At 47.5% G+C, this 57,671-nt stretch carries 47 protein-coding genes (2 of these 47 cut by a window edge); 21 read left to right on the top strand and 26 right to left on the bottom strand.

The window, feature by feature from the left end:
* The 4 genes from ACVA6Q_RS16560 to erpA form a co-directional block, all read right to left on the bottom strand.
* Positions 1 to 268, bottom strand: the 5' portion of a protein-coding gene (locus ACVA6Q_RS16560; protein WP_353497842.1) for an acetolactate synthase 3 large subunit. 1,469 nt of this gene lie to the left of the window's left edge; only the first 268 of its 1,737 coding nucleotides appear in the window; the start codon lies at positions 266 to 268; the stop codon falls past the left edge of the window.
* A 419-nt stretch (positions 269 to 687) separates the two neighbouring features.
* A complete protein-coding gene (locus tag ACVA6Q_RS16555) occupies positions 688 to 3,849 on the bottom strand; it encodes an efflux RND transporter permease subunit (protein ID WP_446648208.1) in 3,162 nt (1,053 codons plus the stop codon).
* An 8-nt stretch (positions 3,850 to 3,857) separates the two neighbouring features.
* Positions 3,858 to 4,967, bottom strand: a complete 1,110-nt coding sequence (locus ACVA6Q_RS16550) for an efflux RND transporter periplasmic adaptor subunit (protein WP_353497840.1) — start codon at positions 4,965 to 4,967, stop codon at positions 3,858 to 3,860.
* A gap of 266 nt (positions 4,968 to 5,233) precedes the next feature.
* Positions 5,234 to 5,575, bottom strand: coding sequence for an iron-sulfur cluster insertion protein ErpA (gene erpA, locus ACVA6Q_RS16545; protein WP_353497839.1), 342 nt, complete (start codon positions 5,573 to 5,575; stop codon positions 5,234 to 5,236).
* A 317-nt stretch (positions 5,576 to 5,892) separates the two neighbouring features.
* Here erpA and hemL point away from each other — a divergent pair, with 317 nt between their 5' ends.
* The 4 genes from hemL (at position 5,893) to ACVA6Q_RS16525 (ending at position 13,312) form a co-directional block, all read left to right on the top strand.
* Positions 5,893 to 7,185, top strand: a complete 1,293-nt coding sequence (gene hemL, locus ACVA6Q_RS16540) for a glutamate-1-semialdehyde 2,1-aminomutase (protein ID WP_353497838.1) — start codon at positions 5,893 to 5,895, stop codon at positions 7,183 to 7,185.
* 354 nt (positions 7,186 to 7,539) lie between these two features.
* Entirely contained in the window at positions 7,540 to 8,613 is a 1,074-nt protein-coding gene (locus ACVA6Q_RS16535) for an AI-2E family transporter (protein WP_446648255.1), read from the top strand.
* 66 nt (positions 8,614 to 8,679) lie between these two features.
* Entirely contained in the window at positions 8,680 to 9,702 is a 1,023-nt protein-coding gene (rsmC, locus tag ACVA6Q_RS16530; RefSeq protein WP_353497836.1) for a 16S rRNA (guanine(1207)-N(2))-methyltransferase RsmC, read from the top strand.
* A 223-nt stretch (positions 9,703 to 9,925) separates the two neighbouring features.
* Positions 9,926 to 13,312 (top strand): response regulator, encoded by a 3,387-nt coding sequence (locus tag ACVA6Q_RS16525; RefSeq protein ID WP_446648207.1) that lies wholly within the window; start codon positions 9,926 to 9,928, stop codon positions 13,310 to 13,312.
* Between the two features lie 91 nt (positions 13,313 to 13,403).
* Here ACVA6Q_RS16525 and acnB read toward each other — a convergent pair whose 3' ends face one another.
* The 4 genes from acnB to hrpB all read right to left on the bottom strand — a co-directional run bounded on the left by acnB (position 13,404) and on the right by hrpB (position 23,589).
* A complete protein-coding gene (acnB, locus tag ACVA6Q_RS16520) occupies positions 13,404 to 16,001 on the bottom strand; it encodes a bifunctional aconitate hydratase 2/2-methylisocitrate dehydratase (protein WP_353497834.1) in 2,598 nt (865 codons plus the stop codon).
* Positions 16,002 to 16,338: 337 nt separating this feature from the next.
* On the bottom strand, positions 16,339 to 18,654 hold the full coding sequence (locus ACVA6Q_RS16515) for a patatin-like phospholipase family protein (RefSeq protein WP_446648206.1): 2,316 nt from the start codon (positions 18,652 to 18,654) through the stop codon (positions 16,339 to 16,341).
* A 76-nt stretch (positions 18,655 to 18,730) separates the two neighbouring features.
* On the bottom strand, positions 18,731 to 21,124 hold the full coding sequence (gene mrcB, locus ACVA6Q_RS16510) for a penicillin-binding protein 1B (protein WP_446648205.1): 2,394 nt from the start codon (positions 21,122 to 21,124) through the stop codon (positions 18,731 to 18,733).
* Entirely contained in the window at positions 21,121 to 23,589 is a 2,469-nt protein-coding gene (gene hrpB, locus ACVA6Q_RS16505) for an ATP-dependent helicase HrpB (RefSeq protein WP_446648204.1), read from the bottom strand. The genes mrcB and hrpB overlap by 4 nt, the downstream gene beginning before the upstream one ends.
* A gap of 50 nt (positions 23,590 to 23,639) precedes the next feature.
* Here hrpB and sfsA point away from each other — a divergent pair, with 50 nt between their 5' ends.
* From sfsA to panC, 7 genes are all read left to right on the top strand, one after another.
* Positions 23,640 to 24,350: a DNA/RNA nuclease SfsA gene (sfsA, locus tag ACVA6Q_RS16500; protein WP_446648203.1), complete on the top strand. Its 711-nt coding sequence runs from the start codon at positions 23,640 to 23,642 to the stop codon at positions 24,348 to 24,350.
* Between the two features lie 131 nt (positions 24,351 to 24,481).
* Entirely contained in the window at positions 24,482 to 24,928 is a 447-nt protein-coding gene (gene dksA, locus ACVA6Q_RS16495; protein WP_042501194.1) for an RNA polymerase-binding protein DksA, read from the top strand.
* Positions 24,929 to 25,008: 80 nt separating this feature from the next.
* Positions 25,009 to 25,896, top strand: a complete 888-nt coding sequence (gene gluQRS / locus ACVA6Q_RS16490) for a tRNA glutamyl-Q(34) synthetase GluQRS (protein WP_446648202.1) — start codon at positions 25,009 to 25,011, stop codon at positions 25,894 to 25,896.
* Positions 25,897 to 25,983: 87 nt separating this feature from the next.
* On the top strand, positions 25,984 to 27,339 hold the full coding sequence (pcnB, locus tag ACVA6Q_RS16485; RefSeq protein WP_353497829.1) for a polynucleotide adenylyltransferase PcnB: 1,356 nt from the start codon (positions 25,984 to 25,986) through the stop codon (positions 27,337 to 27,339).
* Positions 27,339 to 27,824, top strand: a complete 486-nt coding sequence (gene folK / locus ACVA6Q_RS16480) for a 2-amino-4-hydroxy-6-hydroxymethyldihydropteridine diphosphokinase (RefSeq protein ID WP_446648201.1) — start codon at positions 27,339 to 27,341, stop codon at positions 27,822 to 27,824. The genes pcnB and folK overlap by 1 nt, the downstream gene beginning before the upstream one ends.
* A gap of 24 nt (positions 27,825 to 27,848) precedes the next feature.
* Positions 27,849 to 28,643, top strand: coding sequence for a 3-methyl-2-oxobutanoate hydroxymethyltransferase (gene panB / locus ACVA6Q_RS16475; RefSeq protein WP_446648200.1), 795 nt, complete (start codon positions 27,849 to 27,851; stop codon positions 28,641 to 28,643).
* Positions 28,644 to 28,651: 8 nt separating this feature from the next.
* Complete coding sequence (gene panC / locus ACVA6Q_RS16470) at positions 28,652 to 29,545, top strand: pantoate--beta-alanine ligase (RefSeq protein ID WP_353497826.1); 894 nt, start codon at positions 28,652 to 28,654, stop codon at positions 29,543 to 29,545.
* A gap of 140 nt (positions 29,546 to 29,685) precedes the next feature.
* On the opposite strand, the gene ACVA6Q_RS16465 is transcribed toward panC, so the two are convergent.
* Positions 29,686 to 30,942 (bottom strand): methyl-accepting chemotaxis protein, encoded by a 1,257-nt coding sequence (locus ACVA6Q_RS16465; RefSeq protein WP_446648199.1) that lies wholly within the window; start codon positions 30,940 to 30,942, stop codon positions 29,686 to 29,688.
* A 133-nt stretch (positions 30,943 to 31,075) separates the two neighbouring features.
* On the opposite strand from ACVA6Q_RS16465, the gene ACVA6Q_RS16460 reads away from it, so the two are divergent.
* Positions 31,076 to 31,846, top strand: a complete 771-nt coding sequence (locus tag ACVA6Q_RS16460) for a potassium channel family protein (protein WP_446648198.1) — start codon at positions 31,076 to 31,078, stop codon at positions 31,844 to 31,846.
* A 32-nt stretch (positions 31,847 to 31,878) separates the two neighbouring features.
* Here the strand turns inward: ACVA6Q_RS16460 and ACVA6Q_RS16455 are convergent, their stop codons facing one another.
* Positions 31,879 to 33,396: a CYTH and CHAD domain-containing protein gene (locus tag ACVA6Q_RS16455; protein ID WP_446648197.1), complete on the bottom strand. Its 1,518-nt coding sequence runs from the start codon at positions 33,394 to 33,396 to the stop codon at positions 31,879 to 31,881.
* A 206-nt stretch (positions 33,397 to 33,602) separates the two neighbouring features.
* Here ACVA6Q_RS16455 and ACVA6Q_RS16450 point away from each other — a divergent pair, with 206 nt between their 5' ends.
* The 3 genes from ACVA6Q_RS16450 to ACVA6Q_RS16440 all read left to right on the top strand — a co-directional run bounded on the left by ACVA6Q_RS16450 (position 33,603) and on the right by ACVA6Q_RS16440 (position 36,501).
* Positions 33,603 to 34,283: a TIGR00153 family protein gene (locus tag ACVA6Q_RS16450; protein WP_353497822.1), complete on the top strand. Its 681-nt coding sequence runs from the start codon at positions 33,603 to 33,605 to the stop codon at positions 34,281 to 34,283.
* Between the two features lie 123 nt (positions 34,284 to 34,406).
* Positions 34,407 to 35,669 (top strand): inorganic phosphate transporter, encoded by a 1,263-nt coding sequence (locus ACVA6Q_RS16445; RefSeq protein WP_353497821.1) that lies wholly within the window; start codon positions 34,407 to 34,409, stop codon positions 35,667 to 35,669.
* A 220-nt stretch (positions 35,670 to 35,889) separates the two neighbouring features.
* Positions 35,890 to 36,501 (top strand): TIGR04211 family SH3 domain-containing protein, encoded by a 612-nt coding sequence (locus ACVA6Q_RS16440; protein ID WP_353497820.1) that lies wholly within the window; start codon positions 35,890 to 35,892, stop codon positions 36,499 to 36,501.
* Between the two features lie 70 nt (positions 36,502 to 36,571).
* Here ACVA6Q_RS16440 and rpoS read toward each other — a convergent pair whose 3' ends face one another.
* From rpoS to ACVA6Q_RS16395, 9 genes are all read right to left on the bottom strand, one after another.
* Positions 36,572 to 37,555, bottom strand: coding sequence for an RNA polymerase sigma factor RpoS (gene rpoS / locus ACVA6Q_RS16435; protein ID WP_353497819.1), 984 nt, complete (start codon positions 37,553 to 37,555; stop codon positions 36,572 to 36,574).
* Positions 37,556 to 37,673: 118 nt separating this feature from the next.
* On the bottom strand, positions 37,674 to 38,648 hold the full coding sequence (gene nlpD, locus ACVA6Q_RS16430; protein ID WP_353497818.1) for a murein hydrolase activator NlpD: 975 nt from the start codon (positions 38,646 to 38,648) through the stop codon (positions 37,674 to 37,676).
* On the bottom strand, positions 38,649 to 39,272 hold the full coding sequence (locus tag ACVA6Q_RS16425) for a protein-L-isoaspartate(D-aspartate) O-methyltransferase (RefSeq protein ID WP_353497817.1): 624 nt from the start codon (positions 39,270 to 39,272) through the stop codon (positions 38,649 to 38,651).
* 3 nt (positions 39,273 to 39,275) lie between these two features.
* Entirely contained in the window at positions 39,276 to 40,043 is a 768-nt protein-coding gene (surE, locus tag ACVA6Q_RS16420) for a 5'/3'-nucleotidase SurE (protein ID WP_418641752.1), read from the bottom strand.
* A gap of 5 nt (positions 40,044 to 40,048) precedes the next feature.
* Positions 40,049 to 41,026 carry a tRNA pseudouridine(13) synthase TruD gene (truD, locus tag ACVA6Q_RS16415; protein WP_353497815.1) on the bottom strand — a complete coding sequence of 326 codons (978 nt, stop codon included), beginning with the start codon at positions 41,024 to 41,026 and terminating at the stop codon, positions 40,049 to 40,051.
* 11 nt (positions 41,027 to 41,037) lie between these two features.
* Complete coding sequence (gene ispF, locus ACVA6Q_RS16410; RefSeq protein ID WP_353497814.1) at positions 41,038 to 41,517, bottom strand: 2-C-methyl-D-erythritol 2,4-cyclodiphosphate synthase; 480 nt, start codon at positions 41,515 to 41,517, stop codon at positions 41,038 to 41,040.
* On the bottom strand, positions 41,514 to 42,224 hold the full coding sequence (ispD, locus tag ACVA6Q_RS16405) for a 2-C-methyl-D-erythritol 4-phosphate cytidylyltransferase (protein WP_446648196.1): 711 nt from the start codon (positions 42,222 to 42,224) through the stop codon (positions 41,514 to 41,516). Before ispD ends, ispF begins: the two co-directional genes overlap by 4 nt.
* The gene (gene ftsB / locus ACVA6Q_RS16400; RefSeq protein ID WP_353497812.1) at positions 42,221 to 42,502 is read right to left on the bottom strand and encodes a cell division protein FtsB; all 282 of its coding nucleotides are present in this window, start codon (positions 42,500 to 42,502) and stop codon (positions 42,221 to 42,223) included. The genes ispD and ftsB overlap by 4 nt, the downstream gene beginning before the upstream one ends.
* A gap of 200 nt (positions 42,503 to 42,702) precedes the next feature.
* Positions 42,703 to 43,353: a PilZ domain-containing protein gene (locus ACVA6Q_RS16395; RefSeq protein ID WP_446648195.1), complete on the bottom strand. Its 651-nt coding sequence runs from the start codon at positions 43,351 to 43,353 to the stop codon at positions 42,703 to 42,705.
* Between the two features lie 227 nt (positions 43,354 to 43,580).
* Here ACVA6Q_RS16395 and ACVA6Q_RS16390 point away from each other — a divergent pair, with 227 nt between their 5' ends.
* The 3 genes from ACVA6Q_RS16390 (at position 43,581) to ACVA6Q_RS16380 (ending at position 48,732) form a co-directional block, all read left to right on the top strand.
* The gene (locus ACVA6Q_RS16390) at positions 43,581 to 45,692 is read left to right on the top strand and encodes a TonB-dependent siderophore receptor (RefSeq protein WP_446648194.1); all 2,112 of its coding nucleotides are present in this window, start codon (positions 43,581 to 43,583) and stop codon (positions 45,690 to 45,692) included.
* A 174-nt stretch (positions 45,693 to 45,866) separates the two neighbouring features.
* Positions 45,867 to 47,651, top strand: coding sequence for a lysophospholipid acyltransferase family protein (locus tag ACVA6Q_RS16385; RefSeq protein ID WP_446648193.1), 1,785 nt, complete (start codon positions 45,867 to 45,869; stop codon positions 47,649 to 47,651).
* Between the two features lie 232 nt (positions 47,652 to 47,883).
* Positions 47,884 to 48,732, top strand: a complete 849-nt coding sequence (locus tag ACVA6Q_RS16380) for a GGDEF domain-containing protein (RefSeq protein ID WP_446648192.1) — start codon at positions 47,884 to 47,886, stop codon at positions 48,730 to 48,732.
* Between the two features lie 41 nt (positions 48,733 to 48,773).
* On the opposite strand, the gene arsB is transcribed toward ACVA6Q_RS16380, so the two are convergent.
* The 6 genes from arsB to ACVA6Q_RS16350 form a co-directional block, all read right to left on the bottom strand.
* Entirely contained in the window at positions 48,774 to 49,829 is a 1,056-nt protein-coding gene (arsB, locus tag ACVA6Q_RS16375) for an ACR3 family arsenite efflux transporter (RefSeq protein WP_446648191.1), read from the bottom strand.
* A 97-nt stretch (positions 49,830 to 49,926) separates the two neighbouring features.
* On the bottom strand, positions 49,927 to 50,235 hold the full coding sequence (locus ACVA6Q_RS16370) for an ArsR/SmtB family transcription factor (RefSeq protein ID WP_446648254.1): 309 nt from the start codon (positions 50,233 to 50,235) through the stop codon (positions 49,927 to 49,929).
* A gap of 129 nt (positions 50,236 to 50,364) precedes the next feature.
* Positions 50,365 to 51,585, bottom strand: a complete 1,221-nt coding sequence (gene arsJ, locus ACVA6Q_RS16365; protein ID WP_446648190.1) for an organoarsenical effux MFS transporter ArsJ — start codon at positions 51,583 to 51,585, stop codon at positions 50,365 to 50,367.
* 95 nt (positions 51,586 to 51,680) lie between these two features.
* Positions 51,681 to 52,175, bottom strand: a complete 495-nt coding sequence (locus ACVA6Q_RS16360) for a cyclin-dependent kinase inhibitor 3 family protein (RefSeq protein ID WP_446648253.1) — start codon at positions 52,173 to 52,175, stop codon at positions 51,681 to 51,683.
* Positions 52,176 to 52,177: 2 nt separating this feature from the next.
* Positions 52,178 to 53,182 carry an ArsJ-associated glyceraldehyde-3-phosphate dehydrogenase gene (locus ACVA6Q_RS16355; protein ID WP_446648189.1) on the bottom strand — a complete coding sequence of 335 codons (1,005 nt, stop codon included), beginning with the start codon at positions 53,180 to 53,182 and terminating at the stop codon, positions 52,178 to 52,180.
* A gap of 47 nt (positions 53,183 to 53,229) precedes the next feature.
* Complete coding sequence (locus ACVA6Q_RS16350) at positions 53,230 to 53,559, bottom strand: metalloregulator ArsR/SmtB family transcription factor (protein ID WP_112459474.1); 330 nt, start codon at positions 53,557 to 53,559, stop codon at positions 53,230 to 53,232.
* A 214-nt stretch (positions 53,560 to 53,773) separates the two neighbouring features.
* Between ACVA6Q_RS16350 and ACVA6Q_RS16345 the strand changes: the two genes are divergently transcribed.
* Complete coding sequence (locus ACVA6Q_RS16345; protein ID WP_353497804.1) at positions 53,774 to 54,523, top strand: metalloregulator ArsR/SmtB family transcription factor; 750 nt, start codon at positions 53,774 to 53,776, stop codon at positions 54,521 to 54,523.
* A gap of 15 nt (positions 54,524 to 54,538) precedes the next feature.
* On the opposite strand, the gene ACVA6Q_RS16340 is transcribed toward ACVA6Q_RS16345, so the two are convergent.
* Positions 54,539 to 55,207, bottom strand: a complete 669-nt coding sequence (locus ACVA6Q_RS16340) for an HAD-IA family hydrolase (RefSeq protein ID WP_446648188.1) — start codon at positions 55,205 to 55,207, stop codon at positions 54,539 to 54,541.
* A gap of 532 nt (positions 55,208 to 55,739) precedes the next feature.
* On the opposite strand from ACVA6Q_RS16340, the gene pykF reads away from it, so the two are divergent.
* Positions 55,740 to 57,152: a pyruvate kinase PykF gene (pykF, locus tag ACVA6Q_RS16335; protein WP_353497802.1), complete on the top strand. Its 1,413-nt coding sequence runs from the start codon at positions 55,740 to 55,742 to the stop codon at positions 57,150 to 57,152.
* A 165-nt stretch (positions 57,153 to 57,317) separates the two neighbouring features.
* Positions 57,318 to 57,671, top strand: partial view of a GntR family transcriptional regulator gene (locus tag ACVA6Q_RS16330; RefSeq protein WP_353497801.1) — the 5' portion only. 318 nt of this gene lie beyond the right edge of the window; the window shows 354 of its 672 coding nt (coding positions 1–354); the start codon lies at positions 57,318 to 57,320; its stop codon lies off the right edge, out of view.

The raw sequence follows: 57,671 nt of genomic DNA, 5'->3' as shown, positions 1-57,671 counted from the left end.
TAATGGTGTTGGTCGCACCAGGACCTGAACACACAAGTACCACACCTGGCTTACCGGTAGCACGTGCGTAACCATCAGCCATGTGTGTCGCGGCTTGTTCGTGGCGAACGAGGACGTGTTGGATATTCTCGCGCTTTTCATGCAGCGCATCGTAGATATCAAGAACGGAACCACCTGGGTAACCAAAGATTTGTTGTACACCTTCGTCAATCAAAGATTGAACGATCATCTCTGCACCAGATAGCATTTCTGGGGTTGAATCTGCCATATTGTCTCCTTACCAGTTACCTCAACAATCAGGTTGTTGCTGAGCTGGCATTACATAGTTAGGTCTTATTCGTAGCCTAAATCGAAACTACTCACTTTTCAGCTATGTCACATAGCTTGTCATAACAAGCAATATGTTTACGCAACAACTGTAACGCTTTCTTTGCACAAGATCTAACCCGACAAAGGCTGCAAAAAACACACTCACCTTCGAAATGATAGGTTTGCCAACATTTGTCTTACCCAGAGAAACAAAACCAAACCAATAACCTAGTATCAAATAAAATTCAGAGTTAAATCCTGCCTAATTTATCAAAAACTGGCAAAAACTTATCAGCAATTCTGATTGGTCACTCGAAATCACTAAGGGAAATTAATAAAAAAGCCCCATATTTTGTTAAATAATGGGGCTTTGATTCACTAGGCCGCTTCAACGGGCTTTTTTACAGGTTTCGACCTCAATCGTCGTAACGTGCGTCGCAACATCGACGGCTGCTGTTTTTGCTGTTCTGTTTTACCTAACATCAGCAAACACGGCGTTAATACTAAGGTCAATACCGTAGCAAATGCCAAGCCGCCCGCTACCGCGGTTGCAAGCTGTGACCACCACTGAGTGCTTGGTGCGCCAAACTCAATTTTTTGATTGATGAGGTCGACGTTCATCTCCAGCACCATAGGCATCAAACCCAAAATCGTGGTCACCGTGGTGAGCATTACCGGACGCAAACGCTGTACACCCGTTCTTAAGATCGCTTCACGCTTATCCAAACCGCGCTTAATCAGCTGGTTATAGGTATCAATCAGTACGATGTTGTTATTAACCACAATCCCCGCTAGCGCGATAACACCGATGCCTGACATGATGATGCCAAATGGACGCTGGAACACCAATAGACCCGCAAACACTCCCACGGTTGAAAAAATCACTGCACTCAAGATCAATAACGCTTGATAGAAGCTATTGAATTGAGTGATCAAGATTAGCGCCATGACGGCCAGAGCGACCATAAAGGCACTTTGCAGGAACTCCGATGAATTCTTCTGCTCTTCATTTTGACCTTTGATAACAAACTCAACACCACTTGGCAGTTCAATCTGGTTGAGCTGCTCCATAAAGCCTGGTAGCTCAACCGCGAGATTGTAGCCATCCGCCATGTCGGCTTTGACATTGATAACGCGCACGCCATCTAAACGGTTAATGGTGTCTTGCTTCTGCTCTGGTGTGATTTCAGCAAAGTTGGTAATAGGCACCAGACCTGCCGGCGTCTTAACGCGAAGTTCATCAAAACGGCCAATATCACGATGCTCTTCTGGGAATCGCACTAAAATATCGACCTCTTCGGTAGAATCGTCAGGTAGATAATCACCAATTTTTAGGCCGTTGGTCACAAACTGAACCGTGTTACCTACCAGTGTCGCGTCCGCACCAAAGCGAGCAGCATCATCTCGGCTGATATCGATTTGCCAATCTATCCCTGGTTTGTTTGACGTGTCACTGACGTTCGTCAGTTTAGCATTGCCATCCGCCCAGCGACGCACTTCTTTTGCAGCTGCATCCAAACCATCAGGAATACGAGCAGAAAGTTCGACCACCAAATCATGCTCAACCGGGGGGCCTGCATCAGGGAACTTGTACTCAATCTCTACCCCCGCAAACTGGTCCGTCGTTTGCTTAAGCTCTTCGATGATAGCGGGCACCTTGCGACGATACTGCCAATCCAATGGGGTAATTTGAATCACACCAATTTCATCTTTACCGCCTGTTTTGGTGTAAACACTTTCAAATTCGTCATGACCCAGCATCACCTTCTCAACAACACGCATAACCTCGTCTTTCTCATTGATAGACAAGTCACCATGAGAGCGCACTTTGACATTAAAGTAAGGCGGATCCACTTCAGGGAAGAACTCAGCGCCAAGGCCGGCTTTGTTGTATGCCACTCCGACACCGATTGCCATAGCAATCGCCAGTAGCAGCACTTTTAAAGGATGACCAAGAGCAATATCTAGGGTGTGATAATAAAGCTTAGTAATACCGGTTGCTTTATCAAACTCGCCTTCATGCAGCGCCACCATTTTCTTTTGCTTAGCCGGTGAAACATATTGCGGCTTACCAATCAGACCACCGAGTACTGGCACAAACAACAGTGCCATCACTAGCGACGCTGTCAGTGTAGCAATGAGTGTCATCGGCAAGTACTTCATGAACTCACCCGTGATGTCCGGCCAGAATAGCAGCGGTGCAAACGCAGCCAAAGTGGTTGCCGTGGATGCCGTGATCGGCCAAGCCATGCGTTTGGCAGCATCACGATACGCTTCTTTACGCTCCATCCCTTCTTGCATACGGCGATCAGCAAATTCGGTAACAACGATTGCGCCATCGACCAGCATGCCCACAGCCATAATGAGTGAGAACAGTACAACGATATTGACCGTAAGGCCAAATACCGACAGCACAAGTAGGCCGGTCAAGAACGAGCCAGGAATCGAAATGCCGACCAATAGCGCAGTGCGAACACCAAGGATAGCGATGATAACAATAACCACCAAAATGATTGCTGATAAGATATTGTTTTGCAGATCATTGAGCATGATCTTCACATCTTTCGATTCATCCTTAGTGAACTTCACCTGAAGGTTGTTTGGCCATTCATCACGAAGCTGAGCTTGTCGCAGCACTTCTTTGACCAATGAGACAGTTTCAATGATGTTCTCACCAGCACGCTTTTTGACATCCAATACCACTGCAGAGCGTCCATCAAGACGAGCAAAACTGTCAGGGTCTCGGAAAGCGCGGCGAACTGTCGCGACGTCTCCAAAAGTGATCACTTGTTTGCCATCCACCTTAACAGGCAGCTCCAACACATCTTTTAGGCTGTTGAACACTGACGGTACTTTGACCGAAAAACGGCCATAACCGGTATCAACAAAGCCAGCGGCTACCACGCGGTTGTTCAGGGCAATCAGGTTGTAAATATCACCTTGGTCGAGCCCATAGCTTTCCATCAGTAGCGGGTCGACCACAATCTCAACAATGTCTTCACGGTCACCAGCAATGTCTACCTCCAATACTTGGCGGTAGCTTTCAAGCTTGTCACGCAACTGGCGAGCAAGCTGCACTATGGTGCGTTCTGGAACGGTGCCATAAAGTACAACCGAGAGCACAGGTTGCTGTGACGCAAAGGTCACCTCGTTAACTGTCGGTTCATCACTGTCTTCTGGCAACTTAGGCTTAGCAAGGTCAACGGCATCACGTACGTCTGCCATCGCCTTGGTCAAATCAACGCCGACATTAAACTCAAGTGTTACTGAGGCGTGACCTTCCGATGCCACCGCCGTCATCTCTTTCACGCCTTCAATCGAGCGCAACTCTTTTTCTAGCGGTCTGACGAGCAATCGCTCACTATCATCCGGCGAAATACCTTGGTGACCCACAGACACATAGATGATTGGGATGGTGATATCTGGACTCGATTCTTTGGGAATAGTGTTGTAAGTCACGACACCGGCAATGAGCACCAGAGCCAGCAAGCTGAGCATGGTTCTAGAGCGCGACAGCGCCGCATCAATTAATGCAAACATGCGGCCTCCTATTGCTGCTGTTCAGCGATTTGATTGGCCTCAGCGACACTGATGGCTTCGACCTGATCGCCATGACGAACGAAACCTTGTCCAAGGACGATGATGTCACTCTTAGTGCCAAGCCCGGTCAGCCAGACACCATCTTGCTCAGCTTTAACCAACTGAATAGGTACAAAGTCCACATGATTATCTTTAAGCGTTTTCACACCGAGATTGCCGATTTCATCCAGTGCTAACATTGCTGGCGTGATTTTGATCGCCAGTTGCTCATCCAATGCCAATTCCACTTCTGCACTGACACCCGCAGGAATGCGCTGATTTGGATTCGGCACAGCAATTTCAATCGGGAAAGTATTGGTTGAAACGGAAGAGACGCGCGAAATGTAACGCAGCGTACCCGTAACTTCTTCACCACCAACAAAACGAATTGTAGAGGTTTGGTTTGGCGTGAGTTTTTGAATATGACGTTCACTAACATCCGCTTCAATGACTAGAATATCTAAATCAATGAGCGTCGCTACAGGATCGCCAACACCGACAAAATCACCCAGCTCGATCGACAAATGATCGACGATGCCGGTAAACGGAGCGGTTACCGTAGTATTGCGCAGTGCAAGTTTCGCTGCACTCACCATCGCTTTAGCTTCGGTTAGGTTGGCTGCAGCAGTCGAGTAAGCCACCTCACCTTGCAGTCCTCTACTTTTCAAAGACTTGGAGGCATTAAATTCTTGCTGCCTAACATTGAGCATCGCCTGAGCACGCTCCAGTTGAATGTTGAGGTCACCTTTGTCAATTTGTGCAATCGCCTGCCCTTTTTTCACCTCATCGCCTTTCTCGACATTAAGCTTGATGATCTTGCCGGCAATTTCAGCGCCCAACCGAGCAGTGCGATCGGGTGCTGTACGACCATATAAATCGATCTTCTTATCGATCTTTTCTGCGCTAAATTCTTGATAAACCACTCGGGCAAGTGGAATGATTTGCTCTTTTTTCTGATTTGGCGCTTCTTCAGCCTTTAAAACCCCAAGACCAAGCCAAGTGGAGAGTGCTACGACGCATACCAAAGAGATTAACCAAGGACGTTTGGATAGAAAGTTGCCACGTTGAGTAGTTGGCATAATAATTTCCCTATTATTGTAATCCGACACTGCCGACCTTCTACGAAGCGGAGCAGCATCCGGTTTAAAAACTACGAATAATCAATCGCTAAACGACAACTTTCTGTCAGATACTGTGCGCTGACTACTGACTCGAGTGTAACAAAAACCCCTTTTGTAGATAACATTCATTTTGCTTATTATTGAAGTTTTTTTAACCTCTCCGATATTCCAGGTAAAAAAAAGGCGAACTAGATGTTCGCCTCTCTTCAACTTATTCTTTAGAACTACACGCTAAACGATGCACCACAACCACACGTTGTGGTCGCGTTCGGGTTATCAACGAAGAAGCGTGAACCTTCAAGACCTTCGGTATAGTCAACTGTGCCACCAATCAGGTATTGCAAACTCATTGGATCAACAACCAGCGTCACACCACACTTTTCGATGGTAGTATCACCGTCGTTAACGCTCTCATCAAAGGTAAAACCGTACTGAAAACCACTACAGCCACCACCGGTGATGTATACACGAAGCTTAAGCTCTGGGTTTTCCTCTTCTGCGATCAACGCATTAACACGCGTCGCCGCTGCCTCAGAAAAATTTAATGGAATAGCTACATCACTCACAGGAACCTCTCTTGCTACTCTGCCTCAAACGCCTGTTTGCACCAACCAAGACCATTGCAAACCCTAGTGTTCAAAACAAGCGGCGATGAATTAACAGCGCTCAATACTTAGCCGAGCATCATTGTATTTTGTAAAGTTATTGTCGGTGATTATCTAATACCTGAGTGCTTCGTTCAAGTATTAGACAAAACCAAATTAATAGAGATGTACCTAAAACTCGTATCAATATGAGAAAATGTGCTCAAAACACTTCTCGATTCGATTTGTAGATGTACAATGCAGCACACTTGGTCCGAACAAGCAAAGAGGAACTTTCCATGACCAAATCAGCAGAGCTGTATGAAAAAGCGCAACAGACCATCCCTGGTGGTGTTAACTCTCCGGTTCGTGCCTTTAACGGCGTAGGTGGTTCACCTATTTTCGTTGAACGTGCCGATGGTCCATTGATGTTTGATGCTGATGGTAAAGCCTACATCGACTACGTAGGTTCATGGGGTCCAATGATCCTTGGTCACAACCACGCAGTGATCCGTGATGCAGTGATCGATGCAGCTCAGCGCGGCCTTAGCTTTGGTGCGCCAACCGAAATGGAAATCAACATGGCGGAGCTGGTTCGCAAACTGGTACCTTCTATGGAACAGCTACGCATGGTGAGCTCAGGTACGGAAGCGACCATGAGTGCTATCCGCCTCGCTCGTGGCTACACGGGTCGTGACAAGATCATCAAATTCGAAGGTTGCTACCACGGTCACGCTGACAGCCTACTAGTAAAAGCTGGCTCTGGCGCACTAACACTCGGTCAGCCAAGCTCACCGGGCGTCCCTGCTGACTTTGCTAAATACACATTGACAGCACGCTTCAACGACCTTGCGTCTGTAAAAGCGCTATTCGAAGCGAACAAAGGTGAAATCGCTTGTATCATCGTTGAACCTGTTGCGGGCAACATGAACTGTATTCCACCCGTTGAAGGCTTCCACGAAGGTCTGCGTCAGATCTGTGATGACGAAGGCGCACTGCTTATCTTTGATGAAGTCATGACTGGTTTCCGTGTTGCACAAGGCGGCGCGCAAGCATACTACAACATCAAACCAGACCTAACGACGCTTGGTAAGATCATTGGTGGCGGCATGCCAGTTGGCGCGTTCGGTGGCCGTAAAGAGGTGATGCAGCACATCGCACCAACCGGTCCTGTATATCAAGCGGGCACTTTGTCTGGTAACCCAATTGCGATGGCGGCTGGCTTTGCATGTCTGACACTGCTTTCTGAAGAAGGCAACGAAAAGCGCCTTGCTCAAAAAACTAAGCACCTAGCAAATGGCTTCAAATCTCTGGCAGACAAACACGGCATTCCATTGGTAGTTAACCAAGTGGGCGGTATGTTCGGTTTCTTCTTCACCGACCAAGAAACCATCACTTGCTACGAAGATGTCGCGAAATGCGATGTAGAACGATTCAAGCGCTTCTTCCACCTTATGCTAGATCACGGTGTTTACCTAGCACCATCAGCGTTTGAAGCAAGCTTTACTTCACTGGCTCACGGCTCGAAAGAAATCGATGCGACGCTTGAAGCCGCTGACCGCTGCTTTGCGATGCTTGCTCAAGAGGCATAATCAAGAGTTAACCTTTTAAGAATTTGAGAAAAGGGCTGAGCGTATCAGCCCTTTTTTAGTGCCATCTTTTTATGCCTGCCAGTTGAATATCACCAGCAGCACTAAAAGCCCAATCGTGATTGAAAACCAGGGTATTTTGCGCGTTTTTTTCTTGCCTTGCTCACAGTTTTTGTCACCGTTACAACAACCCATCGAACTCTCCTACCGCCTCAGAACTGACAAGATTTTAAATTGATCACTCAAAGATTTACGTCCATTATATGACCAATACTGCTTATGTCTGTCAGCGTTTGTCGAACATTGACGATATCGCATCTACACTTCCAGTAAAAAGGAAACTTCGTGAACAACAAAATGAACGTGACGGCCAGCCATTGGGTACTGATTGTAGCCCTACTCTTTGCCGCGTTTGCCTGCTATCTCTTAGTGGAGCCTTACATCAACTCCATTGTCATGGCATTTATCTTGTCACTATTGATGTTTCCTATCCATGAATGGATTGAACAAAAGCTTCCTAAGCACAAGAACATTGTTGCCTTGCTCTCTTGTATCGTACTGACCTTTATTATTGTCATGCCACTCATGTTGGTCTTTAGCGCGATTGTTCAACAAGGTTCCGTCTTCTCCCAGAACATGTACCAATGGGTGACCGGCGGCGGCATTCAAGAAGTTATCGCCCACCCTTGGGTCGTCACTGGTCTTGATTTCGTCAACGAATACCTACCTTTCGATGCTATTAATCCGCAAGACATCGCTCAAAAGGCGGCGGAATTTGCCACCTCTCTTGGCTCTAACCTAGTTGCTATGAGCGCAAAAATTCTTGGCGATGCCACTAACTTCTTGATGAACTTCTTCTTGATGTTGTTTGTATTGTTCTTCCTACTGCGCGATCACGACAAACTCATCGCAGCAATCCGTCATATTTTGCCGTTTTCTCGTAGCCAAGAAGACCGCCTACTAAGTGAAATTGAAAAAGTATCCAAGTCTGCAGTCATGGGCTCGTTTTTAACCGCAATCGCACAAGGTGCCGCTGGCGGCTTTGGTATGTGGATGGCAGGATTCCCTGGACTATTCTGGGGCACCATGATGGGCTTCGCTTCATTCATTCCAGTGGTGGGTACGGCGCTGATTTGGATTCCTGCTACGGCGTATCTTCTGATCACCGGTGACACTGGTTGGGGGCTATTCTTGGCTGTTTGGAGTATCGCCGTGGTTGGCTCAATTGATAACGTACTGCGCCCACTACTAATGCAAGGTAGTGCGGGTATGAATACACTAATGATCTTCTTCTCGCTACTTGGTGGTATTCACTTGTTTGGTCTTATCGGCCTAATCTACGGCCCGCTGATCTTCGCGATTACTATGGTGTTGTTCAACATGTATGAAGAGGAATTCAAAGAATTCCTTGATGGCCAAGATAGAAGCTAGAGTCTTTTTTCAGGGAGGGGTTTGTGAGAGAATCGCCTCCCTTTTTATTTCGAGAGAAACATCGCCATGGCAAGCTACATCGCACCCAGTCAAATTGCACAACGACAACTAGAGTATTTTGCCGGCAAGCGTGTGTTGGTTATTGGTGAAATAGAAGATAGCTTCCCGATTGAACTGAGCCGCCACTGCGACAAAGTAACGGTATTCACCAGCAACTACATTACCTATCGTTCACTGCAATCTTCATCAAAAATCGACACTCTATTTGGCGCATCGCTACCAGCCGATATTGATGCAGACATGGTCTTACTTTACTGGCCAAAGGCGAAAGCAGAAGCGCAAATGCTACTGCATATGTCACTGGCAGCACTTGGCAATGAGACCGAAATCGTGGTGGTGGGTGAAAATCGCTCAGGCGTAAAAAGCATTGAGAAGATGTTTGCCACCTACGGTCCCATCAATAAGTACGACTCAGCAAGACGCTGCTCATTTTATTGGGGCATTTGCCAACAAGCTCCTGATTCGTTTGATTTACAAAGTCAAATCAAGACTTACCATGTTGAGCTCAATGGCATTGCTATCACTGTAAAGAGCCTACCTGGGGTATTTAGCCACGGTGAGTTCGACCACGGCACTCAACTTCTGCTCAATAACCTTCCAGAGCTCACAGGCAAAGTACTCGACTTTGGTTGTGGCGCGGGCATCATTGGCGCTTATATGGGTCTGAAGAACCCAACGAGTAAGCTTAACCTATGTGATATCAACGCGTTTGCGATTGAGTCAAGTAAGCAGACTCTCGCTGCCAATGGATTATCGGGTGAGGTTTTTGCCTCTGATGTGTATTCCGATATCGGCAACGATTTTGATTTTATCGTCAGCAACCCGCCTTTTCATGCAGGGCTCGATACCAGCTACTCAGCGACAGAAACCCTATTATCTGATGCCCCTAAACATTTAAATAAACAGGGTCAGCTTTGGATTGTCGCCAACAGTTTCCTCAAATATCCGCCGATTATTGAGCAGCAGTTTGGTCATTGTAAGACAGTGGCCAAAAACCGTAAATTTGCCATTTATCACGCTGCAAAATAACCTTCTCTGTTCGATTTTATCGCGCTATCAACCACAATAACCGGCACTGAATAGCGCGATAATTCTCTCAATTCTCGGTAATCTCTTACAAAGCTAACCAACTAACGGTAATTTTGTGTGTCCCAACACGCTTTACCTGTCACTTACTTGCCAATAAAAAATAAGTCTATAAATTGGCAAGGTTAAGAGTGTCTAGTTGATTGAGTGAGAGAATCTTTCCCCCATGTTAAAGCTGCGTCGCAAACAGAAATTTAAACGATTGCAAAACACCCTGATGATGGCGTTTTTGGTGCTCAGCATCACGCCGCTCACTATCATTGCGCTTTTCTTTCTTAATGCACATAGCCAGGATCTTCGCGACCAAAGCACCTCTCACCTTGTTTCACTGCGAGATACTAAAAAGCAGCAGATCGTCGATTATTTTAATGCTCAAGAGTCCGAAGTCATGGGCTTTGTTCGCTCCGAGCTTGCTTTTGCCAGTGGCGGCCGTTTCTACGGTCTAGTCAATGCATTCCAAAGCCTCGGCGACGATATTGAGCAAGCCCGTCAACATGCTCAGGAGCGTTATATTCTTGGCTCCGGCGACCAAGTGAAAACCACCATTCTCCCAGACTCTAGTAGTTACGTTGGTAGTGAGCGCTATCGCTTACTACACAAACGTTACCACCGCGCTTTTATGGAACACTTAAAGCGCTCAGATTTCGATGACATCATCTTGGTCGATTTAGCGGGTAACGTGACTTACTCGGTGTACAAATTCGATTACTTCGGCACTAACCTCGAAACCGGCAGCTATTCAACTCGTGTCTTAGGTGAGACGTTTGCGCGCCTTACATCGGAAGTGAAACTCAAACGCAAAGAAAACGAAGAATACACACCTGTCATCGTCTCAGACTTTGCTGAATATGAAGGTAAGCAGTATGCTTGGGTGGGTGCTCCAATCATCCAACAAGGTTACTTGCACAGTTATGCGATGTTCCGACTGCCAATTAGCGGTATCACTAAGCTGATTACCGATGGAACACCGCAAGACATCAACGTACTTTTAGTGGGGAGCGACCACTCAGCGAAAATTATTGGCTTAAGCGAAGAAACTATCGCCAATAGTGACACCGTGATCTCCGAAGCCTTATCTGGCATCACCGATGTCAGCCGCTATCAAAGTGCATTAGGTGAAAAATACTTTGCCGCATTTGCGCCTATCGCGCTTAACACAACCCATTGGGCACTGGTTGTCGAAACCCCTGAGGCAATTGCGTTTGCCAGCGTCAATCAGCTAGAGACCTTGTTTGTGGTCGCCATGCTGACTGCGATTGTTGTCGTGGTCATCGCATCACACTACCTTTCTAACTTCATTACATCACCGCTATTGAAACTTACCTGGGCTGCAGAGCGCGCTTCTGGGGGCGACCTTGACCCTTCGATTATTAGTTTGGAACGTGCCGATGAAATTGGCCGTCTTGCACTCAGTTTTGAACGTATGCGCCGCTCAATTAAGGACAAGATTGAGCTCATTAAAAGCCAAAACCAAGAACTAGAACAAAGCCTTGCGATCATCAAAAAACAAAACGAAGAATTACAGCTGGCCGATAAGCTCAAAGATGAGTTTCTTGCAACCACATCGCATGAGCTGCGTACTCCACTGCATGGCATGATTGGTATTGCTGAAGCGATGATTTCTGGTGCCAATGGCCCCATTGGCGCCAATCACAAGTACCAGCTGGATATCATCGTCAACAGTGGCCAACGTCTTGCGAGCTTGGTTGATGATCTGCTCGATTACCACAAAATGCGCTACGGTAGCCTTGATATCGAACGCCAAGCTCTGAGCTTAACCAGCACGACTCAACTGGTGATTGAGCTCTCTAACCACTTACTTGGCGACAAAAAGATCCGCATTATCAACCAAGTCCTTGAACCGCTGCCGTTGATTTCAGCCGACCCGCAGCGCCTTGAGCAAGTGCTTTACAACTTACTTGGTAACGCGATTAAGTACACTAACGAAGGTAAAATTGTCCTTTCTGCGACCGCTATGAGTGACCATATTCGCGTTCAGGTGGTCGACACCGGCCAAGGTATCCCAGCTCAGCAGCTTGAACACATTTTTGAGCCTTTAGTACAGGCAGGCCACGACTCTGGTCATTACCGCCAAGGTGCCGGGCTGGGTCTTTCCATTAGCCGTCAGCTTATCGAGCTCATGGGTGGCTCGCTGTACGTAAGCAGTCAGCCACATGTCGGCACAACGTTCAGCTTTACGCTGCCTCTAGCTACCCAACAAGAAATTGAAGCGCAATCACAAGCTTGCTCTGTGAGTCATTTTCAAATTTCTGAATCCGCAGAGCTCGCTCTGGAAGAAGAGGAAGTACTACCTGAAAACCCTAATGGCCCAGTATTGCTCATTGCTGACGATGAGCCGGTGAACCTGCGCATTCTCGAAAGCTTCCTGCGACTAGAAGGCTATCAAGTACGCCTGGCCAAAGACGGTATTGAAGCGCTGAATCAGATTGAGAAAGAAAAGCCAGAACTGCTACTACTCGACATTATGATGCCAGGCATGAGCGGCTTTGAAGTGTGTGAGTCGGTACGTGAAACTTACGACCACGCAGCACTGCCTATCATCATGCTTACCGCTCTTAACCAACCAGAAGACCGAGTACGCGGCTTTGAGCTGGGTGCTAATGACTACTTGGCGAAACCGTTTAGTAAGCCGGAACTCGCTGCTCGTATTGCAGCTCACTTGCAGGCAAGCAAAGCCGAAGAGCGCCGCGCGGAAAACCAAAACCTGAAATACGAACTCAAACAGCGAGCCATGGTCGAAGCTAGCTTACTTGAAACCCAAGGACGTTTGATTGAACAACTCGACAATGCTCCTGAAGCCATTTTGTGTATCCGAGAAGATCTTAAGGTTCAGTTTGCTAACCAAAGTGCCGGACGCCTGTTTAAGCGCTCTGTTGAGCAGCTCAAGCGTGCCAGCATTGAAGAGTTAATCGCGCCGAAATTCATTCACCTAAACCAGGAGCATTACTTTGGTGAAATTGATGCCTTCGTCGATGATGTTCGTCAGCACATTAATGCCGACATCATGATGCTTCCTGAAGGTTCTGGACTGAAGAGTATTTATATCTTTGAGCAAGGAATGTCGCTCGATGCTAGCCGAGTGAAGAACCTCGAAACGGCCATCGATGCCCTATCTACTTATGCTATTGAAGGTGATAAAGCCAAGCTTAAAGAACTCAAAGAGCTCGGTGGTGAGTTCACTCGCTTAGCTGATAAAGCGGAAGGTGAAGAAAAATCGCGTCCGGAAATTATGCGCGAGATCCTCGTCGAAACCATGACCACATCACTAACCTACTGGGAGAGTGTCACAGGCCAAAGCAAGTTTGCCTTCGCTGAGCAAAGTGGGCTGTGGCGCGTCTACTTAGACCGCAGCACGCTTCAAACCCGAACATTAGATAAGTACCTGCGCCTTGAAACGCTGCCGAAAACGCCACGATGGCGCACTGTCCTAAGCTCTGTGGAATACATTCTAGAGCACTGCCATAAGCAAGGACCAGAGCGCGACTACATCATTAGTTTACGCGATAAACTTCAGCGCCTTCTCACCAGCTAGCGAAGCTCAAATCCAACCCTGAGCCAGTTACTCAAGCCATAAAAAAACCACGGTCATCACCGTGGTTTTTTACTGCCTACTGCTAGCTAAATTACGCTGGCTCTTGGAAAATCACCGTATCGGCTTTTTCCGTATACTCTGCCATGCGATGGAAGTTTAGATAACGGTAAGTATCCGCTGCTGTTGGGTCAATCTGCTTCATGTATTCTAGGTATTCTTCCTTAGTTGGGATCTTACCAAGAATCGCACCCACTGAAGAAAGCTCAGCAGACGCCAGGTATACATTCGCACCTGTACCTAAACGGTTCGGGAAGTTACGTGTCGATGTCGACATTACCGTCGCTTCATCCGCTACGCGAGCTTGGTTACCCATACATAGCGAACACCCCGGAGTTTCGATACGAACTCCCGCACGACCGAAGATACCGTAGTAACCTTCTTCTGTAAGCTGGTCACGGTCCATTTTCGTTGGTGGCGCTACCCAAAGACGCGTATCAAGCTGACCGTTGTACTTATCTAGAAGCTTACCAGCCGCACGGAAGTGGCCGATGTTAGTCATACATGAACCAATGAATACCTCATTGATTTCAGTGCCTTGAACGTCAGATAGTAGACGAGCATCATCTGGGTCGTTTGGCGCACATAGAATTGGTTCTGTAACGTCAGCCAAGTCAATTTCAATCACGTGCGCGTATTCAGCGTCACCGTCGGCCGTCATTAGGTCTGGGTTTGCTAGCCACTCTTCCATGCCAGTGATACGACGCTCGATGGTACGGCGGTCGCCATAGCCTTCAGAGATCATCCACTTAAGCATAGTGATGTTCGAGTTTAGGTACTCAGAAATAGAGTCTTGAGACAGCTTAACCGTACAACCAGCTGCACTACGTTCAGCTGATGCATCCGACAGCTCAAACGCTTGCTCAACCGTTAGGTGCTCAACACCTTCAATCTCTAGGATACGACCCGAGAACTCGTTGATCTTGCCCGCTTTCTCAACCGTCAACAGACCTTGTTTGATTCCGTAGTAAGGAATGGCATGAACAAGGTCACGTAGCGTGATACCTGGCTGCATCTCACCTTTGAAGCGCACCAAGATTGACTCAGGCATATCCAATGGCATTACGCCCGTTGCAGCGGCAAACGCAACCAGACCCGACCCAGCTGGGAAAGAAATGCCTAGCGGGAAACGAGTATGTGAGTCGCCACCGGTACCTACTGTGTCTGGTAGTAGCATGCGGTTTAGCCATGAGTGGATAACACCGTCACCCGGACGAAGCGACACACCTGCACGGTTCATAATGAAGTCTGGCAACGTATGGTGCGTGTTCACATCGACTGGTTTTGGATATGCAGATGTGTGACAGAAAGACTGCATGACAAGGTCAGCAGAGAAACCAAGACACGCAAGGTCTTTTAGCTCATCACGCGTCATAGGACCCGTTGTATCCTGAGAGCCAACCGTTGTCATCTTAGGCTCACAGTAAGTGCCAGGGCGAATACCTTCAACACCACATGCTTTACCTACCATCTTCTGAGCAAGCGTGTAACCTTTTCCAGTATCTTCTGCAGCAACAGGAAGACGGAATACCTCAGAAGGTGCAAGACCTAGTGATTGACGCGCTTTGTCTGTAAGACCACGACCGATGATCAGTGGAATACGACCTCCTGCACGGACTTCATCAATCAGTACATCTGTTTTTAGACCGAACTCAGCCAGTGTTTCGCCTGAAGCGTGGTCGCAGACTTTGCCTTCGTATGGATAAACGTCAATCACGTCACCCATATTCAGCTTAGTTACGTCAACTTCGATAGGTAGCGCGCCCGCATCTTCCATTGTATTAAAGAAGATAGGAGCAATCTTGCCGCCAAGTACGTAACCACCAGCACGTTTGTTTGGTACGTTCGGGATATCATCACCCATGAACCAAAGCACAGAGTTAGTTGCTGATTTACGAGAAGAACCCGTACCAACAACGTCTCCCACGTACACGAGCTGATGACCTTTCTCTTTTAACGCATCGATTTGTTTGATTGGACCAATTGAGCCTTGTTGATCCGGTTCAATACCATCGCGAGCGTTCTTTAGCATCGCCAAAGCATGGACAGGAATATCTGGGCGTGACCATGCATCAGGTGCTGGTGATAGGTCATCGGTGTTTGTCTCACCCGTTACCTTAAATACGGTAAGCGTGATCTTCTCTTGAAGTTCAGGTTTCGATAGGAACCACTCTGCTTCAGCCCACGAGGTCATCACTTGCTTCGCATAAGCATTACCAGCTTTTGCTTTCTCTTCAACATCGTAGAAAGCATCAAACATCAGCAGTGTGTGTGATAGGGCTTTAACCGCGATAGGGGCGAGCTCTGCGTCATCGAGCAATGACACGAGAGATTCAATATTGTAACCGCCTTGCATCGTACCAAGTAGTTGCGCTGCTTTTTCACGGCTAACTAGAGGTGATTCCACTTCACCTTTGGTAATGGCCGTCAGAAAGCCGGCTTTAACGTAAGCAGCTTCATCTACACCTGGTGGGATACGGTTCTCTAGGAGATCGAGGATAAACTCTTCTTCACCTTGAGGCGGGTTCTTTAGTAATTCAACAAGTCCTGCAACTTGTTCAGCGTCTAAGGGTCTAGGAACAACTCCTTCAGCAGCACGCTCTTCGACGTGTTTACGATAGGCTTCAAGCACGACTTCTTTCCTCTCATTGCGGTCCCTCCTTATAATTAGAATTCGGAGTGGACATCCTTGGAAACTTGGCTCTCCCTTGCCATTGGTCGTCTTCAACTAATTGAATCAACAGCGCCAGAGAGGCCAAACAGTGGGGCGAAGGATACCAAATTTAACGTTAAATTAAAATCTTCCCATTTTGACCAACATTGCAAGTTTGAGTGAAAATCAACGATTTCCGACTAAAGTCGCAACGCGTTAGCGTCAAATTGGCCCTTCATTTTTTGCATTTATGTTCAGTATTACTTTCGGTGATAGCTAGACCTGATTAACAACCTGGGCTTTAGAAGACATTCAGTTAGTAAGAGGAACCAATAATCAAGTAGAACGAACGCAGTCCCGTCTCAACCTGCCCATAGGAGAGCATTATTGGCCCAACCGGTGAGTCTATTCCTGCAAACACTGAGCCTGCTAAAAACAATGGTGCGTCCGAGAACTTCTCATCCGTCCAAACGCCACCATATTCTGCAGACGCCCCTAAATAAACAGGGGACTGGAACATGCCAAAGTCATTATCAAACCAGCGATAACGGTAGACCAAACTACCATACGCTTTGTTCTGACCAATTAAGCTGTTGCGAGGAATACCGGATAAATTCAAGAATCCGCCAAGCTCTCGGGGGCTAACAGGTAAAGAATCATTCTCGGTGGAAATCATCCCCACATCAACAGAACCAACGAAGGTATTGCGCCCAATCGTGCGCGCATATTTCGTCTGCACCGTGATTTCTTTGGCGTAATCCGAAAAGCTCGACGCTTCGGTATTAAGGTTTTGTTCTCCGCTATCATGAGAGTGTAAGTACTCCAGATTCACGTACCAACCTTTGGTCGGTAACACGAAGTCATCGAGGGTGTCGAGGCGATAATTAACAAATAACCCCTTACGATCAAAGTCAAATTTACCCGCCGATGGCAGAGGCGACACAAGCGACTCTCCTGTGGTGTATCGAGCCCCCAGTTTAAACTCTTGCCATAACGCAGGCTGGTATCCGGCGGCTAATTCGCCTTCCCATTCTCGATAGGTCACTGGAATAAAGTCCGCACTTCCTTTGAGCGCTGGTTTCACACAATCATCCCCTGACGGGTTGATCTCACAAAGCACATTGCGTTTATCACTGCTGTACTTCACTCCCGCTAACCAGAACAAATCTTGGTTGAGCATAAACGGCGAGTAGAGCTCAGCTTCGACACGTTTGTCGGTACCAAAGTCAGCATTCACACGCAACTCAGCACCGCGATCATTGAGATCCGTAAAGTTGGTGGTTACCCCGATGGAATAAAAGCTGTTGGCGTTAAAGTCTTCCTCAAGGTAAAAGCGAAAGTCCATGTAGTTTGGACCCCAGGATTTTTCTTTAACGTCGACCAACAGATTGGTCTCACCATCGACCTCTTTGTACTGGTAGGTAATCAGCTCAAAACGATCAAGAGCATACAACTCCTCGATACGGCGCTCTATCTCATCGGTCTCAAGTACTTCACCAGCGGTTAGCCCAAGACGAGTAGTGATTAACTCATCACTGTAGTGGCTCTGATTATTGATAACGATTTTATCGACAACATTCTCGTCACCGTACACCAATTCACGTCTCGCTGCCTGCTTGTCATCAATGTAGTGCTGGTATTTGGAGCCATTAACGGATAGTGCGCGCAGCTGCTGCTCATTTTTATATGCTACTTGATAGCCAAGTTCATAAGCACGAGGCATGGAGGAAAAATCTGTTGTCGAGATTTGTCCAACACCTGGATGAAGGTAGATATCACCATCCTCTAATGCTTGCATCTGCTCTTCAGTGCTGCGTCTTACTAAGTAGTTAGACAACTGCTCACCGACGCTAAAGAAGCTATTGAAGTCCTCACGAGTTTTGTAATCACTGCTGATGTCCACCGCAATGATGATGTCAGCACCCATCTGTTTAGCAAGCTCAACTGGCATGTTGTTAGTCACACCACCATCGACTAATAGATAACCGTCAACCTCATAAGGCGGTAAGGCACCCGGCACGGACATACTAGCCATCATGGCATCAACCAGATAGCCATCTTCCATTACCACAGGTTCAAGTTTAAGGATGTCGGTCGCGACCGAGCGATACGGAATGGCGAGCTCGTCAAAGGATTCAAACTGTGGAAGGTTGCCTGTCGTTTTACGCAAGATACGCAGCATATTTTGCCCCTGAACCACCCCTTTCGGTGCTTCGATGGAACCAAAATGCAGACCAATATCGGTACGAATTTGATAACGGTCTTCGGCTTCTTTGTCGCGGATACGGCGCTGACTTCGGTTAACGCGATCGCGGTAACCATTATTCCAATCAACCGTGTAGATGAAGCTTTCGATCTCTTCGGCGCTCATGCCTGTAGCATAAAGCCCTCCGACATACGCCCCCATACTGGTACCGGTGATGATGTCCACCGGTATTTGCATCTCTTCTAGCGCTTTTAGGACACCAATGTGTGCGGCGCCTTTCGCACCGCCGCCGGCAAGCACCACCCCAATGGTTGGACGCTCATCGGCATGTTCAGCCTTTGGTGTTACGTTCTGTGCGGCCAACACTCCACTGCAAGAGAAGGTGGCGACGGCTAAAAGCCAATGAGTTAGGCGTTTCACATTCATCCCTAAAAGCGCTTAATAATTATGGTCAATATATCAGTATATTAACGACTCTCCATATAATTAACACTAATCCAATTTACCAATCAAATAGATTTTTTATCCACTGTTTGGGTTGGTTGTCACACGATGCTTTAAGCTCACCGCCTTCATCCCATACCGGTAACTCGAACGGGTTACCGCAATCAAGCTGCAGCGCCCCCCCTTGCTGAGACTGAAAACCAATCATGCTGATGTTCTTAGGCCACGGTAAAATGAGCTTCTCTGGGATGCGCGCAGCGAGGTAATCCGAGTAAACGCGTAATGCACCACTTGAACCCGTAAGTTTCGTCGATTTGTTGTCATCTCGTCCGACCCAAATGGTGGTGACCTCACGCCCATCCACACCGACAAACCAACTATCTCGGGTATCGTTACTGGTGCCGGTTTTACCCGCCAGTGCCGCCCAAGCAAATTGACTGTTCAAGTAACGCCCCGTCCCCTCTGCTACACCTTTTTTCATCGCAAACGTAGTCAGCCATGCCGCTTGCTGAGGCACTTTCTGACTCGCTTTCGGCAACGAACGGTAAATCACATCACCATCGACGGTAACTACAGAGCGCAGCGCTGACAGCTCAGCTTGACGCCCCGAGTTCGATAGCGTTTGGAACATCTGTGCCACTTGATAAGGTGTTAACGATATTGCTCCAAGGAACATCGATGGTACTGGACGGATTTCGTCAGCATCCACGCCAAGGCGCACTAAAGTATCTGAAACGTTTTTAATGCCCAAAGACATGCCAAGGCGCACTGTGGGTACGTTGAGTGATTTCGCCAGAGCTTGATACAGAGGCACATCACCGCGGAACTTACGATCGTAGTTACGCGGCTGCCACACATTGCCCTTGCTGCCCTTTAAGGTCAGTGATGTGTCTTGAAGTGTGGTCGCTAAGTCGTACTTCTCTGGCTGCTCTAAAGCAGTCAAGTAGACTGCCGGTTTCACCAAAGAGCCAATAGGGCGACTGGCATTCAGCGCTCGATTGAAGCCGCTGTATCCGGTGCGCTTACCGCCCACCATAGCGCGGATCTCTCCCGTCGTTCTATCCACCGCAACCGCTGCTGCTTCTAGTCCTTTGCCCGAGGTTCTCTCGAGCTGAGGAACACGCTTTGCGATCGCTTTTTCTAGCTTATCCTGCGATACCGGATCGAGCGAGGTATAGATCCTGACACCTTTTGAAGCCTTGATCTTATCGCCGACCTTACGGCTAAGCTCTCGCTTAAGCTGCTGAAAATAAGCTGGCTGACGACTGGCTATCTGTGGATTTTTTTGCAGATCCAAATCGCGTGACGCGGCCATTTCAAACTCACGCCCAGTGAGCATCTCTTGATCCATCATCAGCTTCAACACCAAATCACGGCGCTGTTTGGCACGCTCTGGATGACGAATTGGGTTGTAGTATGACGGTCCTTTGACCATGCCGACCAACAACGCGAGTTGATCAATACGCAAATCTTGTAGCGGCTGACCAAAGTACAAACGCGCCGCCAGACCAAAGCCGTGGATCGCTTCACCTCGACTTTGCCCCAAGTACACTTCGTTTAAATACGCTTCTAGGATCTGATCTTTGCTGTAGCGGTAGTCCAGAATCAGCGCAATGAACACCTCACGCACTTTACGCCATAAAGTGCGCTCACTGGTTAAAAATAGGTTTTTCGCTAGCTGCTGAGTCAGCGTACTGCCCCCCTGCACCGTGCGTCCAGCACGAATATTGGCAAAAAAGGCACGCGCGATCGCTGTTGGAGAAATACCGTCATGCTGATAGAAATCTCTATCTTCGGTGGCAATCAGTGCATCAATCATGATCTCTGGAAACTGGTCACGCCTTAAGAACAAACGCTGTTCATCGGCTTGTTTCTCAAGCATGCCCAGCATTTTTGGCTCAATTCGCAAAAAGCCCAGATCACCCTTTTGCTCTAGCGATTGAATGCGAGACAGTGTGCCGTCATTGAAATAAAGCATCACATGGCGATCAGGCTCAGGGCCATCCGCGAATTCAAACGGACGACGAATCAGTTCGATCTTAGTCGATGAAGACGAGTACTCTCCAGGATGACGTGGCGCTGACACCTTGCGATAGCTAAGCACATCCAACTCGTTACGAAGCTGCGCAGGTGTAATCGAATCGCCCACAGAGAGGCTCAGCACTCGAGCATAAACGACCGTCGGCAGCTCAAACAACTCTCCTTCAAAGCGCTCTTTTACCACTTGATTCAAGTAATAAAGAACCGCCCCCATCGCTACCGCGCCGACTAACGCCAGTTTCCAACCAATGGAAAACAGACGCTTGCCCCAACCCACTTTGCCCTTTTTACCGCGCGTCGATTTGCGCTTTGGACGACGTGGCGCTGTTTTGCGTTTGGTCGTTGTTTTGGCAGGCGTTTTCTTTGGCGCAGGCTTCTTGGCCGGCGCCGCTTGTTTATTTCTTACTATCATGAATTTAGTTGTCTTTTGGTTTTACTGGTCGCCTGATGATTCATTGGATCATCGGGCCACGGATGTTTGGGGTAACGCCCTTTCATCTCTTTTTGTACTTCTATATAGGCTCCCTGCCAAAACGCCGCGAGATCGCGGGTAATTTGCAGTGGCCTTTGTGCAGGAGAAAGCAGCTCAAGCACAATCGCCTGAGTGCCGCGAGCAATGGTTGGCGAGGTTTTCTCACCAAACATCTCTTGCAGCTTCACCGATAGCATCGGCGCCTCTCCTGCCTGATAACGAATCCGTTTGCGATTCCCCGATGCCACTGTTAGGTGAGTGGGCACAAGTTCATCGAGTAGCTTTAATTTATCCCACCCCAGCATCGCCTCTAAGGCGGCCATCAGATCCACTTTCTTAAGCTGCTTAGCGCTGCTGATGCCAGTCATAAACGGCAGCAACCACTGCTCTAGGTTGTCGAGCAGCGCTTCCTGACTCATTGCTGGCCAATCGCACTCAGAGAGCCACAACTGAGCACATTGTACTCGTTGGCTCAGTGCCTCAGCACTGTCAGTCCAATTTAAGGCGCCAAGCCCTTTTCGGCGAACATACCCAAGTAGCGCGCTAGCTGTATCTGCGTCACTCGGCACGGGAATTTCTCGACTCGCAATCACCACTGCGCCAATCCGACGTTGCTCATTAGCAATAAATCGTCCTTTGTCGTCATCCCAATCAACAACAGTCAACGCTTCAATCAGCCCAGGCAGAGTGCTTTCTAACTCATCGATATCAATCGGCAGTGCCTTATAAATCGCACTGCTGCCCTGCCCTGAACGCATTAAATCCAGCGCCACCAACAACTTCTCGTCAGAGAGGCGATGCTGATTATCTAACGAAGCACCATGGCCGTTTGCGAGCAAATAGTGTCCTGAGTGGTTTCGCGCCAGCGCTATTCTATCGGGGAATGCCAATGCTGCGACAACGCCAAGTAAAGATTCATCAACGCGACCAAGCGAGAAGTTAAGCTTAAAGCGAGAAGCGATGGCTTGGGCTCGCTGCATAAGAAGCGATCGACGCGCGATAATTCCTTGCTGCCAACGATGCAGCGATTGGCGCACATCGACTTCATTACGCTCTGGTTCCTCAATCAAGGCGCACAACGCAATCGCGCAGCTAAGTGCTTGCTCTCCAAGCGCCTCTGCTTGCAGTAGCATGCTCGCTAAGCGAGGCTCAACGCCAAGCTGATACGCCCTCTGACCAAGTTGAGTGGCTTTACCTGCACGATCAATGAGCCTGAGCTTAGTCAGCAAGTCGCACGCCTGCTGAAGGTGGGCGTGTTTCGGTGCATCAATCCAAGCAAGGTCATTGGCATTGGTGCAGCCCCAGCGAATCAGCTCTTGTTGCAACGAGGCTAAGTCACTACGCAAAATTTCCGGGGTACTCTGCTCTGGCTGTGATTGAAATTGAGTCTCACTATAAAGGCGAACGCACAGCCCTGATTCTATTCGCCCAGCTCGGCCAGCACGCTGAATCGCCGAAGACTGAGCGATACGCCCTTGCTCAAGACGGGAGATACCGGTTTTTAAATCAAACCACGCTTGGTTTTCTAGGCCAGAATCGACCACCAAGCGAATACCTTCAATCGTCAGTGAAGTTTCCGCGATGTTGGTCGCCAGTACGACTTTACGCTCTCCGGGCTTTGCCGGCTCTATCGCCGCTTGCTGCGCGGCAAAATCGAGCTGACCATATAATGGACAAATGCTAGCCTCTATTTGCGCTTGCTCAAGTAGCTCTTGCACTCGCTTAATCGCGCCAACACCGGGGAGAAATGCGAGTAAAGATCCCGACTCACGAAGTAGCAAGCGTTCAATCTGTTTCGCCATAAACTCCGGCAGTCGATCGTTTTGCGACATCGACTGATAGTCGATATCAACGGGAAAAGAACGTCCCTCAGATTCGATGTATTTCGCATCAGGAAGTACGCGCTTGAGATCGCCTGCATCTAAGGTCGCTGACATCACGACGATACAAAGATCATCGCGCAGCGCTTCTTGGCTCTCCAGAGCAAAAGCGAGCGCAGTATCAGCATGTAAGCTGCGCTCATGGAATTCATCAAAGATGATCATCCCAATGTCCGTCAACTCAGGATCGTCTTGCAGCATACGGGTTAATACACCTTCCGTCACGATCTCTAGCTTTGTTTCCGCACTGACTTTACTCTCGCCACGCACTCGGTAGCCTACCCGTTTACCCACCGATTCACCCAGCAAAGAAGCGATATAGACCGCAATGTTGCGCGCCGCGATACGCCGAGGCTCCAGCATGATAATCTTGCCGCTAACCATACCTGATTGCAGCAGTCTCAATGGAAAGTGAGTCGATTTACCAGCACCAGTGGCCGCTTTGAGAATAACTTGGTTCGTTGTTGCAATGGCTTGCGTCAGCTGTGGCAACACGAGTTCGATAGGCAACTGTGACAAGGGCATGACCTTATGTTGTAATGAAGTCCATCATTCTAATAAAAAACGGCCTCAAAATGCACTTCGATCCACCACTCAAATCAGGGAAACTCGTCCAGCGCTACAAACGCTTCCTTGCTGACATCACGCTCAGTGATAATCGAGAGATCACCATTCACTGCGCCAATACAGGAGCAATGACAGGATGCGCCGCTCCTGGCTCTACTGTTTTTTACTCCACTTCAGACAATCCAAAGCGCAAATACCCAAATAGTTGGGAACTGACCCATACTAAGGCAGGACACTCGATTTGCGTCAATACCGCTCGTGCTAACACCTTAGTGGTTGAAGCAATAGAAAATAACGTTGTAAAAGAGCTGATTGGTTACCAAACTCTAAAGACCGAGGTGAAATACGGTCAAGAAAACAGCAGAGTGGATATTTTATTGCAAGATAGTGATCGTGCGGATTGCTACATCGAAGTAAAAAGTGTCACACTGCTGGATGAAGGCAATACGGGACAAGGGTATTTTCCAGATGCCAAGACCATTCGTGGTCAGAAGCACCTGAGAGAGCTCACAGAAATGGTTCAAACCGGACATAGAGCCGTATTATTTTTCGCAGTTTTGCATTCAGGGATTGAAAAAGTGTCAGTGGCACACCATATAGATGCGAAATATTCACAATTACTTGAGCAAGCAAGGCAGGCTGGGGTTGAAGTGATTTGTTATAAGGCAGCGTTTTCTGACAATGAAATTAGGCTCGTATCCGCGCTGGATTTCAGTTAAAAGTGATGCCACTTCACATTGAGAAGAAGATTAACAAACTTCGTTTGCCACCGGCATTTGTTTTTGCTATAGATACCCGCCTTAAAATTAACTGTTCGCACAGTTGACTAGGTGTAAGTAGGAGATGCTGCATGCCAGAATCTAAGAAAAAAGCGCTAGGCATCCTAGCCATTGCAGGTGTTGATCCATACCAAGAAAAAGCTGGTGAAGAATACATGTCACAGCCTCAATTGGATCACTTTACTAAAATCTTAAGCGCTTGGCGCAACCAACTTAGGGAAGAAGTTGATCGTACTGTGCACCACATGCAAGACGAAGCAGCTAACTTTCCAGATCCGGTTGACAGAGCTTCTCAAGAAGAAGAGTTCAGCCTAGAGCTACGTAACCGTGACCGCGAGCGTCGTTTGATCAAAAAGATCGAAAAAACGCTAAACAAGATTGAAGAAGACGATTTTGGCTTCTGTGAATCTTGTGGTATCGAGATCGGTATCCGCCGCTTAGAGGCGCGTCCTACAGCTGATTTGTGTATCGACTGTAAGACACTTGCAGAAATCAAAGAAAGACAGATGCAAGGCTAACAAGCGAAAAAAGGGAGCACACGCTCCCTTTTTTGATCTACTCCTCAAACACAATTAAGCACTGGCTATATTTAAGCACTATGTATATTGGTCGATTCGCCCCCTCTCCGTCAGGCCCCCTTCATTTTGGCTCTCTCGTGGCTGCTCTAGGCAGTTACTTTCAAGCTAAGTCCCGAAATGGGCTTTGGCTGGTTCGCATCGAAGATATCGATCCACCACGAGAAGTTGAAGGCGCCTCAGAGCTAATTCTACAAACCCTAAAAGCCTACGAGCTTAATTGGGATGGTGAGGTTTTATACCAAAGTCAGCGCCTAGACGATTATCAAGCGCAAATTGACCGTTGGCTAGCAGAGGAGCAAGCTTACCTATGCGAGTGTACTCGCAAGCAAATTAAGGCCGCTGGCGGTTTCTACCAAGGGGAATGCCGCGACAAAGCGCTTACTGATAGCCAAGGCTGCTCCGTACGTCTTAAGATGCATTATCCAATTTCTTGTTTTGTGGATGAGAAACACGGAACATTGACCATCCCAGATGGACTCGCTAAGGAAGACTTCATTATCAAACGCCGTGATGGCTTGTTTGCGTATAACCTTGCCGTGGTGCTCGACGACATCCATCAAGGCGTCACAGAGGTCGTACGTGGCGCTGATCTCATTGAGCCAACCGGGCGCCAAATCAGCTTGTATAAGACCTTGGGTGCCGCGCCTGTCACTTATCTGCATCTGCCGCTCGCGATTGATGACAGTGGCAATAAGCTGTCTAAGCAAAATCACGCGACAGCGATTGATCTCAGCAACCCGAAACCGACCTTGCTCAATGCAATGCGCTTTCTAGGCTTTGAGATAAGCGACGATATCGCCGGTCAAAATATCGCCAAAATCGTGCAATGGGGAGTTGAGAATTGGCAGCTATTTCAGCTTCCAAATCAGCTCAAAATCAAACCACCATTCTCAAATGAGTCGCTCTAGGCTAGAATAAGCGGCAAATTTCATGCGTCAGGCACGGAGCTTGGGTAAAAATCACCCAGTTTCGCGAACCTTAATTGCGTTAATACTATGAATAAAAAAGAAAATTCCCAGAAAGCTCATCATGTATATAGTGACATATCCTTACAGGTCTATACACGTGACGAGCACAACATCTCGCGCAAGCAAATCAGCGATAACGCGTTAAAAGTCCTCTACCGCTTAAACGGTGCAGGTTATGACGCCTACCTCGTTGGTGGTGGCGTGCGTGATCTGCTGCTTGGAGAACAACCTAAAGATTTCGATATAGCGACTAACGCAACGCCAGAGCAGATCAAGAAGCTGTTTAGAAACTGTCGCCTGATTGGCCGCCGTTTCCGCCTTGCTCATATCATGTTTGGGCGTGACATTATCGAGGTCGCGACGTTCCGAGGTCATCACCAAGAGCAAGAAAAGAACGTCTCTCAACAGAGCAAAGATGGCATGCTGCTACGTGACAATGTCTACGGCAGCATTGATGAAGATGCTGAGCGTCGTGATTTCACTATCAATGCGATGTACTACAGCATTGGTGACTACTCGATTCACGATTACGCTGGCGGTGTTGAAGATCTTGAAGACCGTTTGATTCGCCTCATTGGCGAGCCTGACGTGCGCTACCGTGAAGATCCTGTTCGTATGCTGCGTGCAGTTCGTTTTGCCGCCAAGCTCGATTTTGATATCGAAGAAGATACGGCAGCACCGATTGAAGAGCTTGCACCACTGCTACGTGACATCCCATCGGCACGTTTGTACGAAGAGTCACTTAAGCTGCTGCAATCTGGTTACGGTTTAGAGACCTATCACCTAATGCGTGAGTACAACTTGTTCCAACAATTGTTCCCACTTATTGCGCCGCACTTTACCGAGGACTACTCGTCCCAGTCAGAGCAAGTACTTGATTTGGTCCTTGATGCCACCGATGAGCGTATCGAGGAAGGTAAACGCGTCAATCCAGCGTTTATGTTCGCAGCCATGCTTTGGTACCCAATGATGGAGCACGCCAAAGAGTTGATGGAGCGCGGCATGTCCGAATACGACGCGATGATGGAAGCCAGCAACATTGTCCTTGATGAGCAGGTGAAATCGACTGCAATTCCACGTCGTCACACCGCGACGATTCGCGAGATCTGGCAGCTACAACTTCGCTTACCGCGTCGCTCTGGCAAACGCGCTTTCCGCCTCATGGAGCTCAACAAGTTCCGCGCCGGCTTCGACTTCCTCGAAATGCGTGGCGAAATCGAAGGTGGTGAAGTCGCCGCTCTAGCTAAATGGTGGGGCACATTCCAATCAGCAGGTCGCAATATGCGTCAAGCAATGGTGAATGACCTTGGTGGTTCGAGCTCGCGTTCTGGCTCACGTCGCAAACGAAGCCCAAAAGCCAAAAAAGCGAAGAGTGCTGAGTAATGACCATCTGCTACATTGCGATTGGCAGCAACCTGTCCGATCCTATCTCGCAAGCCAAAGTGGCCATTGAGGCATTGAAAACACTACCAAAGAGCGAGCTATTGGCTTGCTCTTCCCTTTACAGCAGTACACCGATGGGGCCACAAGATCAGCCCGATTACATCAACGCTGTGGCAAAGGTAACTACCGAATTAACGCCTTTGGAACTGCTCGATTGCACCCAAGCTATCGAGCTAGAACGTGGGCGTGTCCGTAAAGATGAGAGATGGGGTCCAAGAACTCTCGATCTCGACATCATTCTTTACGGCAATGAGGTGATCGATTCCGAGCGCTTAACGGTTCCGCACTATGGAATGAAACAACGTGAGTTTGTTCTCTATCCGCTTATGGAAATCGCACCAAATTTACAACTCCCTGATGGGACTGAGCTCACTGTACTTATCGACCAAGTCGACCGCAATGGACTCAGAGTTTGGCAATCCTAGCCAAGCCCCTAATAAGGATTAAAAATGAAAAAAATCAACATTAACGACCTCATGAAGTGGAAAAGCGAAGGTCGCAAATTTGCAACATCCACCGCGTATGATGCGAGCTTTGCAGCTTTGTTTGAAAGCCAAGAGATGCCTGTTATTTTAGTCGGCGACTCACTCGGCATGGTACTGCAAGGCCACAACGATACCTTGCCAGTGACTGTTGAAGACATCGCCTATCACACGCGCGCAGTGCGTGCTGGTAGCCCTAACTGCTTGTTGATGGCAGATATGCCGTTTATGAGCTACGCAACCCCACAGCAAGCGTGTGAGAACGCAGCAACACTGATGCGCGCTGGCGCAAACATGGTGAAGCTAGAGGGTGGCGACTGGCTGGTTGATACAGTAAAAATGTTGACTGAGCGCGCGGTTCCCGTTTGTGCTCACCTAGGCCTAACACCACAAAGTGTGAACATTTTTGGTGGCTACAAGGTACAAGGCCGCGATCAAAAGAACGCGGACAAAATGGTACGTGACGCACTTGCACTACAAGAAGCTGGCGCGCAGATCATTCTACTTGAGTGTGTTCCTGCTGAACTCGCAGCGCGCATTACAGAAGTGCTTGATGTTCCAGTGATTGGCATTGGCGCAGGTAATGGCACCGATGGTCAAATCCTAGTAATGCACGACATGTTTGGCATTTCAGCGAACTACATGCCTAAATTCTCAAAGAACTTTTTGGCTGAAACGGGCGACATGCGTAGCGCCGTTGCTAAATATATCGCGGATGTGGAAAGCGGTGCTTTCCCAGACGACGCTCATACGATTGCCTAGGGGGAATCATGCAAACTTTCGCTGATATTGCAGAACTTAGAGAGCAAATTGCTCAGCTAAAGCGTGAACAACGCCGAATTGCCTTTGTTCCGACTATGGGTAACCTTCACGAAGGTCACCTAACGCTGATGCGCAAAGCTCGTGAGAATGCAGATGTAGTGGTAGCGAGTATTTTTGTTAACCCTATGCAGTTTGAGCGCGCGGATGACCTCAACAACTATCCTCGCACACTCGAAGATGATCTTAGTAAGCTGACCGCTGAAGGCGTCGATTTGGTTTTCACGCCGACACCAGAAGTGATGTACCCACAAGGTTTAGACAAACAGACGTTTGTTGAAGTGCCGGGCATCTCACACATGCTCGAAGGCGTATCACGCCCAGGGCACTTTAGAGGCGTCGCAACAATCGTTACTAAGCTGTTTAACATCGTGCAACCGGACGTCGCTTGCTTTGGTGAGAAAGACTTCCAGCAATTAGCTTTGATCCGTCAAATGGTGAGCGATCTGGCGATGAATATCGAGATCATTGGTGTGCCAACTGTCCGTGAGATGGACGGTCTCGCAATGAGTTCACGTAACGGCTACCTAACTATGGATGAGCGTCAACGTGCACCAGTACTGGCTAAAACCATGCGTTGGATGAACAGCGCGATTCGTGGCGGCCGTGACGACTACCCATCTATCATTGAAGATGCTAGTGACCAACTGCGCGCAGCAGGTCTGCAGCCGGATGAAATTTTCATTCGTGATGCACACTCCCTACAAGCGATCAACGAGAGCTCGGCGCAAGCGGTCATTTTAATGTCAGCGTTTTTGGGCAAAGCGCGCCTGATTGACAATCAAGTACTCGAACTTCAGCATACCCAAGTGGAACCTGAGACAAGCAGCGAAGAAAATCAATAGTCATCACGATTGCGGTTGCCAGCCAATAAAGATGGCCACTGAATAGAGATGAATAATAGATAGAAAAACGGCTCACTTGATACCAAGTGAGCCGTTTTTTAATGATGTAAACCTTCCGGTTTAGACGCTATGAGCTCGCATTAAACTCGGAATGATTTGATCTTTCCGTCCAACTCTTCTGCGTTGCTTTGCATCATCTCTGATGTCTCTAAAAGCTCTGTCACCACCGTCACAGACGCTTCAACCAACTCGCGAACATTGGTGAGGTTTTGGTTCATCTCTTCCGCCACGCTGCTTTGCTGACCCGCTGCAGTCGCGATTTGGAAGTTCATGTCATTGATTTGATTGACTTGGTTAACGATGCCATCAAGTTCAGCACCGGCATTGGTCACAAGCTCCACACCATCTGCCGCTTCAACCACACTTTTCTCCATTAGCTCTACCGCAGAATTGGCGCTCGATTGAAGGTGAGAAATCATCTCTTGGATTTCAACCGTCGCCTGCTGAGTGCGCTGCGCTAAGTTACGTACTTCATCCGCAACCACAGCAAAGCCGCGGCCAGCTTCACCCGCACGTGCCGCTTCAATCGCCGCATTAAGCGCAAGTAAGTTGGTTTGCTCTGAAATGCCTTGAATAGTACCAACAACGCTGCCAATCGACTCAACACGCTCTTCCACTTGGTTGACCGCCTGGGCTGATGCAGAGATATCATTCGACAGCTCACTCATCTTAGTCACGGTACCTTGTACAAAGCGCTGACCTGTCTCTGCTTGACCCGACGCTTGTTCAGTCAGCTGCGAAGCATTTTGCGCATGATCAGCCACGGTTTGTACCGTCGACGTCATTTCGCTCATTGCCGTCGCCAGTTGATCAATTTCCTGGAACTCTTCTTGAGAAGATTCTTTGGTCTCAGACATGCTAAGTGTCATCACTTCAGTCAGCGTCGCTAGCTCTTGAGAGGTCGCTACCTGAGTCTTGATGATGTCTTGCAGGTGGACACGCGTTTTCTCAAGTTCACGCGCCACATCGCCGTATTCATCTTTACATTCCATAAGCACAGGAATGGTAAGATCTTTATCGGCCATACGCTTAATCGCATCACTTAAATAGTTGGTTTGCTTAAGCATAGTTTTCGCGGCAAACAACAATAGAGCCACGAAGAGAACAATCATTAGGGCAGTCTGCCATACGACTTGAATTAGATAGGCTTCGTAGTGCTGCTGAGCAATCGCTTCGTTCTGGGTTGCGGCAAGAAGGGAGTCGTAAAATGTGCTTGCATCCCACAACTGCTTACCAATCAGCAATACGGTACTAAAAATCATCAACATCAACATCTTAGGGATCAAGCGTACATCCGTGATGAGTCGCTCCCATGGTTTAAATGTCAGTGCGGTCATTATCCGTTCTCCATTAATTATTATATAGTTAGAGAATCTTTCTCTAACTGAATGTCATCATCACTTGCCTGCATGCCAAAGCCGTAGGGGGAATTGTGACTCATGAGACCAAGTTATTTATTTCGAGCCTCGTATGAAAGCAAATGATACCAAAACTGAAGTTAAGCCTCTGAGCTTATTGTCACTTATCCTCTCTTTTATGGCTCTATTTGTGATCTCAGCCTTATTGTTTGCTCCCATCAACGAGGATGAGCGTACTGTTCTTATCGGCCTCGACTTTATTATCTGTAGCTTATTTATTCTGCAACTTGTTGTGGATCTGATCCGCTCCACAGATCGAGTGCAATTTATGAAAACGCATTGGATTGATTTCCTCGCCAGTCTGCCGATGATCGAGCCACTGCGCTTTGCTCGTGTCTTTCACATTTTCCGCGTAGTGCTTGTCATTCGTTCTGGTGAAACCTTGTTAAGACAGCTTGCTCGCAACAAGCATGAGACGACAATCGCCTCGATCCTTCTGCTGCTTGTGCTGCTAATTACGGTTGGCGCTGGACTCATTATGTGGGCGGAAAGTGGCGATCCTGATGCGAATATCCAGCATATTGGTGATGCTGTTTGGTGGGCTTTCGTCACGGTATCGACCGTCGGTTACGGTGATCACTACCCAGTTACAAGCGTGGGTAAGGTCTTGGCTGGTATGATTATTATCTGCGGTGTCGGTATGTTTGGTATGACATCGGGCTTGATCACTTCGCTCCTATCTTCACCCAGTTCCATGGATGAAAGACGCTCCAAACACAAAGAAGTGATGTTACAAAAGGTGCTCAATCAGCAAGAGGTGATGTTGCATAAGCTGGAGAAAATGGAACAGAAAATTGAATCACTAGAACGCGAGAAAAAATAAGGAGGCCTAAAGCCTCCCTATTCTAATTTGTACTAGTTTTGCCAATATGGCTCAGCTTCAATACTGATTTGCCTAGTTTGCTCCATGGCATGCAGAATCGAGCTCTCTTGGCGACGTAGCCAGCGTTCAAGCTGTTCACGCTCTTCGCCTTCCAGTTTTTCCACCAGCGGCTCTAAAAGCTCTAACATCAGCAGATCATCAATGCCTTGCAGCAAGTCTGCCCACGGCAAGCGAAAATTATTCCGCTCTTCCATGCTGTAAAGGCTGGCGAAACCAACACCCGTGTAAAGGTTGCGCATCAGTCGGTACTGCTGCTCAATGTATTCCTGACGTGTCAGTGATTTTTTGGGCGGGAAGGCATCCATCAGCTCAGCCCAAGTGCGTGCCAACTGCTGCATGGAGAATGGCTTGATTGACTGAGCCATTTTCTCGCGTGCTTTATCATCTAAGAATGGCTGCCAACCGCGAGACAAAATCCAACGGCTGAGGTCCAGTAACAGACCCGCATATCGTCCCGAATGAATCAGTCGCAACATATCTTCGCGATCTGGCAAGTCTTGCTCACGCTCTTTTAGCTTTGAAACGAGGAATTTTCGAGCATCAAGCTTACGAAGCACGTGTCCTTTGTCTTCCAAAAGTGTTTCAAAATGTTCATAGCTCTTTAGCCAAGCAAGTTCTTGCTCTAGCCACTTCAGCTCTTGCCTGACGATAGCGCTGGCGCGTCGAGGGACAATGCTGCCATATACGGTCAAAGTTTGACGAATAAAGCTCAGTGCATGGCTGATTTCGAGCAGCGCTTCAATCGATTCGTGCTCGGTATAGATCTGCTCGTGATAGTGCCAATGCGCCAAAGCATGCTCTAGAGACTGGATAAAGCAGGTTTCAACACTGTCTGTGTCCGAGGTGTCCACCAGCTCCAGGCTTTTCACCGGATCGCCGCCATAATCCGCCGCTAAGCGATAGCCTCGCGCAGCTTTACTTAAGTTACCAAGACGAATACCGCCCGCCTCACAGAAGGCGCGAGCAAGCGTAAATAGCACGTCTGTTTGCCCCGATTTAAGCTCGAGTTCGACTTCGCAGATAGGGTAAGTTTTGTCCCCTGATGACACTAAACCTTGATCAAACGCCACTTCTACCTGACTGCCATCGGCCATACCAATCAACCATTGCTCACGCGTAAAGTCGGTGGCAAAAATCGGCACCAATTGAGCTTGCAGCTCTTCAACGCTGCGCCCTTCTGGGTAGATGTCGAGGGGGTGTAGCGTGAGTTCTGGATCATTTGATGTGTGTTCAGCATTAAATTCCGGACGTTGATGCAACCCCGCAACGACGCGACCTGCGGTTTTCATGGTTTGCACAAAAACATCATCGAAACGACGAATTCTCAGTCCAATGTCATGCTGACGAAGCCAGTTATCGGGGGTGTCGAAGTAAGTGTTTCCTAACTCGCGACAACTGTGCTGAAGTACTTTTGTTTCAGCAATCTTGCTGAGTAAAGTTTCTGAAAAATCAGGAGAAACAAAAAACTTCAGTTCTATCTCGGTTTCCATAGTTTTACCTTTCGGGGACACTCACAACAGGATATGAGCAATTGTACTAATCAGCAAGTGACAAATATCACCCAAATGATGATCTAAAACAGTTTAAATCGGCGTTTTAATGGGTTAACATGCGCGCCTTTATAGCCATCGCTCAACATTTCACCATGATATTGGTGTATGTTTATTTCAGGTTATATTAATTAGGTTGAACAACCATGCCAGTAAATACAATTATGGGGTTATTTGCAAAGTCCCCAATTAAGCCTTTGCAGCGCCACGTTGTGTGCGTAACAGAATGTTGCTCTCACCTTATCAACTTCTTTGAGACAAGCTCAAAGGGTGATTGGGAAAAAGCAGCGGAGATCCGTGCGCAGATTTCTCATCTTGAGAAAGAAGCCGACGTTTTGAAACGTGAGATCCGTCTTAAACTACCACGCGGCCTGTTCTTGCCTGTAGACCGTAGCGATATGCTAGAGCTACTGACGCAGCAAGATAAGCTTGCCAACCTTGCCAAAGACATTGCCGGTCGTGTTTACGGTCGCCAACTTGTCATTCCTGCGCCACTTCAAGAAAACTTCATCGCTTATGTGAAGCGTTGTCTTGATGCAGCCAACCAAGCTCAGAAAGTTATCAATGAGCTGGATGAACTGCTAGAGACAGGCTTTAAAGGTCGTGAAGTGACTCTGGTAGCAGAGATGATTCACCAACTCGATGTCATCGAAGATGATACCGATGCCATGCAAATCCAGCTTCGTCAGCAACTAATGGCGATTGAACAAGACATGAACCCAATCGACGTTATGTTCTTGTACAAAATTCTTGAATGGGTCGGCGGTATTGCAGATCAAGCTCAGCGCGTAGGCGCTCGTCTTGAACTCATGCTGTCTAGGTCTTAAACACACGTTAACTAAGTAACAAAGAGCGAAGAAGTATTAGGCGTTGAGCACAGACAATGCTTAAGAGATTGCCCTGCGCCAAACTTTTGCTCCGCTTGTTATGAAACAAAACTAGGTATTACAATGGATATTCTTGCAAACTACGGCACTATCCTGATTCTTGTTGCGGCGATGTTCGGTTTCCTTATGGCGATCGGTATCGGTGCAAACGATGTTGCCAATGCAATGGGTACTTCTGTTGGCTCTAAAGCTCTAACAGTTAAGCAAGCTATCATCATCGCGATGATCTTCGAATTCGCCGGCGCATACCTTGCTGGCGGTGAGGTAACAGACACTATCCGTAAGGGTGTGATTGAAACCTCGCTGTTTGCTCACCAGCCAGACGTTCTAGTATTCGGTATGATGTCGTCTCTATTAGCGGCAGGTACTTGGCTATTGCTCGCTTCTTACATGGGCTGGCCGGTATCAACTACTCACTCAATCATTGGCGCTATCATCGGTTTCGCTTGTGTGTCTGTGGGTACTGAAGCGGTTGACTGGGGTTCAGTAAAAGGCATCGTAGGTAGCTGGGTTATCACACCTGTGATTTCTGGTTTCTTCGCTTACCTTATCTTTGTCAGCGCACAGCGCCTGATTTTCGATACCGAAAAGCCACTGTTTAACGCTAAGCGCTTTGTTCCAGTGTACATGTTCATTACCACTATGGTGATTGCGCTGGTAACCATCAAGAAAGGTCTAAAACACGTAGGCCTGCACCTTGAAGGTATGGAAGCGTGGGCGTGGGCTGCAGGCGTTTCGTCTCTAGTTATGATTGGCGGATACATCTACATCCAACGTAAATTTGCAGACCGTGAAGAAGACCATGGCTTTAGTGGCGTAGAAGGTATCTTCAGCGTTCTGATGGTTATCACAGCTTGTGCGATGGCATTTGCACACGGTTCAAACGACGTAGCGAACGCGATTGGTCCGCTGTCTGCTGTTGTTTCAACGGTTGAGCACATGGGTGAAATCAACGCTAAGAGCACCATCGCATGGTGGATTCTTCCACTAGGTGGTATCGGTATCGTTGTGGGTCTCGCGACTATGGGGCACAAAGTAATGGCAACGGTAGGTACAGGTATCACTGAACTAACGCCTAGCCGCGGCTTCGCAGCGCAGCTAGCAACGGCTTGTACCGTTGTTCTAGCTTCGGGTACCGGTCTTCCTATCTCGACCACACAAACACTTGTAGGTGCGGTATTGGGTGTTGGTTTCGCTCGTGGTATCGCAGCACTTAACTTAGGTGTTGTACGTAATATCGTGGCTTCTTGGGTAGTGACTCTACCTGCTGGTGCACTACTTGCGGTAGTATTCTACTACATGATGCAAGCGATATTTGGTGCATAAGCCAAGGCTTAGATAAAGTCAGGGAGATGTGAAGCTCACGTCATATTTGACTCAAATTCAAATAAAGGGAGGCTTTGCCTCCCTTCTTTGTTGCACCCGATTGAGAAACTTCATACTATTTGCCCATTCTTAAAAGTTTACAATTTGAGAGTGCGTATCAGCCCAGCTGCAAACGCGACTTTCTTCATCATTCCCCATTGATACACTTAAGGGACTTACTGTGAAAAAACTGATCTGCATGATCATGGTGTCGTTACTCGCTGCTCCTGCAGCGTTGGCTCAAGATCGATATATTGCTGACAAGCTATTTACCTATCTGCACTCAGGGCCAAGCGCTCAGTATCGTATCATCGGCAGCATTAACGCTGGTGACAAAGTGCAACTACTATCTTCTAACCGTGACACGGGCTACTCCCAAGTTCAAGACAACCGCGGCCGTAAAGGCTGGGTAGACTCGAAGTTCGTCACGGCTCAAGAAAGTATGGCGGTACGCCTACCTCGTCTTGAGAAAGAACTGACGCAAGTTAAATCTCAGCTAGCAAATGCACGCGAAACTGCGGACAGCGAGAAAGGTGGCCTAGTCAGCTCTCTAGAAGCACGTAACAAGCAAATTGCAGAGCTTGAGCAAAACTACTCTGACATCAGCGCGCAGCTGACGTCTTCTCAAACAGAAATCCGCGAGCTACGTGCTAAACTGGATACGCAAAAAGAAGACCTACTACTGCGCTACTTTATGTATGGCGGTGGTGTTGCGGGTGTAGGCCTTTTGTTTGGTCTTATCCTTCCGCACATTATCCCACGTCGTAAGAAGAGTCCTAATGGCTGGGCATAATGCTTAGAGCATGACTTTGAATACAAAAAAACCGCCTCACGGCGGTTTTTTATTACGGTTCAATTACGATTTAATCGTCGTCAAAGTTAAACAGTGATTCCATATTCAAGCCTTGCTTGACTAAAATATCACGCAGTCTACGTAGACCTTCGACTTGAATTTGACGCACACGCTCGCGAGTAAGATTGATTTCTCGCCCAACTTCTTCAAGGGTTGAAGGCTCATAGCCTAGTAATCCAAAGCGTCGTGCCAACACTTCTTTTTGTTTTGGATTCAGTTCATCAAGCCAGTGAATAAGCGATGATTTAATATCGTCATCTTGGGTTGAGACTTCAGGGTCTGAGTGCGTTGAATCCGGAATGATATCTAACAGCGCTTTCTCACCGTCCCCACCAATTGGCGTATCAACCGAACTGATACGTTCATTGAGTCTCAGCATCTTAGAAACGTCGCTCACCGGTTTATCCAGCTTATGTGCAATTTCTTCGGCTGTTGGCTCATGATCGAGCTTTTGGGACAGTTCACGGGCTGTACGTAGGTAAATATTGAGCTCTTTTACCACATGGATAGGCAGACGAATCGTGCGTGTTTGATTCATCAAAGCACGCTCAATAGTTTGGCGTATCCACCACGTCGCATACGTTGAGAAACGGAAGCCGCGCTCAGGGTCGAATTTCTCTACTGCACGAATAAGACCTAAATTGCCTTCTTCAATTAAATCAAGAAGCGCTAGACCACGGTTACTGTAGCGTCGAGAGATCTTAACCACTAATCGCAAGTTACTTTCGATCATGCGTTTACGGGCTGCTTCATCGCCTTTCAGTGCACGTCTTGCATAGAGCACTTCTTCTTCTGCGGTCAAGAGTGGTGAAAAGCCGATTTCGCCGAGATAGAGCTGGGTGGCATCTAAGCTTTTCGCAGAGGCATCGTACAAATCCTTGTCTTCAGTCTCTGTTGCGGCGTCATCGTTCGTCAGTGTAGGTTCTACAACATCAACAGTCTCACTGTTGGCATCGAAGTTTTCGTTCTTGGTTACTGCATTGCTGATACTCATAGCGCCTCCCCCTGGCGAGCTAGCAAGACATGACAACTCAACTATGTCGCTAACTTTCTCTGATTAAGTCAATCAAATTGCAAGTAGCTTTTCGTATGGTGTATTCGTTATACGGCAGTTACGGCAAGTAGCGTTTTGGGTTTACTGATTTTCCTTGATAACGGATTTCAAAGTGCAGTCTAACGCTGTTGGTTCCGGAGCTTCCCATCGTAGCGATTTTTTGTCCGGCTTTAACACTTTGTCCTTCCGATACCAATAGTCTGTCATTGTGAGCGTAAGCACTTAGGTAACTGTCGTTATGCTTAACAATAACGAGGTTTCCATAACCACGTAGTGCGTTGCCTGAGTAAACCACGGTTCCTTTTGCAGTGGCGACGATATCTTGGCCTCGGCGGCCTGCAATATCGATTCCTTTATTTCCTTGGTCCCCTGCAGAAAAGTTCTTTATGACACGACCCTTAGTCGGCCAGACCCAACTTGATACTTTTGCCGCTGTGCTTGGCGCCGGTTTCGGTGCTGGTTTCGCCTTCGCGACAGTTTGCTTCGCGGCTGGCTTGGTTGTCTGTTTTACCGTTTGGGGTTTAGTCTTGTTAACATTTTGTTTACCTTTAGCCTCACCATACTCCTTTGTTTGAGTTTGATCAACCTTCTTTGCGGCGGTTTTTTGACTATTTTGCGTTGATGAGCTACCCGCTTTTGAAGGCGGTTTTGACGCAGTTGTCGCGGTGCTCGAGCTCGCTGCAGCCGTTGCCACAGAGGCGGTTGCAACCTCACCTGAACCAGAACCAGCAAACACCGGTGGGGAATAGACCGGGCGCCACAGGTTCAAACGCTGGCCTGGGTGAATGGTGTAGGGTTTTTTGAGATTATTGAGTCTTATCAGATCGTTAACATCTTTATCTGTGACGTATGAGATAAAATAGAGGGTGTCCCCTTTTTGCACTTCATAGTAACTGCCACGATAACTGCCACGGGAAACACTATCGTACTTGCCTCCCAGATTTGAGACAGGCGCAGGCGAATGCCCAGCACACCCAATCAGTGCACTGGACAAAAAAACAACGGAGACCACTGCTTTTAACCGCTTTTGCATTTACGCTAATTCACCTGCTACGAGAGGAACAAACCTCACTAATTCAATAACTTCGGTAGTAAAGCTATCACCTTTACGAGTGATTTTTAATAGTTGTTGCTCATTATCACCGACAGGGATCACTAAACGTCCACCATCATTGAGCTGGGTCAATAATGCTTGAGGGACTTCGGAAGCTGCAGCCGTGACGATAATGGCATCAAATGGCCCCTTGGCTTGCCAGCCTTGCCAACCGTCACCGTGTTTGGTGGAGATGTTGTAAATATCAAGACGCTTTAGCCTGCGCTTTGCTTCCCATTGCAGTGCTTTTATTCTCTCAACCGAATAGACATGCTCCACCAACTGCGACAGCACGGCAGTTTGATAGCCTGAGCCAGTTCCGATTTCAAGCACTCGAGTATCGTGTGTCAGCTCAAGCAGCTCGGTCATTCTCGCGACAATGTAGGGCTGAGAAATCGTCTGCCCAGCACCAATAGGCAAAGCATTGTTGTCGTAGGCTTGGTGAAGCATCGCTTGTGACACAAATTGCTCACGGGGTACGGAGAAGATAGCATCCAGCACACGGGGATCAGCTACACCGTGCGCTCGGATAAACTCCACTAATTTCGCTGCTTGTGGGTTCATTAATTACTCTCTCCCTGACACCCAACGTTCCATCGCACCAATCGACTCATGTGCGGTCAAATCCACCTGCAGTGGTGTAATAGAAATACGCCCATGTTCAACTGCGTAAAAATCGGTGCCCTCTCCAGCATCCTGCTCTTTCCCTGGAGGTCCCAACCAATAAATGTCGTGCCCTCTTGGGTCCTGCTGCTTAATCATCGCTTCAGCATGGTGACGGGCACCCAATCGAGTCACGGCAACATCACCAAGCTGCGCCAGCGGCTTATCTGGGATATTAATATTCAATAGTCGATTGGTCGGCACACGAGTAGCCAAATGACGCTCGACAAATTGACGAGCGATGATCGCCGCTGCAGCAAAGTGCTGTTTACCAACCAGACTAAAAGCGATGGATTGAACGCCTAGAAAGTGTCCTTCCATAGCCGCCGCTACAGTACCAGAATAGAGCACATCGTCGCCCAAGTTAGCCCCATGGTTGATGCCAGACAGAACTAAATCGGGAAGATCGTCTTTCATCAATTCATTAAGCGCAAAGTGCACACAATCGGTTGGCGTTCCTTGAACCGAGAAAACACCAGGCTCAATTTCGTTAACACGCAGCGGCTGCTCAAGCGTTAATGAGTTCGATGCGCCCGAACGGTTTCTGTCTGGCGCAACGATGGTCACATCAGCAATGTTTGCCAGCTCCGCCGCTAATGTGCGAATTCCCTCGGCGTGTACGCCATCATCATTACTGATGAGGACTTTGATTCTCTGTTTGTTTGTTTCCATGAATCCTAGAATTGCCTTTCTACTTCTTCTACATTTGCCAGCTCTCTAAGAATCGAGGTCGCAAAACTGCCTGAATCCAAGAAAAAGCTCAGTGTTACAGAATCTTCATCCCATTGTGCATTCAATGAGTCAGGCTTTAACACAATAGCGCGTCTGTCGTGACGCATGCGATTACCGCGGATAAGCGCCATCAAATCTGGCTCTTGATCTAAGATGCTTTGTTCAAGCTTCTCGGCCTCATCGGTGGTTGGTAGCGCATTATCACCTGCCAATGCAGCGGTGATCATCCCAGTTTCGTCAAGAATGTCCCCGGCCAGCTCAGTGTTAAAGCAATCTTGCTGCAAACGCTCTGAAACGATGTGATTAAAGATCCATGAGCGCGCCGCAGAGAGATACAAACTGCGTTTATTCTGATTGCGAGTGCGCACGTTGTCACGTCCCCAACGCTTCGCTTCGCTCACGTTGTTACCATCGTGTCCAAAACGCTGCTGACCAAAATAGTTTGGTACGCCAGAATCACAAACGAGCGCTACGCGCGCTTTTAGTGCTTCAACATCTGACACCTCAGTCAAACGGATGGCAAACTCATTACCAGCAAGATCGCCTGGACGCAGCTTTTTGTTGTGCCAATCGGTCGCCACTATCTCAATACTAGGATACTGCGCCAAGAAGGCGCTAAAGTCTGGTACGTTCTTCTTTGGTAAATGGACGCTTAACCACTGTTCAGTCACGGCATGGCGATCTTTGAGGCCGGCCCAGCCAATATCTTTCGATTTTACGCCACACACTTTGGCCAATTCATTGGCGACAAAACTGGTGTTTTCACCATTTTTTCGTATGCGGAGCATCAAATGCTCCCCTTCTCCCGCAAACTCAAACCCCAGAACCTCATTGACAATGAAGTCTTGGTTGCTGGCTTTAAACTTAGCGCTAACCGCAGGTTTGCCGTGAAGATAATTCAGGTTTTCTAACACATCAGTCATGATATTTGCCTTTAGGACGTTACTTTGTTGATCAGAACCACAGCTTCTGTGGCGATACCTTCTTTACGTCCTGTAAAACCGAGTCTTTCCGTCGTGGTTGCTTTTACATTGATGTTACCAATGTCGGTTTCCAAGTCAGCGGCAATGGTGTGGCACATAGTTTCAATGTGCGGAGCCATCTTTGGTGCTTGTGCCATGATGGTTACGTCAGCATTCACCAACTCATAACCTTGTGATTTGACCTTGCTGTAGACATCACGAAGCAATGCGCGGCTGTCTGCTCCTTTCCACTCTTCATCCGTGTCAGGAAAATGACGACCAATGTCGCCTGCAGCAATAGCGCCTAGCAGTGCATCACACAGTGCATGCAACGCCACATCACCATCAGAATGGGCAACTAGCCCTTGTTCATAAGGAATGGCGACACCACCAATGATGACAGGTCCTTCACCACCAAACTTATGTACATCAAAGCCATGGCCTATTCTCATTGTTCTAATTCCTTATTTTTGAGATAAAACTCCGCCAGAGCGAGATCCTCTGGACGAGTAATTTTAATGTTGTCGCTGCGCCCTTCAACCAACAGTGGGGACAAACCTGTCCACTCGACCGCTGATGCTTCATCAGTGATGGTGACCCCTTCGGCTAACGCATCACTGAGCGCACTATGCAGCAACTCTACTTTAAACATCTGTGGGGTTAGCGCATGCCAAAGACCTGCTCTATCGACAGTATGATCGATACCTTGTGCATCGTTAGCGCGCTTCATCGTGTCTTTCACCGGGGCTGCGAGTATACCACCAACTGGGTGAGTGCTTACTTCGTAGATGAGTTTGCTAATATCCTCATGGGTAATGCACGGCCTTGCCGCATCATGAACCAAGCACCACGCATTAGGAATACGCTGTTTGACGTACTCAACGGCCGACAGCACTGAGTCTGCCCGCTCACCACCTCCCAAGACCCGTACAACAGGCTTATCTGAGATAAACGATAAACCTTCAAAGTATGGGTCGCCATCACTGATCGCTACGATGACGCTATCGATACTTCGATGCGCCAGCAAGCGCTCTATGGTGTGCTCAAGAATGGTTTGTTCATGGATTTTGAGATATTGCTTGGGAATATCCGCTTGCATGCGGCTACCAACACCTGCGGCAGGCACGATAGCAATAATAGGATGATGCTCAGGGATCATTGGTTATCCTCACCTATGATTCGGTAGAAGGTTTCTCCTTGTTGAATCATTCCTAGCTCATGTCGCGCTCGCTCTTCAATGGCATCCAACCCTTGTCTAAGATCGTCAATCTCAGCAAACATTTCATCGTTGCGGGTTTGTAAGTTGCCATTAACTTGTTGCTGTACTTGGATTTCTGTATCCACTTGTTGGAAATCAACAATGCCGTTTTTTCCAAACCAGAGGGTGTATTGAAGCCAAGAAAAAACCATTAGCAGCACAAGAGTGAAGATACGCATAAGTCGGAACATTCCATTGAGAAATTCTGCTCTTTATATAGCACAGTTTACACCTTGAAATAAGCGAAGAAAAAGCATTGTTGCATCCTAGGCACAAAAGTGAGCACCCACTAGCTTAATCTTGACGAGCGCATACCACTGGCTTGACGTTTAGCGCACTTTCGCGAGCGTAGCAGCGCTTCTCTGAAATGAAGTTTGTACTAGGAAACCGCGAGGGACTGTTCCGCTAAGGTGGTCTTTAAACGGTTCGACATCAGCACTTGCTGGTTAAACTGGATACCCAGCAGACTCCCACGACCCTGCTTTCGCACCGTTACCACCTCACACACCATCCCCGCAGGCAGAAACTGATTCAGTGTCGACTCCACTTTCACATCGAGCCCCTTACAAAAGTCGTGAGCTTGTTCTAGATAAACCCCACATCCAGCCAGCGAGAAATCGACAATTTTACCTTCAATGCTGGATTGACCATAAGACACCGTGCAAGGCATAGAGAGTTTGTAACGAGAATGCTCGCGGATCGGCTTGGATACAAACTCTGCCGGAGACGATAGGAACAGGTGACTGCAAGGTAATTCTGAACTGGAAAGAGCATGGCAGCGAAACGCGATAACGTGACCAAAACTGGTATCTGAGAGTCCACGCACCACAAACTCACCGTCATTGATTTTCTGCTGCACATCCGGAGTCAGTCCTGAGGTATCAACGACAATAAACTCATCAATTTTGTAGCCAAGCAAGTTAACGGCCACACCTTTGATGTGTGAATCACTCACCGAAGACAAGGTAAGTTTCATTCCCGGCTGCAAGAAACGGTAGCTCTGTTTTTGTTGTTCTTGTCCCCATTCCATTGATAGAACCTCCTTAATTACAACAAGATAATTACACCCCATTTACCACTTCTATGCAATCAATCCCTTGTACCTACAAAAGATACAAATGCTTACATTTATTACAATTGCAAATAATAATAAATCGCATTAGCATTCATTTCGCAGTTCAATCGTAGACCTACTTCAGGTTCACTCTGCTAATAACAAAAACAATTGTCTCGGATAATCGAGCTAGGATAGCCCCAATGAATTTCAAAGTGACCACACTTTGCAGTGCAGTGGTACTTGCACTCAATACTTCTCCGGTATTTGCCCAATCAGAACCAACAAAAACTGACGAAACCTTGGTAATACACGCCCAAAGCTTCGACGACTATAAAGTTGACAGTGCAAGCGGCGCTATGCGCACCGATACTACCATGCTAGAAACCCCACAGTCGGTTAACGTCATTCCTGAAATTGTGCTCGATGAACAGCTGGCGACCACATTAGGTGAAGCGCTGCAAAACGACGCCAGTGTCAATGCGGGCTCTCAAAAGTGGAATCGCGAAGTATTTTATCTGCGCGGCTTTGAGCTCTCATCAACCAACGGCTATCTAAGAAACGGTCACTCACTCTTTACTCATTACATGCTGCCGATTGAGACCTTAGATCGTATCGAGGTCGTTAAAGGACCATCGAGCCTTCTTTACGGTAACTCGGCGCCTGGTGGCATGATCAACATGGTGTCTAAAAAGCCAACCGCGACACCACAAGTCAATGTTGGTACCGATATCGACCACCTTGGTAGCACTCGCTATCACATTGACGCTTCTGGTGCGCTTAATGAATCTGGCACATTGAGAGGTCGTACTGTGCTGGTGAAACAAGACGCTGTGGAATCTCGTCAATATGCTAATGGGGAACAGCGCGAGCGAGATCGCTTCCTAGGCTATGGTGTGATTGAAGCGGATCTGTCTGACTGGGGTCTGTTGTCTGTTAACTATGAAAAGACCAACGACAACGCGCCGCTGGATACGGGTTCTTGGCTAGACATGCAAGGCAACCGAATCGGCGACCGCGATATGATCCGCGATGCTTCTTGGTCATTCATCAACAACGATGTGGAAAACTGGGGGGCTGATCTTGATGTGTTCATCAACTCACAATGGCGCGCTAACTTCAGCTATAACTCACAGCATATGAAGCGTCACCGCTATGACTCTAGCCCAAAACCGACGGTTCAAACCATCGTCGATGGCAGCTACACAATGAGTCCGTTTGACCGTCATGACACTTGGAAGACCCAAGCGTTCCATGCTGACTTACATGGTGATTTCACAGCACTAAATGTTGATCACCAAGTACTACTTGGCGTTAACGGTCAGTTTTATGACTACACTCAGCTGCGAGTAAAAGGTAACTCTATCAATGTCAAACCAGGCGAATCACCTAAGAATCCAGGGTTAGACTATCATGACGCGTCTTCAGCATACGAAAGCAGTAACCACTTCTACGGCTTCTATGCGCAAGATCTAATTACTTTCAACGATCAGTGGCAGGCGCTTGTGGGTGGCCGCTACGATCAGTACTTCAAAGATGGCACCAATAGTTCGACAGGTGAAACTGTGAAAGGCGCGAACGACAGCCAGGCATTCTCACCAAAATTTGGCGTAATTTATCATCCAAACTATTCAGGCAGCATCTATGCTAACTACTCGGAAAGCTTCAATCCTGTAGACAATGCCGTCAATGATGATGGTTCAGTCACTGAGCGTACGCCAGAAAAGAGCCGCCAATACGAATTGGGTACTAAGTGGGAGCTTTTGGATAACCGCTTACTATTGACGGGTGCGTTATTTGATATCGAAAAACGTAACATCAGTATCGAAGAAAATGGCTTCACTACGCAAAATGGTAATCAACACCACCGCGGCGCTGAAGCTGGCGCGCAAGGTCAGCTATCCGATAGCTGGTTTGTGATGACATCTGCCATGTACCTAGATGCTAAGTACGACAAGCACGACTTATATCAAGATAAGACACCAGCAAACGTACCTGAGTGGTCTGGTTCCGTTTGGACACGCTACGCATTTACTGACGCAACGGCATTTAATATCGGCTTGTTCTATCAAGGTGAGCGCTGGGCAGATAACGCAAACACCGTCACACTTGATGGTTACACCCGCGTTGATACCGGTGCATCGCACAAAATCAGCAGCGACTATGTAACTTGGGACTTCCGCTTCAACATCGAAAACCTGTTTGATACCGAATATGTATCAGGCACGGGTGGCAGCACCAGCCACGGTGTCGTTACGGATGTGCACTATGGCAATGAGCGCCGCTTTAAACTGTCGGTCAACGCTTCATTCTAACGTTCCCTTTCTTATACAAAGAGCGCTACGGCGCTCTTTTTTATTGCTTATTGTTCATCTCGTCACCGGTTTGACATCAATACGTCATCCATCTTCCATCTAGGCTACGCAATTCTGACATATAGACGTCATACCCTCTTAACGACACTACATGGAAATTGTTTAGAGGTTGCTATGGATACCACCAGCCCGTTTCGCTTACCGAGAAAAACCCCACTGGGCATTGCAGAAAATGTTGCCGAGTGGGCAACCGGCCTTTCTGTATTGGACCACTTATATGCACAGCGTCCACCAGGTTGTGATACCGAGCGTTTTCTTCGCTTTGCACTCGAGATCTTGGGCATTGACTATCACATTGTTACTGGAAGTCGAGATAACCTGCCTCAAACGGGCGCGACCCTCATTGTCGCTAATCACCCGCTAGGCTGCGTTGAGGGTGTGATACTGGCTGAGCTTCTGTTGCAACGCCGTAAAGATGTGAAAATCTTAGCCAATGAGTTTCTAAAACTGGTTCCTGAACTAGAACCCTTGTTTATTGGCGTTGACGTATTTGATGGCGCCAATGCACACAAGTCCAATACCCGTGCATTACGCCAAGCCAATCATCACCTTGAACAGGGTGGCGCACTATTGGTGTTCCCGGCGGGTGAAGTCTCGCAACTGGTCGATAGCAAAGCACTTCGCCTCGAAGATAAAGAGTGGAGCCGCTCGGTCGGTACGCTTATTAAGAAAAACAAAGCACTGACCGTCCCAGTGCACATTGGCGGCCTTAACTCCAAGCGTTTTTATCTGGCGGGTAAGGTTCATCCAATGCTTCGAACTGCCATGCTCGGCCGTGAACTGCTGAACAAGAAAAATCGCCCCATAAGCATCTCTATCGGCGAAGTAATCAAGTTCAAAGAGGTCAATACCTTAGATAATCGTCAGTTGGTGAACTACCTTCGTCTCAATACTTACCTACTGGGCAAACAGCAAAGCCAAATACCAGCAGCGACGAACCCGAATACTCAATCGTCATCACTAACACACCCAGAGCCGGTTGCCTCGGCTCTACCTTTAAGCGAACTGCTGAACGATATCAACCAGTTACCATCGCAGCACCACTTACTCTCTAGCGGTGAGTTTGATGTCTATTGCACGACCATGGAGCATATTCCAGCCTTGATGCATGAGATTGGTCGCATGCGAGAACACAACTTCCGTTTGGTAGGCGAAGGGACTGGGCAAGCACTGGATATCGACCACTTTGATAAGGACTACCAACACCTATTTATTTGGGACAAAGCGAACAATAAATTAGTGGGGGCTTACCGTCTTGGTCTGGTTGATACATTGCTGGAGAAGCACGGCATTCAAGGCCTTTATTCACGCACTCTTTTTGACTATGAACACCCCTTTTTGGCTACTATGGGCAAATCGATTGAAATGGGTCGCAGCGTGATTGCCGAAGAGTATCAAAAGAGCATGAGCGCACTGTTACTGCTTTGGAAAGGTATCGCTGAGTTTGTGCATCGCCACCCAGACTATACTCACCTGTTTGGTCCGGTCAGTATCAGTAGTGACTATAGCGATGTCGCAAGACAGTTACTCACCGATACCATGACCTTACACCACTACGACCAAGACAGCGCACAGCATGTCAGTGCCCCTAACCCACCCAAGCTTGCTGCTCATCCCAACTGGAACGCTCAGTTGCTGTCTGCGCTGGCTGATATGCAGTTACTCTCTCGTGTTATCGCTCGCCTTGACCAAGGCAAAAGCGTACCTGTATTACTCAGACAGTACCTTAGTCTCAACGGTAAGCTTGTCAGCTTCAATGTCGACCCTGACTTTAACAATGCTCTTGATGGATTGATTGTCGTCGACTTAAGGCGAGTCCCCCAACGTTCACTCGCTCGCTATATGGGCAGCGATAATGCCTGTCATTATCTTCACCGTCACAACCACTCGACGCCCTAAACGGTAGAGATAACTAAACGACCTAAAAAGCAGCAAAAGCTGCTTTTTTTGTGTTCACTTTGTCTCAGAACTGAGAATAGAGGTGAACTTCCTCAAGAACTGGCCACAGAATGATAAGCATCACAGTTCTTATGCAAAGGGCATGATAGAAAGCACTCAAAAACTATAACTCTTTCAAAAACTTCCGATAGCCAAACGCTTTCGAGGTTGAAAGAAACGATGAGATTTTGCAGTGACAGATTTGACGTACCAACAGGCGTTGGCGCTATTTCGCCATTTCCCTGGCTTTCTTTCTATTCGCAATGCGCAGCACCAATACGTTTACCTAAACGACCGATTCACTGCATGGTTACGCCAATACTCTGATGCAGATCCTATAGGCCTCAATGCCAGTCAATTAGCCAAGCTCGTACCAAGCAATGTCGGAGATATGCTCAATGAGTGCCACGATGCCAGCTTGGAATACCTTGAAGCGGGGCAATGTGCGCCGAAAATTCTTACGTTTCAAGGTCTAGATTCTGTCTCTTACTTCAATGTACTCAAGTTTAAAGTGTACATTGATGGCGAACCTTACATTTACACCACCAGCTTTGATGTGTCCGACTTACACCATGAAGTAAAGTTTTTTGAAAAAAAAGCGTACACCGATCCCCTCACCAAGCTGCACAACCTCGCCTACCTTAGCTCTGTGAATTGGCATTCTGGTTTTTGTGTGGTGATCGACCTTGATAACTTCAAACACGTTAACGATAGTTCAGGCCACAGTGAGGGAGACATCGTATTGATGCGATTCGCACGCTGCTTGCGCCAAGCTTTCTCCGGACAGGACATTTTAGTTCGATATGGTGGTGATGAGTTTGTAGTTTTAACCCACGATAAGGATGAAGCAAGGCTAAACCAAGCGCTAGAAAAGCTCTCCGTATTGTTTCGAGATAACTTTGTTCAGTACCCCATGCTTTGTCACAGCATCGGTTATGCCCCCTACCAAACCAGCTTACGCATCACATTGAAAAAAGCCGATCTCGCTATGTACCAATCCAAGCATACCAAGCGTTCTGTCAATTCAAAAAATCCGTCTTAAATACAAAAAATGGAGCGCAAACGCTCCATTTTCTATTGTCATTACGCGTTATAGCGTGACTTCATTTTTAAGGTAAAGTTCACTAATGCTATCAGCACCGGCACTTCAATTAAGGGGCCAATCACGCCCGCAAACGCCTCTGGTGAGTTCAAACCAAATACGGCAATCGCAACAGCAATAGCCAGTTCAAAGTTGTTTCCTGTTGCTGTGTAAGCGATCGACGCATTCTTATCGAATGGCACGCCCATCTTTTTCGCCACAAAGAAGCTCACAAAGAACATCAAGAAGAAATAGATAGTCAACGGAACAGCGACACGAACCACTTGCATTGGTAGCTCAACCATCATTTCACCCTTGAGACTGAACATCAGCACAATGGTGGCTAGCAATGCGATAAGCGTGATAGGTGATACCGCCGGAATAAACGTCTCGTTGTACCACTGCTCGCCTTTTTTCGCGACTAAGATCTTACGGCTTAAAAAGCCAGCCAAAAATGGAATACCAAGATAAATCAGCACACTCTCAGCAATCTCTCCCATCGAGATGTCCACCACTTGGCCTTGGAAACCGAATATAGGTGGCAACACAGTGATGAACAGCCATGCCAAGAAACTATAAGTGATAATTTGGAATACGCTATTTAGAGCGACTAACGCTGCACCATATTCTTTATTACCGCCACCAATATCATTCCACACCAACACCATAGCAATGCAGCGTGCTAAGCCAATTAAGATAACGCCGGTCATTAAGCTAGGCTCATCGCCAAGGAAGATTAGGGCGAGCACAAACATCAAGATTGGCCCGACCAACCAGTTCATTACCAGTGAGAGAGTGACAGCTTGCTTATCTTGCAGCACTTTGCCCATCAAGCCGTAGTTCACTTTGGCAAGCGGTGGGTACATCATCAAGATAAGACCAATAGCAAGCGGTATGTTGGTACTACCAACCGTCATTGACTCATTCAAGCTTTCGATTTGGCTAGGAAAAGCGACGCCCAATAGTACGCCGAACCCCATAGCTAAGAAGATCCACAAGGTTAGGAATCTATCCAGAAACCCCAATTTTTTTGGTTGCTCAATAGCTAGCTGAGACATGGTAACTCTCCAATATCGTTAATCGTCGAATAACGATAAGTCAGTGGTAATAAAAGTCGGCAATGCCGACTCAATGATATTTTTAATTCGAATTGGCCTAATCAAATGCTGATAAGGTCAACGAAGAAAACTCGTTTAACGCATCACGCTGAATGCGATAGCAGACTTTCGGTGGTATTGATTCTGCACTAATAAACCCCGCCACTTTAAGTATGCGTATATGCTCAGAGACGGTTGATTGGGCAAGACCCAACTGCGATACAAGGTCACTGTTCAAACAACCACCAGCACGCTCTAAATCAGACAGAATACGGATAATTCGGATACGTGCAGGATGCGACAAAGCCTTCGCTTGTACGGCTAGCTTTTTTTCTGTGGCTAACTGCTGCTCAGTCGCGATAAACATGTCTGGATTTTCAACACTACAACTGGTCACTGTGTATCCCCTATCGTCTTTTGACGATTAACATACGCCTGAAACGAAAAAGAGTCAATCGTCTTTTAACGATTGACTCTTTTTTTTGATTCAATTCCGTTATCCTGCAACCGCTTTAGGCGCGCCTGGCAAGCGAATGGAGATAATAGTCGTCAGCACCAAAAAGGCAAACGACACCCACATGCAAGCCGCTAAACCCGCCATTTGGAACACCCAACCAGACAACACGGTGCCAATTAAACGACCCATCGCGTTAGCCATGTAGTAGAAGCCAACGTCCATCGACACGCCATCGCCTTTTGCATAACTCACAATCAAATAGCTGTGTAAGGATGAGTTGACCGCAAAGATAGCGCCAAAAATCAATAGCCCCACAACAATAACCACTTGCGGATACCACTGCATCTGAACACAATATGCAATAATTCCTGTCACCACGGCTAATGCTAACGCCCACCACATGGCAGCACTGCCATCTGGCACTCTGCCCTGCGCCTTGCCGGTAATCTTTGGTGCTACACCTTGGACAAAGCCATAAGCGATGACCCATAGCGCAAGAAATCCCCCTACCAAGGTATGATCCCAACCAAAGACAGAACCAAGATAAATTGGTAAGGCAACCACGAACCAGACATCACGAGCGCCAAACAGAAACATGCGCGCAGCGGATAAGATATTGATACTTTCTGACTTAGAGAAGATCTGCTTAAACTTAGGCTTAGCTTTTGCCTTGCCCATATCGCTTTCTAAGCTGATAACGCTGCCGATGAACACCAGCGTCAGTACCGCCGCCATGGCTGCAACGGCATACTGGAAGCCCAGGACAGACAGCAACAAACCACCGATAAAGAAGCCTGCGCCTTTCAGTGCATTCTTAGAACCTGTCAGAATGGCTACCCATTTGTAAAGCGCCCCTTGCTGCTCATCAGGAACCAAGGTCTTGATGGCACTTTTGGCACTCATCTTGTTCAGATCCTTAGCAATACCTGATAGCGCTTGTGCCGCCATCACCCACGGGATGGTTAACCAAGCACTCGGGACAGCCAACATTAACAATGCAAAGATCTGCATCCCGAGACCAACGTTCATAGTTCGGTTAAGGCCTAAACGCGCCCCTAACCATCCACCAATAAGGTTGGTAACCACACCAAAGAACTCATAGAAAAGAAACAGTGAGGCAATGGCGAGTGAACTGTAGCCGAGATCGTGGAAGTAAAGCACCACCAGCATTCTCAAGGCACCATCGGTAATGGTGAAATTCCAGTAGTTAAAGGTCACCAGCATATACTGGCGAACGCTTTTGCTAAGGTTAGACAACATAATTATTCTGCCTAATAACAGGGATAAGGGTTCAGGAATAGAAGCCCTCATCAGAGGGCTTTACTCGCTGATTTTACTCGCTAAGGAGACTCGGGTTAGAAAGTCGCAGCAAGCTTCTCTACGTAGTCAATTTGAGGCTGCTTTGTGAAAGCGCCCGGGCGTAGCGCCTGAACTTCACGGCGAATGGTCTCAAGCTCCCAACCTTTCTCAAGCAGCAGGTTTGCAGCAAGAAGGCCAGTACGACCAGAGCCGCCCATGCAATGCATCGCAATTTTCTCGCCCGCTTCAATTGCTTGATGAAGCTCTGGAGAGATCGCTTTCCAGTTAGCAACAAACTCAGCGCCAGGCGCACGGTCGTCTTCAATTGCCGTTTGGAACCACTTGATGCCTAGCGCCTGTGCTTTTTCTCCAAGCTCAGCCACGCCTGCTTCTGCCATCTCGTGATTATCCAGAGCAGTCACGATAACCGTGACACCTTGCTCTTTAAGTTGCGCTAATGAGTCGTCTAACGACGCCTCTTTGGTACCTGGACAAGGCGTTAGCACTAACGCTGCGTTATCTACGTTTAATTCCCATGTTGGATGCATCATCATTACCCCGCTAGACCGACTTTACGAACCAATTCAGCTGTGCGTGTTGCATAGCCCATTTCATTGTCATACCACGCGTAGATTTTCACCATACGAGTGCCAACCACCATAGTTGATTGTGCATCAACGATGGTTGAGCGCTGGTCACCGCGGTAGTCGATAGACACAAGCGGACGCTCTTCAAAACCAAGGATGCCTTTTAGCTCGCCTTGTGATGCTTCTTTCAGTAGTGCGTTAACTTCTTCAGCCGTTGTATCACGCTTCACATCAAAAATGATATCCGTTAGTGATGCATTTGCTAGTGGTACACGAACCGCGTGACCATTGATCTTGCCTTTTAGCTCAGGGAAAATCTCAACAATCGCTGTTGCGCTGCCCGTCGTAGTTGGGATAAGGCTCATACCACATGCACGAGCACGGCGCAGATCTTTGTGCGGCGCATCAAGGATAGTCTGGGTATTCGTTAGATCGTGGATAGTCGTGAACGACGACTGTTCAATACCGAGTTTCTCGTGGATCACTTTCACCACTGGAGCGATACAGTTTGTAGTACAAGACGCCGCTGTCACGATTCGGTGAGCTGCTGCATCAAAGATTTCATCGTTCACACCGACAACGATGTTGGCAATGCCTTCTTCTTTCACTGGCGCGGATACCACAACACGTTTAACGCCTTGGTCGAGGTATTTGTTTAGGAATTTGGTTTTACGGTGCACACCTGTTGCTTCAATCACAACGTCGCAACCAGACCAATCAATCGCGTCGATATCACGCTCTTGAGTCGTCTTAATACGCTTGCCGTTCACCACAAGCTCATCACCTTCCACGGTTACGCCGTGGTGCCATGTGCCTTGCACTGAATCGAACTCCAATAAGTGACCTAGTGTGGTTGCATCACCTGCAACGTCATTGATCAATACGAACTCTAGCTCGTCCCAATCAAATGCTGCGCGAAGCGCCAAACGGCCAATTCGACCAAATCCGTTAATACCTACTTTAATCGCCATAACTTAATCTCTTAATTACGTAAAATATTCGGTTGTACCGTCAAGCCCTAGGCATCGTTTGATGATGACGCAAGCTCGTTAAAGTTTAGTTGATAAGCGCTTTGCAAACAGTTCGATTGCTCAAGCCCTTTCAATGTTCGATAAAGCCAACCCGGCAATCCTTCAGCTAAGCTGTAAAAGACATGCTGCCCTTGCCTCGTATCCTTGAGCACACCAGCTTGTCGTAGCATAGCAAGGTGCCTCGATACCTTAGGTTGGCTCTCTCCCAATGCCTCCACCAGATCGTTGACACAGACAGAGCCGTTGGCCGATACCCAAAGTAGGGTTCGAATACGGGTTTCATCAGACATCAATTTAAAAAACTCATGTGGAAGCATCTTTAAATACTCATATATGGATATGCGTATATATTAAAAAATATCACGAGCGAGTCAAGGATCTTTTTATACTGTCATAAAAGATTCATACAGAATGTAGCCGATACAGGTTAAAACGATTGAGGGACAACAAAGGTATACAATGCTTTCATTCGCACCGATAAGCTTTCATAATATTGTGTGCGCTAGTACAAGCCGATTTGATGAGGACACCATGACAAAAAAAATACTCTTTGTTTGCAGAGGAAACTCGGCACGCTCGCAGCTCGCAGAGGCGATCGTCAACAGAGATTATGCGGATCAATACCAAGCATTTAGCGCTGGTAGCAATCCAAGTCATGTCGACAATAGAACGCTAACAACACTCAAAGAGTCTGGTTTTGATAGCGGGGGTCTGCGCTCAAAGTCGGTAGAAGAGTTCGACGGACAGCATTTTGATTATGTCATCACGCTATGTTCCTCGGCGCATAAGGAATGCGGGGTATTTGAAAACAGCCAAGAGAGCCTGTTTTGGGATCTTCCCTCCCCCACCTCTTTATCAGAGACTTCTTTTGACGCCTCTTTATATGACCTGTACAAGCGAATCGAACTGTTTGTGGCCGTGCACAGTGACAGCAATGATTTAGATTTTGACCCACTGGTGATTCATAAGTGTCTGAGCGACCAAACAAGGCTTCTCATCACCTTAATGATATTTACCGAAGTGGAACTCAGCGTGGGTGAGTTGTGCGACGCGCTGCAAGAATCTCAGCCAAAGATCTCCAGAGCGCTTGGCGTGCTTAGAAACTGTGGGGTGGTTAGTGATCGACGCCGAGGACAATGGGCGTTTTATTCCATCTCAGATAAGTTACCGCTATGGGCTATCGACATACTGGATGCATCTGTTGTCAGCATGCGTAGCAAATTACTCGCCGCTAATCAGTTACTCAACCAATCTGCCAATCGCCCAGACAAGCACAACTGACCTATGCTTTGAAAATCATTGAACAAAGGATAGCAATTGTCTCATATCGGAAATGTAGTGTAGGTAAGGGCTATCGATTTCAATCTTTTTATGAGGCTCTGCATGTGAGAAATACAAGGTGGTTACTTGTGCGCCTATGCCTGCTTGAACACCGACAAGAGAGTCGTCAATAAATAGACACTCTTCTGCTCTCACTTGCATTTTGTCCATGACAAAGTGCAGAAGTTTAGGATCTGGCTTCCAGGCATGTGCGTCTATTGCGCTGTACACCGTGCCCTCGAAATAGTGGTCGAGTTTTGTCAGCGGCAGGGTGAACGCCATCTTTTCGTGAGGGGCATTTGACGCTATGCATATCGCAATGTTGTTGGCTTTGAGCTCATTTAAAACCTCATAAACGCCATCAATGACCGTTAGCTGCTCAGTGAACAGCTCCTGACAGCGCTGACGATAGTGCCGAACAAGTCCTGTTAAGCCATCATCACTAAGCAATGAACTACCAGCGATAAGTTCGCCAAAAATCTTTTCAAGCTTCACCCCTTGGAACTGATCTTTCACGTTCACATAATCAACATGAACGCCAACACCCTCAAGTACTTCGACGATTGCCTGTATACATAGACGTTCGCTATCGATAAGCGTACCGTCACAATCAAAAATTACACATTTGATGTGGTTTGAAGCCATATTTTACTGCACCTCTCGATCCCAACTGGCTCTTTTTGAACAGTAAACAGCCATGCTGAGTACACAATATCACCAGCAATGAGCCTCTTCAATGGACAGGATTATGTACCGTATTGGTAACCATTTTGAAAAAAAGTTACCAAATGGTGTCGATTCATCCGGTTTATTTATTTTGATCCAAAAATTAAATCTTAAGCGCCGAAACCTTGCTCTAAAACAACTTATGCACAGTGAAATCCGATCAATTCGGTGGTAGAATTCGTGCCCGAAAAGAAAAAAAATTACAGAATTAGCGGTTATTTTTTTGCAATCTTACTGAATTACCCTAGTAAGCGGCCAAAAAAGTGGCCTAGAAAGCGCCTCATTTAGTCATAAAATGACTAAACTTGATGAAAGACTTTCACTTCTAGAAGAAGCGAAACTAGAGAAAAGATTGATAGCTCACGTGAATTATTTGTGGGCATCCCTAGCCTTCTAGAGAGACTAATACTAACTTTCAAATTGTAATAATATTTACCGGAGAGTATCTTCCATGAAAAAGACCAAAATCGTATGTACGATTGGCCCTAAAACTGAATCAGTAGAGAAGCTAACTGAGCTTGTAAACGCTGGCATGAACGTTATGCGTCTAAACTTCTCTCACGGTGACTACGAAGAGCACGGCACTCGTATTGCTAACTTCCGTGAAGTAATGGCAAACGTAGGTAAGCAACTTGCAATTCTTCTAGACACTAAAGGTCCAGAAATTCGTACTATCAAGCTAGAAGGCGGCAACGACGTTGATCTAGTAGCTGGTCAAGAATTCACTTTCACAACTGACATCGCTGTTGTAGGTAACAAAGACACTGTTGCTGTAACTTACGCAGGTTTCGCAAAAGACCTTTCTGCTGGTAACACTATCCTAGTAGACGACGGTCTAATCGAAATGGAAGTTATCTCTACAACTGACACTGAAGTTAAGTGTAAAGTTCTTAACAACGGCGCACTTGGTGAAAACAAAGGTGTTAACCTTCCAGGCGTTTCTGTTCAGCTTCCAGCTCTATCTGAAAAAGATAAGAACGACCTTAAATTTGGTTGTGAGCAAGGCGTTGATTTCGTTGCTGCATCTTTCATCCGTAAAGCGGCAGACGTTAAAGAAATCCGTGACGTGCTAAACGCAAACGGCGGTGAGAACATCCACATCATCTCTAAGATTGAGAACCAAGAAGGTGTAGATAACTTCGACGAGATCCTTGAGCTTTCTGACGGCATCATGGTTGCACGTGGTGACCTAGGTGTTGAGATCCCAGCTGAAGAAGTAATCTTCGCTCAGAAGATGATGATCGAGAAGTGTAACCGTGCACGTAAGACTGTTATCACTGCAACTCAAATGCTTGATTCTATGATTCAAAACCCACGTCCAACTCGTGCAGAAGCGGGTGACGTTGCGAACGCAATCATGGACGGTACTGATGCAGTAATGCTTTCTGGTGAAACAGCGAAAGGTAAGTACCCTGTTGAAGCGGTAACTATCATGGCTCAAATTGCGAACCGTACTGACGGTGCACTAAAAGCTGAACTAGGTTCTCGTCTAGACAGCCCACGCCTACGTATCACTGAAGCAGTATGTAAAGGTGCAGTAGACACAGCTGAGAAGCTAGCTGCTCCACTAATCATCGTTGCTACTGAAGGTGGTAAGTCTGCACGTTCTGTACGTAAGTACTTCCCAACAGCAAGCATCGTTGCACTAACGACTAACTCTAAGACAGCTGCACAGCTAGTTCTGACTAAAGGTGTTCGTCCAGTTCTTGTTGATTCAATCGACAGCACTGATGAGTTCTACAAAAACGGTAAAGAGTACGCTCTAGAGTCTGGTTTTGGTAAGAAAGGCGACATCGTAGTTATGGTTTCTGGTGCTCTAGTAGCATCTGGTACAACGAACACAGCGTCTGTTCACGTACTATAATTCCGAAGATATATACAAAATATCTATAAAAAGAGGGCTTATGCCCTCTTTTTTTTATAATTTTCTTGCCCAAATTTTCAACACGCTGTACTATCAGACATGCTTTACAACACGGCATACCGCCGTGCGTTTCCAGATTTTATTTTCTGAGTTAAGAGGTGTAACGTGTCAAGCCCAACATTGACAGACAAAGTCGCTAAAATGATCTGTCAGGATATTCTATCGGGGGAGCTCAAGCCAAACCAAAAACTGGTGGTTGCTGAGCTTAAGGAAAAGTACAACGTAGGAGCCTCTCCTATTCGAGAAGCACTGATTCAACTTTCGTGGATTAAATACGTCAAACTCGAACCACAAAAAGGTTGCTGGGTAGCGCCTATTTCAAAGTTAGAGCTGTATGATTTGTATGAAAGCTTGAAGGTTGTCTCGTCAGTACTGTTAGAGAAGTCAATCCAACAAGGCAGCGAAAGTTGGGAGTTAGAGATTCTAACAGAGTTCCACAAGCTATCTCGCTTTAAGTTC

Source organism: Vibrio sp. DNB22_10_4 (assembly GCF_052879755.1).
This window is presented reverse-complemented; position numbering and strand designations above follow the sequence as displayed.

Coding starts and splice junctions, on each gene's coding strand:
- ACVA6Q_RS16345 (WP_353497804.1), top strand. CDS start 53,774: ATGACAAAAAAAATACTCTTTGTTTGCAGAGGAAACTCGGCACGCTCG.
- hemL (WP_353497838.1), top strand. CDS start 5,893: ATGACCAAATCAGCAGAGCTGTATGAAAAAGCGCAACAGACCATCCCT.
- ACVA6Q_RS16465 (WP_446648199.1), bottom strand. CDS start 30,942: ATGACCGCACTGACATTTAAACCATGGGAGCGACTCATCACGGATGTA.
- ACVA6Q_RS16355 (WP_446648189.1), bottom strand. CDS start 53,182: ATGGCGATTAAAGTAGGTATTAACGGATTTGGTCGAATTGGCCGTTTG.
- ACVA6Q_RS16455 (WP_446648197.1), bottom strand. CDS start 33,396: ATGGAAACCGAGATAGAACTGAAGTTTTTTGTTTCTCCTGATTTTTCA.
- ACVA6Q_RS16370 (WP_446648254.1), bottom strand. CDS start 50,235: ATGTTTATCGCGACTGAGCAGCAGTTAGCCACAGAAAAAAAGCTAGCC.
- ACVA6Q_RS16535 (WP_446648255.1), top strand. CDS start 7,540: ATGAACGTGACGGCCAGCCATTGGGTACTGATTGTAGCCCTACTCTTT.
- rsmC (WP_353497836.1), top strand. CDS start 8,680: ATGGCAAGCTACATCGCACCCAGTCAAATTGCACAACGACAACTAGAG.
- panB (WP_446648200.1), top strand. CDS start 27,849: ATGAAAAAAATCAACATTAACGACCTCATGAAGTGGAAAAGCGAAGGT.
- ftsB (WP_353497812.1), bottom strand. CDS start 42,502: ATGCGTATCTTCACTCTTGTGCTGCTAATGGTTTTTTCTTGGCTTCAA.
- ispF (WP_353497814.1), bottom strand. CDS start 41,517: ATGAGAATAGGCCATGGCTTTGATGTACATAAGTTTGGTGGTGAAGGA.
- ACVA6Q_RS16460 (WP_446648198.1), top strand. CDS start 31,076: ATGAAAGCAAATGATACCAAAACTGAAGTTAAGCCTCTGAGCTTATTG.
- nlpD (WP_353497818.1), bottom strand. CDS start 38,648: ATGCAAAAGCGGTTAAAAGCAGTGGTCTCCGTTGTTTTTTTGTCCAGT.
- ACVA6Q_RS16550 (WP_353497840.1), bottom strand. CDS start 4,967: ATGCCAACTACTCAACGTGGCAACTTTCTATCCAAACGTCCTTGGTTA.
- ACVA6Q_RS16385 (WP_446648193.1), top strand. CDS start 45,867: ATGGATACCACCAGCCCGTTTCGCTTACCGAGAAAAACCCCACTGGGC.
- ACVA6Q_RS16395 (WP_446648195.1), bottom strand. CDS start 43,353: ATGGAATGGGGACAAGAACAACAAAAACAGAGCTACCGTTTCTTGCAG.
- ACVA6Q_RS16445 (WP_353497821.1), top strand. CDS start 34,407: ATGGATATTCTTGCAAACTACGGCACTATCCTGATTCTTGTTGCGGCG.
- ispD (WP_446648196.1), bottom strand. CDS start 42,224: ATGATCCCTGAGCATCATCCTATTATTGCTATCGTGCCTGCCGCAGGT.
- ACVA6Q_RS16555 (WP_446648208.1), bottom strand. CDS start 3,849: ATGTTTGCATTAATTGATGCGGCGCTGTCGCGCTCTAGAACCATGCTC.
- dksA (WP_042501194.1), top strand. CDS start 24,482: ATGCCAGAATCTAAGAAAAAAGCGCTAGGCATCCTAGCCATTGCAGGT.
- ACVA6Q_RS16350 (WP_112459474.1), bottom strand. CDS start 53,559: ATGCTTCCACATGAGTTTTTTAAATTGATGTCTGATGAAACCCGTATT.
- surE (WP_418641752.1), bottom strand. CDS start 40,043: ATGGAAACAAACAAACAGAGAATCAAAGTCCTCATCAGTAATGATGAT.
- arsB (WP_446648191.1), bottom strand. CDS start 49,829: ATGTCTCAGCTAGCTATTGAGCAACCAAAAAAATTGGGGTTTCTGGAT.
- hrpB (WP_446648204.1), bottom strand. CDS start 23,589: ATGCCCTTGTCACAGTTGCCTATCGAACTCGTGTTGCCACAGCTGACG.
- ACVA6Q_RS16340 (WP_446648188.1), bottom strand. CDS start 55,207: ATGGCTTCAAACCACATCAAATGTGTAATTTTTGATTGTGACGGTACG.
- ACVA6Q_RS16515 (WP_446648206.1), bottom strand. CDS start 18,654: ATGAATGTGAAACGCCTAACTCATTGGCTTTTAGCCGTCGCCACCTTC.
- sfsA (WP_446648203.1), top strand. CDS start 23,640: ATGCACTTCGATCCACCACTCAAATCAGGGAAACTCGTCCAGCGCTAC.
- mrcB (WP_446648205.1), bottom strand. CDS start 21,124: ATGATAGTAAGAAATAAACAAGCGGCGCCGGCCAAGAAGCCTGCGCCA.
- ACVA6Q_RS16525 (WP_446648207.1), top strand. CDS start 9,926: ATGTTAAAGCTGCGTCGCAAACAGAAATTTAAACGATTGCAAAACACC.
- ACVA6Q_RS16390 (WP_446648194.1), top strand. CDS start 43,581: ATGAATTTCAAAGTGACCACACTTTGCAGTGCAGTGGTACTTGCACTC.
- ACVA6Q_RS16360 (WP_446648253.1), bottom strand. CDS start 52,175: ATGATGCATCCAACATGGGAATTAAACGTAGATAACGCAGCGTTAGTG.
- gluQRS (WP_446648202.1), top strand. CDS start 25,009: ATGTATATTGGTCGATTCGCCCCCTCTCCGTCAGGCCCCCTTCATTTT.
- pykF (WP_353497802.1), top strand. CDS start 55,740: ATGAAAAAGACCAAAATCGTATGTACGATTGGCCCTAAAACTGAATCA.
- folK (WP_446648201.1), top strand. CDS start 27,339: ATGACCATCTGCTACATTGCGATTGGCAGCAACCTGTCCGATCCTATC.
- rpoS (WP_353497819.1), bottom strand. CDS start 37,555: ATGAGTATCAGCAATGCAGTAACCAAGAACGAAAACTTCGATGCCAAC.
- panC (WP_353497826.1), top strand. CDS start 28,652: ATGCAAACTTTCGCTGATATTGCAGAACTTAGAGAGCAAATTGCTCAG.
- truD (WP_353497815.1), bottom strand. CDS start 41,026: ATGACTGATGTGTTAGAAAACCTGAATTATCTTCACGGCAAACCTGCG.
- arsJ (WP_446648190.1), bottom strand. CDS start 51,585: ATGTTGTCTAACCTTAGCAAAAGCGTTCGCCAGTATATGCTGGTGACC.
- ACVA6Q_RS16450 (WP_353497822.1), top strand. CDS start 33,603: ATGCCAGTAAATACAATTATGGGGTTATTTGCAAAGTCCCCAATTAAG.
- ACVA6Q_RS16425 (WP_353497817.1), bottom strand. CDS start 39,272: ATGAACCCACAAGCAGCGAAATTAGTGGAGTTTATCCGAGCGCACGGT.
- pcnB (WP_353497829.1), top strand. CDS start 25,984: ATGAATAAAAAAGAAAATTCCCAGAAAGCTCATCATGTATATAGTGAC.